Below are 53,435 nucleotides of genomic sequence, written 5' to 3'. Positions count from 1 at the left end.
ATACAGGATAAATGATGTGAAAAAGTAGACTGGGGACAGGGGAAGAAGATCCCCATACCCCAGCTTACTTTGGTACGTATGAACGGAGATGCACGAACTTAAAGGACGCCGTCAGGCGTTTTTCTTATATTTCGGATGGAATGCGGCGATTTCGTGTATACTAGAGTATATATTTGGCATTGGTTTGTTCCGTACATAACGGTTGACGGGATGGCATACGAAACGAGGTGTATGATTTGACAGAGCAGGAACTGCTTGATTTTATGAGAGAAACGGCCTATAAGCCGATGACGTATCAGGAGTTGGAACAGCATTTCGGCATTGCCGACTCCGAGCAATTTAAACAATTTCTGAAGCTGCTCAACAATTTGGAACAGGAAGGGAAAATCATTCTGACGCGTTCCCAGCGTTACGGCATTCCGGAGCGGATGAATTTGCTGCGGGGCCGGCTGCAAGCTCATCCGAAAGGGTTCGCCTTCCTGATCCCGGAGGATCGGGATCATCCCGATGTCTATATTCATGCGAACGATTTGAAGAGCGCAATGAACGGCGATACGGTATTGGTGCGCATTACGTCGAAGGGGACGGCCGGCGGCCGGCTTGAAGGAGAGGTCGCGCGCATCGTGAGCCGGGCGATCACGCAGGTGGTCGGCGTATTCGAGAACCACGAATCGTACGGGTTTGTCGTGCCGGACGACAAGCGGATCAACCGGGATCTGTTCGTCCGTCAGGAAGGCTTCAACGGCGCGGTGACCGGCCAGAAGGTCGTCGCCAAGATCGTGAACTATCCGGAGGGCCGCGCGGCGGCGGAAGGGGAAATTATCGAAATACTCGGCCATAAGGACGATCCGGGCGTCGACATCTTATCGATTATTCGCAAGCATCAGTTGCCTGAGGCGTTTCCGGACGAAGTGCTGGAAGAGGCGTTGGCCGTTCCCGATTCGATTACGGAAGATGAAATTGCGCAGCAAGGCCGCCGCGATTTGCGCGGGCAGCGGATCGTCACGATCGACGGCGAAGACGCGAAGGATTTGGACGATGCGGTCAATGTCGAGCGCCTGCCGAACGGCCATTATAAACTGGGCGTGCATATCGCCGATGTCGGTTATTATGTGCGCGAGAAATCGAGCCTGGATCAAGAGGCGTACCAGCGCGGCTGCAGCGTTTATTTGGTAGACCGCGTCATTCCGATGCTGCCGCATCGTTTGTCCAACGGCATTTGCAGCTTGAATCCGCAGGTGGACCGGCTGACGCTCTCGTGCGAAATGGAGTTTGACGAGCATATGAAAGTGGTTCGCCACGATATTTTTACGAGCGTGATTCGGACTGCGGAGCGGATGACTTATAGCAATGTGCGGAAAATATTGACCGAGCCCGACGAACATCCGGAATTGATGGACCGTTACGCCGGGTTGGTCGACGATTTCAAGCTCATGCGCGAGATGGCGATGCGGCTGCGGAAAAAGCGGATGGCGCGCGGCGCGATCGATTTCGATTTTCAAGAGTCGAAGGTCATTGTGGATGAGAACGGGAAGCCGGTCGATATCGTCAAAAGAGAGCGTTCGATCGCCGAGATGATTATCGAGGAATTTATGCTTGCGGCGAATGAAACGGTGGCCGAGCATTTCCACTGGCTGAAAGTACCGTTTGTCTACCGGATCCATGAAAATCCGGATGACGAGAAGCTGCTCAACTTCATGCAGTTCGCCGCCAATTTCGGCTATGTCGTCCGCGGCAAAGGCAATAAAGTGCACCCGCGGGCTTTGCAGACGCTGCTGGAGGAAATTCAGGGGACCAAGGAGCAGACGGTCATCAGCACGATGATGCTGCGGTCGATGAAACAGGCCAAGTACGATGCCGAGAGCTTGGGGCATTTCGGTCTGGCGGCCGAGTTTTATACGCATTTCACATCGCCGATCCGGCGTTACCCCGATTTGGTCATTCATCGCATTATCCGCGAGGTGGCGGAGAACGGCGGACAGCTGCCGCCCGGCCGCGAAGAATACTTGGCTTCGCGCATGCAGGATATCGCGCAGCAATCGTCGGAACGCGAACGGGTGGCGGTCGAAGCGGAGCGGGACACGGAGAAGCTGAAGAAAGCGGAGTTCATGCTCGATAAGATCGGCGAGGAATTCGACGGCATTATTAGCAGCGTAACCAGCTTCGGCATGTTCGTCGAACTGGACAATACGGTAGAGGGGTTAATCCGGTTAAGCGGAATGACCGACGATTATTACCATTTTCACGAGCAGCATATGTCGTTAATCGGCGAGCGGACGTCGAAAATATACCGCATCGGCGACGAGGTGAAAATTCGCGTGGCCGGCGTCAATATGGACGAGCATACGATCGACTTCGAAATGGTCGATATGAAGCCGCGCCGGCAGAGCATGAACGTCGTTGACGGATTCGGCAAGCGCAAGGGACGCGGCGAACGCGGAGCAGGCTTCGACGGCGGATTCGGCGGGAAGCGCGGCGGCAAAGGCGGCAAAGCCGGGAAAGGCGGAAAGCAAGCCGGCAGAGGACGCAGCGAAGCCGGAGCGCCTGAAGGCGGCGACGCCTCCGCGAGCGCCGGGCGTGTGTTTGGGTTCGGCTCGGGCAAAGGCGGGTACGGAGGCCCGACAAGCAGTGCGAACGGCCAAAGCAAAGAGAATGGCGGCCGCGCCAAGAAAGGCAAGAAGAACAAAGGAATTGCGGCTTTTGTGCGCAAAAAGAAAAAATAAGTTAGAAAAAGACGCCTACTTCTGGATCATTTATGCAGGGTTGGCGTTTTTTTATCGGAACGTAAATGCAGTATAGGCTTTGACGGGGCGGCGAATTCATGTTATTTTAATCTTCGTTCGGTATAATGTAGTGGGTATAAGGTGACTGGAGGGGAACCGATGCGCAAAGAGAGAATCGAAGAAATTACGCTGCTGCGCGCGATGGCATTTCTTGCGATCGTACTGCAGCATTCGATAGGGGAATATATTTATCGGCAAGATATACTGCCGCAGGATGCGACCATGCTCGGGATGCTGTTTCATTTTACCCGTTACGGGACGTTGACGTTCGTTTTCTTGTCCGCCATGATTATGTTCTACAAGTACGAAGAGGATAAGCTGTCGTACGGACCTTTTATGAAGAAAAGGTTTACCGATATATTCGTCCCGTTTATGTGCTGGACCTTTGTTTATACATGGCTGATCCTCGGCCCTCCTTGGAACGGGGCGGGACGATTTGTAACGGAATATGGCAACCAACTACTTAGCCCGACTTACGGGTATCAGTTATGGTTTGTCGTGATGATTTTTCAGTTTTATTTGTTGTTTCCCGTAATCTTATGGGTTACCAAAAAGGTGAAAAACGCGTTTATCCGGCGATGGGGAGAGCGTCCCAAGGCGCTTTCCGTTCGCGTTGGAATCCTGATGCTCGGCTGTGCCGTTCTGTATGCCGGCCTGTTGTGGTTATCGTATTACCGGTTATTCGATATTAGCCGCGGCATGACAGGGGTATGGAAGTGGCTCATTGACCACCGTACGTTGCTGCTACTTTTTTATTGGTTTTATGTGGCGCTCGGCGCGGTATGCGCGTTCGGCCTGCAGCGGTGGCGCTCGTTTATCGAGAAATCGTTCGCGTTGAACTTGCTATTGTTCGTCGTCCTATATATATGGCTTGGATATGAATTGCTGTCGAATTCGTCCGGCAATTTTACGCTGCAGCCGTCGACTTATTTGCGGCCGATTACCTTTATGCTTATTGTGCCGAATTTGTTCGTGATGTATGCGATCGCGCTGCATATCCAACGGATCGGCGGGGTGATGCTCAAGGTGATGCGTTGGATCGGAACGTACTCGTTCGGCGGATTTCTGGCGCATGCGCTCGTCTTGTCGATGGTTGCGCAATTGACGCGGCCGCTGCAAGGCGGCGGGTATCATTTATGGATGACGGCGGCGACGTTTGTCGTTGTTGCTGCCGGCTCGCTAGGTTTGACGAAGCTGATCAGCATGCTGCCTTTCGGCAGATGGATCGTCGGCTCGACGGGCAAACGGCGCAAAGGCGCCGCTGCCGGTGGTTCTTCCGGCCGGGCGGTGACGCGAGCGCAGTCGACGCGTTCGGCGAATTAAGTAAGGCGAGTCTCTCTCCTATCGATTTGGACGGGGACTCGCCTTTGTTGTTCCATGCGGCCTTAATGGGCTGGCGTGACGCGGGCGACGATGCCGTTGTGCACTTTGATCGTGCCGTGCCGCAATATTTCAAAGCCGTTCTCGTACACGTAGAGGCCCATTTGCCGAATGTCCATTAACTCGCGATACGTATGGTTCATTACGTCTTCCATTATTTTGTAGAATAGCTTCGTTTTGAGGTGCAGGCGCGGTGTCGTCATCACGACATAGCCGCCGGGCTTGAGGAATTTGCGATGCCATTCCATCACTTCCGGCTTCAAGGCATCGGGGAAATGCTCAAGCAGGCCGACGCTGAGCACGACGTCGAACTCCGGTCCGAAATCGAGATTGCGTATGTCGTCAATCAAATAATAGATGTTCATTTGGCTTTTGTACCATACGCGCGGCTGTCCGGTGACCGGATCGGTTCCGAGAAACGGATACGTGTCCGGGAAGTCGCCGAAGCGATGCGTGCGGCAATACTCGTCGTAGTCGACGAGTACGACTTCGCCGCCCGGATACATCGCATGCAGTTGCATCGCCTCATATCCTTCGGCGGCGCCCAGGAACAGGATGCGCGGGCGTTTGAGATCGAGCCCTTGGAATAGCGCTCTTTTGCCGCGGGGATCCCAAATGCCGTCCTGGATGCGGTGGGCATAGTTCCATATGCCGAGCTTCACGTAATCGCCGAGCGCCGCCTTCACTTCGCGCATCTGGAATTTGCGCATATGCCGCCACAACGCTTGGCCGGCTTCGCTCATTTCGCTTGGCACGTCCTTCTCGAACCATTCGTGAAACGAACGGTTGAAATATTGCCATGCGGTATGGGCAGGCATCGCTTGTTCATGCTCGCGCTCCCACTGCTTCCGGGCTTCCGCCATATTTTCGACGCGATACGGTTTGCCGATATCTTGCCAGCGCAGCTGCGACCAATCCTTCACCTGATTGGCGTCGATAAAACGTTCCCAATGTTCGTTGCGGGCATTGCGCAGATCGACCCGATAATTCGGCCGTTTGACCGTCGTTTCGAAATCGAGTTCGGTGTAAGGGAAGCTGTACGATGATTGCTTTTCGTGGTTTTGGACAATCATATGAATACTCCTCCTTTTTTACGGATAGCGACGTGCTTGTAGCGCCTTTGTGCATGTGCGGATGATGAGGTATTGTTATATGGCGGGATTTTCGCCAAGGTCTTATTTTGACGCGATTATCGCTTTGTTTGGTTGAAAATGCGGGCTTTCGGTGACGATCGATGAACGGTAAGCGGCGATGTCGCGGCTAACGGATGCAGGGGACCTTATTTGGGCAAAATTGAAACTTTTGGAAATGTAACGGAAGTGACGGACCTTATTTGCGGTCATTCGTTCATTTTTTGATGGCAAAACAAAGAATAAGAGCGCTGGGTTCCGTTAGAATTTGAATAGTCGGCTTTTTTGCAAATTAAGGTCTTCTAGTTCCGTTACAAATGTTGCACGTTCATCGAGAGGCAGTTTCAGCACGTACCTATCTCGTTTTCACAATAACGCCACTCGCAGTCGTTGGTTTCTGTAACCGGACAGAAGCGGGAAATGAACAGCAAAGATTACGGATAGCGAATGCGCTTACATGTTTGAAGCTCCAATGGTTGCAAGCGATTAAGAATGGGACTGACAGGGGCGGTTGATGCGATTTGTTTGTTATCCAGTCTAGTTATAGCGGTCGGTAGTTTTGGTGTTTGGAGTATGGATAGACGGGCTATTTTCAAGGTGTTGGCTATTTGTGGGATAAAATGTTAATCGAGTTAAATTTTTGTGTCGTTAAAGATACCTTGCGTTGGCATCGAGCGTGTTTTACAGAGTCGGCAAAACCTTATTCTTTATTATACTTTACTTTGCATTGATTTGTACCATAAAACATATTGATACAAGCGATTGAAACTCTTGATTTTAGCGGTTGAATTTTGCTACAATTAATGTCTGATCCGATCTTTCCATTGCTGTCCAAGAGACAGATACGATACGAAAGCCCATTCGGCAAAAAATTTCGATGATGAAGGAGTGAGAGCATGGGTAAGAAGAGTGACGGCAAGCAGCTCGCTCAGAATAAGAAAGCTTCCCATGACTATTTCATTGAGGAAACGTTCGAAGCGGGCATGGTACTGACAGGAACGGAAATTAAATCGATTCGGATGGGCAAGGCGAATATTAACGACGCTTTCGCTACGATCCGAAACGGGGAAATGTTCATCCACAATATGCACATCAGCCCGTTCGAGCAGGGCAACCGGTTCAACCCGGTCGATCCGACCCGCGCGCGCAAGCTGCTGCTGCATAAGGCGCAAATTCACAAGCTGCTGGGCCAGTCCAAGCAAGAGGGATATTCGATCGTGCCGCTCAAGATTTATATCCGCAACGGCTACGCGAAGCTGCTGATCGGTCTTGGCAAAGGGAAGAAGCAATACGACAAGCGCGAATCCGCCGCCAAACGCGATGCGCAACGCGATATTCAGCGGGCGCTGCGCGAGAAGCAGAAAATCGCGCGCTAACATGCCATTTCCGCAGGCAACGGCGCTTGGTTGATTCGATTCATCGCACCACAAGCATCCAACGCTTCCAACAACAAATTCTGTGGAGGCGGGGGGAATGTGGTATAATATATATGTAGCATTTTATGCACAACTTTTGCTCGAACGAATGGACGATCCATTCACGAACGAGCCCATTTCGGGGGCGTTTTTGGATTCGACGGGGATAGTTTGAGCATGGGTAGCGGGTAGTGGGGACGCGTCCGCTTCAACAACGCTAACGCCAAATTTAAACGGCAAACAACAAAACAACTTCGCTTTAGCAGCTTAATAACCTGCTAGCGAGCTTCTACCCTGCATCGCCCATGTGCCGGGATAGGGGCCCAACCTTAGTGGGATACGCTGTCCAGTCTCCGCCTGGGGCTGGCTGAAGAAGACAATCAGGCTGACCTGAGAAGAACCCGGTTGCAGGGGGCCTCCTCAGGTGACATCAAAACTGCAACTACACCCGTAGAAGCCTGTGTGGCGATATTTTCGGACAGGGGTTCGACTCCCCTCGCCTCCACCATGTAAATCCACGACTGCATGAGGTTGTGGATTTTTGCTTTTCATCGATATTTATCTTACTATGATCGAGTACGTGAATAGGAAATCTCGGTTCACGGCGTAATATGTTATAGTAGTTCTATTTATGAAAGAAGTGAAAAAATGAATGAAGAGACATCAGAAAAAAAGTTGCTCTATTTGGATGGGATTAGGGGACTTGCGGCATTTGCCGTGGTCATTTCACACTACATGCAAGTGTTTTATCCAGCTGCGTTAAATGGAAGACCAGAACAAGCTCATTCTGAATGGGATATCTGGTACGGACATTCTCCGATTAATTTATTTTTTAATGGACAATTTGCCGTTTGTTTGTTTTTTGTGCTAAGTGGTTATGTGCTCAGTGTCAAAATGTTTGAAAAAGAGATCGATGGTGTAACCTTTCAAAAATTGTTGCATTCTTCCGCCATACGAAGGTACATTCGGCTTGCTGTGCCGGCAGCTGTATCCGTATTGCTTGTGTATCTAGCAATTATTATGAAAGCCTTTCATCTCCAAGAAATATGGGAAATAACATGGACGGATATGAAAAAGGACTACTACGCTTTAGATACAAATGTATATACCGTTATCAAGGCTGCTATTTTTGATCCGTTTTTCCGTGTTAAAGCACATCCTTATAATCCAGTCCTTTGGACAATGAGCTATGAGTTATTAGGTTCTTTTTTTATTTTTGGTTTTCTTGCTTTATTCGGACGAGTGAAGAAAAGATGGATGGTGTATGCGGTCTTATCCATTGCTCTTATTCAAACCTATTTTGTCGCTTTTTTGTGGGGGATGCTGCTCGCCGATTTGCTCAAGCACAAATGGATCCAAAGTAAAGTAACGACAGTACTTGTGCTTCTAATGGGGATTTACTTAGGTTCGGCGCCTTATACTTCATTAATGGGAACTATGTACGAACCCGTAGAAGTGTGGACAAAAAATATCAATGAATGGATACAATTTAACATCGATCCACGACTTCTTGCACGAACCCTAGGCTCTGCTATGATTTTGTTTGCTCTGCTTCGTTTAAAAGTGCTGCAACGTGTATTTGGGTGGAAAACATTCGCTTATTTAGGTAAGGTTTCATTTTCCCTTTACCTCATTCATTTCACTCTCCTAAATACGTTCTCTGCATTCCTGTTTAGTAAATTGATTCATTATTATAGTTATAATCTTGCCTATGCAATTACGTTTATGGTTTCTATGGTGCCATTATTTATTTTGTCGCATTTTTATATGAAATATATCGATCAAGGCGCATTAATACTAGCTCGAAAAGTTGAAAAAAAGATGACCACACAAACTGAACAGAGGCCTTTCCCGCAAGAAAACGATAAATATACAGCGCATACGAAATGATTGTATGCGCTGTTTTTGTGTAAAAATCCCAAATTGCTCTTTGCATAGTTTATTGCTTTTGCTGGATCTTATCTTTAACTAATAATACGTAGAAACCTTGTACCGTAAGCAAAATTAGCCATACGATAGTAATAAATATCCCTGTTCCCTCATGGTAAAACCATATTTTCCCTTCCTGAATTGATTGTTTAAGCCCAGATAAAAATTGTGGAGAAGATTCCATCCGTAACCACACATTAATAATGATGTGAACAATGATAAACAACGTTAAATGTTTAAAAAAATCCTCGCGAGTGCCCATTTCTTTAGCTAAATTCATGATTTATCAATCTCCTCTTGATGTAAGAAATCCAAAATTTAGTCTATACAGTTGCTTAGTTTTTCAAATCCACATATGCTACTCCTTAACGATGATGTCATATGGCTATTTATAACATTAACGTTAACGTATAGGTCAAGTAAAAAAATAAATTTTTAAACGAAGGGTTTTTGGTGAGGCGACGGCAGAAGATTGTGGGAATTCTTTAACATTGCTTAGTCCTCAAAACTAATTTATAATACAAGGCTAGTAACACGGCGTTAGGAGGAAACAATGGAATTTATTAAAGAGCAACTGGACAGATATGGCATGAGCGAACAAACCATTGGTTATCTTTCGAATATTATCATGATTGTATTTATCGCTGCGGTTTGCATATTGGCAAATTTTATAGCTAAAAAAATCGTGCTGAAGACGATTATTCATCTCGTTCATAACAATCGGTATACGTGGGACAATATCATTGCCGAGAAAAAAGTGTTCCACAAGCTGTCGCATCTCGTGCCGGCGATCATTATTTATTATTCTGCGCCCATCTTTCCGGCATTTCAAACTTTGATTGAAAAAGCCGCACTAACTTATCTGACTATCGTAACCATCATGGTGTTGAATGCGTTGCTCAATGCTTTTGAGGCGATTTATCGCTCGTTTGAAGTCTCTAAGATCAGGCCGGTCAAGGGATATATTCAGGTTGCCAAGATCGTTCTATTTATCATTGGCGGCATTGTGGCGCTCTCGAATCTCATCGGTCAGAACCCGTTGATTATTCTCAGCGGATTAGGCGCATTGTCGGCTGTTCTCATGCTCATATTTAAGGATTCAATCCTAGGCCTGGTGGCAGGCGTTCAATTGTCTGCTAACGATATGGTGCGTGTCGGCGACTGGATTGAGATGCCTAAATACAATGCCGACGGCGACGTGATCGACATTACATTGAATACGGTAAAGGTCATGAATTTCGATAAAACGATCACCATGATTCCCAGCTATGCCCTTATTTCAGATTCGTTCAAAAATTGGAGGGGAATGAAAGCATCCGGCGGCAGAAGGATTAAGCGAAGCGTCTATATCGATACGAATAGCATCTCTTTTTGCACGAAGGAAATGATTGAGGAATTTCAGAAGATTCATTACCTTACCGAATATATCAATACAAAATTAGATGAAATTAATACGTACAATCTGGAACATAATATTAATACGGATAGCAAAGTGAACGGAAGACATCTTACGAACATTGGCGTTTTCCGAGTGTATATACTTCAATATCTCAGGAATCACCCGAAAATTCATCAGGATTTGACGCTGATTGTCAGGCAGTTAGCGCCGGGAGATAACGGGCTGCCTTTGGAAATCTACGCTTTCAGCAATGATACCGACTGGAAGGTGTATGAATCGGTCCAGGCGGATATTTTTGATCACATTTTTGCAGTCGTGCCGACATTTGGGCTTCGTACCTTCCAAAATCCAACAGGCCACGATATTGGCCGTTTGAAAGAAAGCACTGAATATGTGCGCGAGGGAAGCGGCTTTATAAATTTTTAAACTTTATCCTGCCTAATTTTTAAGATCTCCTCTTTAACCTTAAGGTAAGGCAAAGGAGGATAACCTTATGAAAAAGTGGTTCTATGCAATGATCATTTTGTTGTTGCTGGGCTGGGGCATCCATACGTTCCAACAAAGCGAAGAATTGGATGAGGTTCTGCCGCCGGAAGAGTCGGAATTGCGGCTGCCGGAGCTTTCACATAACACGCTGACGATAAACAGGAGCGAGATCCATAAAGGCGATTTATTGCTTATTAACACCCAGTATCCGGTACCAAATCATGCGGAGATTCAGGATGTAGTCAATTTGTTCGAACAGAATCATTTGGTGGATGGCTTCGGGATTTCTGACAATAGCGTTGAGCTGCCGCTTGACATGTTGAAGAGATTTACCGCGATGATCGAATCGGCTCGCGCGGAGGGCGTCAATCATTTTCTGATCAATAGCGGATACCGGGACTTGGAAAAACAAGCCGAGCTGTACGAGCAATTGGGTTCGAAGCAAGCCAATCCGCCAGGCTACAGCGAGCATAATTTGGGGCTGTCGATGGATATCGGTTCCTCGCTCGGCTTGATGAAGGACGCGCCTGAAGGCAAATGGCTGGAGAACAACGCCTGGAAGCATGGTTTTATACTGCGCTACCCGGAGGATAAGACCAATATAACGGGCGTCATGTATGAGCCCTGGCATTTCCGGTACGTCGGGCTTCCCCATAGCGCAATCATGCAGGAACATGACTTTGTGCTGGAGGAATACCTGGAATATTTGCGAGAGCAGGGGACGGTTTATGCGGAAGTGGAGGGCAAGGAGTACAAGGTATCCTATTACCCCATCCAGGCAGAGCGAAGCATTAAGGTGCCGATAGAAGGAAGCTATACGGTTTCCGGCAATAATACGGATGGAGTTATTGTCACGACTTGGGGCGGCGATCCGGTATCGGTTGGGATGGAAGACAGATGATCATGGCGCAACGCTTCAAACTGCAGCACGCTGTTTTTGCCGTCTATTTATACCTATTAATCAAAATTATTCTGTTCAAGTTCAATGCCATCGATCCTACGTATTTGATTCGGCAGCTTGGAATAAGCTGGCATGAACCGGCACGCGTGGCGCTGAGGATACAGCAAGGGAATTTGATGCCTTTTCATGAAATTGCGAGCGCGCTGGAATACGGAACAAGCCATGGATTCGTGAATCTGTTCGGAAATATTGCGATTTTCATGCCATTCGGGCTGCTGTTAGGACTGCTTGGATCAAGCAGGGGAGAAAGGGGAGCAACCGCCATGCATGTGCTGGCGCAGTCATTCGGCCTCAGCCTGTCCTTGGAAATTTCGCAAGCGGTATTCTCCATGGGAACCTTTGATGTGGACGATATGATTTTGAATTCATTCGGGGGGCTTGCGGGATTTATGGTGTATGCTTTGTTTGCCCAACTAAGAGAGATCCGATGAAAATTTTAGAGCGAGTTGAACATACCGGGGACTAACTTGAGGAAAGCAAGACAAGAAGAGGATGGAGGGAGAAGCGGGTCAGCTATGTTGCTAACGCTTCGTTCGTAATCTTTTGAATATCGATCGGAGATTGCGATCCTTCGCGAACCATATCGGGCAATATATGTTGCAGAAAATAATCGACGCAATGAAGCTTGATTCCTTTAATTTTGATCAGAGCGTTTCGATACATCACGATAAATTCTTTTTCCGTATTGCCTCGTTGCAATTCTGCAAAGGCCTCGTAGATCTGATCCAGTTTGTCGGCAACCTCCAATATTTTCCCCTCTACCGAATCGTCTTTGCCTTCGCGCAGTTGTCTCCGGAATATGTCCTTAAATTCCTCAGGAATATGCTCGTCAATGAAATGGGCGACCATTCCTTCTTCTACTTTTTGCAGCATGGCTCGCAGTTCCAATGAATAGTGCTTCACAGGCGTCTTAATATCTCCGATAAAAATTTCACCGTAATCATGGCTGCTTGTTATTTCGTATAGCTTTTTCCAATCCACAGCGACTCCATTGCTTTCTTCGATATCCGCCAATGTTTTGGCGTATTGAACCACCTTCCAGGAATGAGCGGATACACTATGTTCCTCAAACTTGAATCTGCCGGGGCATCTTATAATTCGCTCTAAATCGGTTAACGATTGGAAATACGTATGAATGCCCATATTCGAACTCCTTTCTCGATGAATGTATTGTTTTGCATATTGCTTTATGTATAGTATACATGTTGTTTGTTAACGGATGATTAACTTGAAGGTTTTTACATTTCCCTTTGCATCCTTAACTTATACAAGGTAATATTAAACTAAAATTTCGGTGAAGGAGCAATCATGCATAACGATTTAACCTCCCTTTTGCTTGTTGTTGCACTAGCTTTTTTGGTTCCCATCGCACTTCAATATTTTAATTTGCGCGTCATTCCCGTTGTGGTCGCCGAGATTTTCGTCGGGCTTATCATAGGGAATTCCGGGTTTAATCTCATTCAGCCGGAGGGGTGGGTTAGCCAGCTTTCCACGTTGGGGCTTATCTTTCTTATGTTTTTGAGCGGGCTTGAATTGGACGTGTCTCTCTTCAAACCGAAGAAGACTTCCCAAGCGATTCTGGCCCATCTGCCGAAGGATCATTTTAAGGACGAGCTTAGCACAAGAAAACCGCCGAATCCGCTCATGCTTTCGAGTATGGTCTTCCTTCTGATCGCGGCCGTCTCCTACGGATGTGCCGTATTATTGCAGCAATTACACTACATAACCGAGCCATACTTGTTCACCATCATGATTGCCTCGATTTCCCTCGGGGTGGTCGTGCCCGTATTAAAGGAGAAAAAACTGCTGGATCACGCTTATGGGCAAACTTTGCTGATGATCACGATCCTTTCCGATTTAATCACCATGATTCTGCTTGGCGTCTATATTAGCTTGCAGTCCGGCAATACGAACAGCTTGTGGCTGCTCGGCTTGTTCTTCGCGCTCGTCTTCGTGATCTACCGCTTTGCGGCGAGGTTTATACGTTCCAAATTCATAAGCAAAATTAGCGGGGGAGGCACCGCCCAGTTAGGTACGCGCGCGATCCTCGCTCTCGTCCTCATGCTCGTCGTATTAAGCGAGACGCTTGGGGTGGAGAGCATTCTCGGCGCCTTCCTGGCCGGGGTGATCGTATCCCTGTTGCGTCCGTCCCGCGAGCTGGTCCATCAATTGGAGTCGTTCGGTTACGGCTTCCTCATTCCGATCTTTTTCATCATGGTCGGAGTAGGTTTGGATATCCCCGCCCTGATCACCAACTGGAAGATCGTAGCGCTCATTCCGCTGTTAATCGGTCTCATTTTTGTGGCGCGGTACGTTCCTACCCTGCTGCTTGGCTTCTGGTTCCGCTTCAAATACGCTTCCTCCGGGGGGCTGCTGATGGCCAGCACCTTAAGCCTTGTGATCGCTGCGGCTTCCGTAGCTTACGACCTAGGGATTATTTCAGGCGAGTTGCAAGGCGCGGTTATTTTGGTCTGCGTCATCAACTGCCTGCTGTTCCCTGTGCTCTTTAATAAGCAGGTGCCTAGGGCGCAAGCCGCGCGGGTGCGGGCTTCCTTGATCGGGGCGAATCATGTGACGCTGCCCGTCTCTCAGGATCTCCTGCAAGATGGCTTTGACATTACCATTTATAGTGCGGACGCTTCGATCGGCGATGAACAATCCAAGCAGGATTATGGACGATTCCCGCTTACCGTGGTTTCCGATTTAGACGGAGATACCCTGCTGCGGGCAGGCGCGTTTCATACCGATGTGATCGTTTTCGGCTCCATGGACGAACTCCAAAATGCCAAGCTGGCTCGACAGGCCAAGTCCCTGGGACTTGAAAACATTATCGTTCGGGCGGAAAGCCCGGATCTCATTCAATCGCTGCAATCCGAGAACTTCAACGTCTTCTCGACGTTGTTCGCTTCCCGGATGCTGCTGAAAGGGCTGATCCAGTATCCGAGCGCCGTCATGCTGATTGCGCAGGACGATTCCTTGCAGGAAATCAAGGTTCACAATCCGAAATACAGCCACGTACAACTTAAGGAATTGCCTTTCCTCGGCGATGCGTTAATTCTGCGGATCTATCGCGGAGACTCGATTATCATTCCGCACGGAGCGACGCAACTGCTGACGCAGGACCGCTTGCTGGTCAGCGGCAGCGCCGAATCGATCCAATCGCTTAAGGAGGAGTTGGAATAAGGATTGGGAAGCTTTCCGCTTTTTATCTGTTCAATGAGGAATACACGTTCTCAAGATAAGCGATAGAAACTTGTTCGGCTTCTTCCTTCACATCTAATGAGTCTAAATGTTGCCGCAAGCGCTGATATAGTTTAATGGAGTTTTTTAACGCATTGTAGCAACTTTCAAGGCTGTGAACCGGGACAGTTTCTCTAAGGGCTTCTAATTCACCGGCGCACAGTTCCTCCAATTTTCTGACTCCTCTGGGCAGGTGGCCGTAATGCATTAGTATTAATGGGCCTAGTACCGTGTTGCGAATAAATGTTATATGATCGATTAACTCGAATAGTTCGCCTCTTCCCAGCTTCGTTGCACCGTAATGGACCCAAACCCAAAATCGGTCCTCTATCCATTGCGGACTCGGAGATGAGTATGTTGGCGACGTTTTCTCGAAAATCGTGCGGATATCCGCTTCTCTTTCCCATAGAATGAGCGGGTTTTCGATCCGTATTGCAAGCTCTGCCAATGTAACGAATTTCAGATCGACATGCAATGGTTCCGGACCGTATAAACAGATCACCAAACGTGGTTCGCCAACGTGCTCGCCCGTGAACGCGGATAGCAATTTTCCCATTCCTTCCGCAATGTTTAACCGCTGATTCATGATCTCCTGCCGATAAGCGGAGTCGTACACTGCCACTAAATCCAAATCGCTATACTCATCCATCGTTCCTGTCATCATGGAACCGCCTGCAAGCAGACCTAGAAATCGATGATCTTGACTGAGTTTCTCTTTTACCTGTGTAATAAATTGTTCATGTATAGGCAATAGCATGAAAACCACTCCTTAGATGATATCCATCAAAATGGGTATTAGGACAAAATATCACTTCAGATAAGTCTTTGTCAAGGGCGCGATTTAGCATGCAAAGGGCGTCGTTCGACGCTTTGAGCGAATGCGAAGTTTCGTGTGCAAGTTGCGTATAAACGCACCTTTTTCCCATATAAACGCACATCAAAATGTAAGCGCTCTTATTCTATGATGAGAAGGAAGTCCAAAAAATAAAAAAAGGGGGTCGCCAGTATGAAAGGATGCAAGCCGATCGCAGCCGCCTGGATGTCCTTGCTGCTACTGATTTCGGTCTTTCCGGCGTTTGCCGTACAGCAAGCAGAGGCGGCTGAGCTAGGCAGCGGGGCCTTGGATATTCCTTCCGGCAAAGTGATGATCAAGAACAAATGGAAGAGCAATTATTTGTACGAAGCGTCGGACGGCACCGTCAGGTACGGCATGACGAACCCGGCGGATGAGTCGGCGCAGTGGACGGTCGACACCGATAACGGGCTGTCCCGGATCCGAAACGTCAAGACCGGCCATTACATTACCGTGGCCGGGACGCAGCAGCGCTATCAGGCGCTGACGACAAGCGGGACGGCCGATTCGAATGCGGAGAAGTGGATCATCGACAGGTCGAACCGGGCCGGATATATGATCGTTCGCAGCGCCACCGTGCCGGAAGGCAATCTGGTCATTCATGAGGAGGATCAGTTGGGCTTCGCGGAAGCGAGCTCGGATATCAACATTACGTTTGAGAGTCCGCAGTGGGCTTTTATAGCGGTTGAGGGCAGCCCTGTCCGCATTGAAAGCTTCATGCGTCCCGGAAGCGTCATTTATGAGGAAGACGGGCTGGTCAAGCATGGCGTCAGGCCGGCCGACGATTTGACGTCTCACTGGTATATCGAGAGCGGCGGCCAGGATCAAGTCCGGATTCGCAATCGCGCCACAGGGCATGTCATTACCCAGAATGAGACCACCTGGGCGGGGATTTTCGCCAAGGATGAGGATCCGGCTCAGCCCGGACTTAGCCGGTGGAAGCAGGAGAATGCGGTTAGCCAATCCGGCTATGTTGTCTTTGAGAATGTCACGCTGCCGGAAAACTGGATCAATCCGCAATTTCCGGACGATAACGATGTGCGTTCCAACAATTGGGCCGGAGGCCCCGAAGGCGTCAACGCCCTCTGGCGAATCGTCCCGGCATCCGATCTGCCTGCCGTCCGGATCGCGGCCTATACGGATGCGAAGGTCGCTGCCGACTTCTTGTTCGAAGATGAAGGAGGCGTGTATTATGGCGCGATCGATCCGGCCTCAAGCTCCGACCCGCGCTATTTGTGGATTGTTGAAGACTACGATCTGAGTAAGCGAATCCGCAATACCGCCAGCAACCATTATTTGAATATTGACGGAGATCGCCTGTCGACCGGAAATGCCAGCGTTACCGGTGCGACCTATGAGTGGTCGTTGACAGCATCCGACAGTTATGACGATTACAATACGATTCGCAATGTCGGGCGTCCCGGATTGTATATTTCAACCGGACCGGGCGGAAGCGCAACGGTAACGACGGATGCGGACAGCCTGGGATCGCAATGGGAATTGGTCGATCCTGCGGCGGTTTTGGACGGATCGGACCAGTATATACGGATCCAAAACGTCTGGCAGCCTTTTTATTTATATGAGAATGCGGACGGTACAATCAAATACGGCAATATGCGGACAGATGACCGGCGCGACCAATGGCTTGTAGTGAAGCACAACGGGCGCAAGCTGCTCCAGAACCGCGAAACGGGCCATTACATGAATATCGCCGAGATGCCGGACGGGCATATCCAGGCCACGCCGCTTCAAGATTTGACGAACGTCGACGAAGCGTATATATGGAGCGGCAAAAATATCGGCGGCGGCACGTATTTGCTGAGCAATGTTACGGATAAGACGCCCGGCGAACCGTTTGCCAAGTTTATTTCCATACAGAACCTGACTAAATACGCCGAATACGGCGTCATTAATCCGAACTGGGGCAGTCCGCAGTGGAAGTTCCTGCCGGTAGCGGAGAAGAAGAACCAACACTATCGCTTCAAGCTGCAAGGCACGAACGATCAATATTTGCAAGATGTGCGGACGGCTGACCCGGTGACTGAGGTGACTTACGGGGCGGCGGACGATGAATATTCCATTTGGTTTCTGGATGAGAAGAACGGCGCGAACGGTCCGGTCATGATGAAAAACATGGGCAGCGGCCGCTATCTCTCGATACAGAATCTGGCGGAGGAGCAGGTCGAGAGCGAGGATGAGCCTCAGTTAACGGTAGAAGCCCGTTCCGAGGTATACGACGTCTGGGGCAGTGTCAAATGGAATATAGAACAGAGCGAATCGGATGAGGTAAACATACAAAGCGCCTGGACGGGTCATGTTCTATATGCCGCTTTGAATGAGCAGGGGCAGCCTGCTTTGAAAGTAAGCAGAGCCGAAGGAGCGGCCGATCGGGCCGAATCCAAATTCGTTGCCGAGCCGGCGCAAATCGCGGAGAAGCCGATTCCTGAAGGGCCTGTGCGGATTAAGAGCGTGACGAATCAATCTTATTTGTACGAGAACCGTTCCGGTGTTGTATTATACGGAGATCTCGCTGAAGATAACGGTTATTCGCATTGGACGATTCAGCGGGGCGCGGACGGACGGCAGCGGATCCAAAACCGGGCAACAGGACATTATATCACGTTGACGGAAGATTATTCATTTCTGGAAAGCAAGGAAACGGACCCTGCGGCTGACGGCGCTTCGTCCTGGTCGGTCACTCGGGTCGCGGGCGGCGATCAAGTGCTGATTCGTAGCCAGTACGGGGACTATGACGATGAATTTATTCATGTGCAGAACAATACGGGCTATGCGGAAAGAGGCTTGTACCCTGAATCATGGGGATCGGTGCAGTGGGAACTGGAGCCTGCTCCGCAGCAGTTCAATACGCCTGATATGGATGAAGAGCGCAACCTCAATACCGCTACTCCGATTCAGAATGATACGAATATCGTGATGATATCCCCGCAGGGAGCAGGCGGTGTGGTGCTTGCGGAACAGGGCGGAACGGTGAAACTGGTTCACAGCGACGACGCGAAAGGCGCCTCCAACTGGATGATACAGGATTATAACGGACGGCATCTGATTAAAAACACGGCGACAGGCCGTTACTTGACGCTGGACGGGAAAGGGAAGGCTGCCGTCTCGACGTCCATGAAAGCATTGGAGACGCAATGGGTACTGGATGAAAAATTAGGCTACCGCACACTGTCCAATACCACGGATCCAAACGGTTTATTGCAATATAGCCCGACGGGTGTCATGTATGGGACAGCATCTTTAGCAGAACCGGCATTATGGAGCTTTACGCCTGTAGCTTCGGATATCGCATATGCTGCCGAAGATGCTTTTAAGACAGACAAGGTGATCCGTTTTGCCGTTCATGCGCAAGAGCAAGGGGAGTATGCAGGACTAATTCGTTATAAAAACAACTCCGGTTCGGAGCAACAATTGAGCGTTACGGTGAATGGCCTCGGGGAACAATCGGTGCTTCTTACACGTTCCGACGGCGTAAGCGCAGCAGAGGTGAAGCTCAGCTTGCGCGCAGGCATGAATACGGTCTCGTTAAGCGGCATCGGCGCGGATATTTCGGCATTGCAAATCGATAGTTTGATCGTCAAGCATAGCGTCAATAAAGCGTATCGGGGAGCCACGGTGCCTTACATCAGCTATGAGGCGGAGGATGCGAAGACAAACGGAACTTTGCTCGGCCCATCGCGGAAATACCGCAGTATCGCTTCGGAAGCTTCCGGACGTCAGGCGGTCCGGTTGGGTCAAACAGGGGACTATGTTGAATTCAACTTGGCGCAACCCGCCAATGCGCTCGTGCTCCGTTATTCCATTCCGGACAGCAAGGACGGGCAGGGCGAGGAACATACATTATCCCTGTATGTGAATGGAGAGTTCAGGCAGTCGCTTACATTAACGTCCAAATATGCGTGGGAGTACGGCAGCTATCCTTGGTCGAACGATCCTCGTCAAGGCAGCGGTCACCGCTTCTTTGACGAAATCCATGCCCTGATCGGCGATGTGCCGCAAGGGGCTGCTATACGGCTTCAGAAGGATGGCGGAGATCGTGCCGATTATTATGTCATCGACTTGGTCGAGATGGAGAAGGCAGCGCCGGCCTATGAGAAGCCGGAAGGCTTCCTGTCGGTCACGGACTTCGGAGCGATTCCTAATGACGGTCAAGACGATACGGCGGCTTTGAAAAACGCATTGGCCGCTGCCAAGGCTCAAGGCGCCGGCGTCTGGTTCCCGGAAGGCAGCTTCGACTTCGGAGACGAATTGCTGCATTTGGATTCAGCGGTCATCCGCGGTGCGGGCATGTGGCACACGACGTTGAACGGAGCCAAGTTCTACGGTCATGGCGGCACGGTCGAGGTATATGATTTGCTTATTGACGGAGGCATTAACGAACGGGATGACGAAGCGTTCACGAATGCTTTCCATGGGGCGTTCGGGCCGGGATCGATCATTCAGCATGTCTGGATCGAGCATACGAAGGCAGGCTTGTGGCTGACGCAGCCGATCGGGGAGAAGGCGCGGACGAACGGACTGTATATGATGGGATTGCGGATCCGCAATCTGATGGCCGATGGCATTAACTTTGCCGTCGGAACGAGCAACAGCATGATGGAGCAGAGCGATATCCGTTATCCGGGAGACGACGGCATTGCGATGTGGTCCTTCACGGACGGGAAGCTGGTGGATGTGAACGGGTCGGAAAGAACCCCGAGCGTGAATAATACGGCCCGCTTCAATACGGTGACCCTGCCTTGGCTTGCCGACAACATTGTCGTATTCGGCGGCAAAGATAACAAGATCCAGGACAATGTGGTGAAAGACACCGTAACCAACGGGGCCGGCATTGCCGTGTCTACTCGTTTCAATGCCGAGCCTTTTGCCGGAACGACGGTGGTGGAGCGGAACACTCTGGTTCGGACCGGCAGCTATGATACCGGATACGCCATCGGTCTGGGAGCTCTCTGGCTGTTCGCCGGGGAGAGCGATATGAAGGGGAAAATTATCGTTCAGGATAATGTGGCGAAAGACAGCACGTATGCAGGACTGATTGCACATGGGGATTTTGCCATGCATGATGTGTTGTTGAAAAATATCGTCATCGACGGTACGGGCACCAATGGGGTCGATGTAACCTCCGGCCTGAAAGGCTCCGCAACGGTCGACAACGTCATCATTCGCGGAGACCGGATGAAGATGGTATCCAATCCGTCGGCTGCTTTCAGCTTCAAAGAAATCAATGAAGGCTTCGCTTCGGGCAAGAAGCCTCCGGTTGATCCGGGCGACCCGGGTGAGCCGGGTTCCGGCGGACCGGGAGGTGGAAATACAGGCGGCTCCGGCAGCTCCGGCGGAGGCTCTAGCGGGGTACCGGCCACCAAGCCTGCCGATTCTATGTCTGACTCGGCTCTGCAGGAAGCATTGCGCCAGGGCAAGACTTTGATTGAGCTGAGAACCGATGCTGCGGGCAGCGTGAACTTGACGGGCTCCGTATTAACGGCGGCGGCCGCCGAATATCCCGAGACGGTGATCGAGATAACGGGAGAAGACGGTTCGGTATATCGATTCCCGTTGAAACTGACCGATCAAATCATGAAGCAGGCCGGCGTCGTCGACCGGGAACAAGCCGTCGTGTCGATTCGGATTGTACCGCTTTCCCGGCAGGAGCAGTCGGGACTCGCCGAACAGGCCAAGAAGCAAGGTTTAGAATTAATCGGTGCTGCCAAGAAATTCGCGGTTCAAGTGACGGAAGGCGACAAAACGGTAGAGATCGCCCGATATGAGGGAGCGACTTACGTCGAGCGCCAATGGAAGGTAGACGGCAAGCTTGACCCGGCAACGACGGCTGTTCTGCTGTACGATCCGGAATCGGGCAAGCTGAGCTATGTTCCGGCCCGGCTGGAGGCGAATCCCGATGGAACGACGACAGTCATCGTGAAGAGCGCGGCGAATGGAATCTTCGTTGTCGCACGTCACGCCGTTACTTTCGCGGATCTGGAAGGCCATTGGGCCAAAGCGGAAATTGAGAAATTGGGCGCAAGGCAAATCTTGAACGGTGTTGGAGAAGATCGCTTTGCACCGGGGAGATCCGTCAGCCGGGCTGAATTTGCGGCGATGCTCGTTAGAGCGCTTGATCTTCAAGGCGGAAGCGGGGCAGCTTCGTTCCGGGATGTGAAGCCAGACGCCTGGTACGGCGAAGCCGTTGCAACGGCTGTCCGTTATGGACTTGTGCTAGGCTATGCCGATCACACATTTCGTCCGAATGCTGCAATCAGCCGGGAGGAAATGGCCGTGATGGCTGCCCGGGCATTGAGATTGCTGCATGACGGGGCGATGCCAAGCAACGGAGCGAAAGCTTCTTCCTCGGCCAAGGACAGTATAGCGCTGATGACTGCATTTACGGACGGTGCCCAAATTCATCCATGGGCGCTTAAAGAGGTGGAACTGCTGCTTCAAACAGGCATCATGCAAGGACAGAGCAAAGACAAATTTGCGCCGGCCAACCACACGACGAGAGCGGAAGCGGCAGTCATTGTATCCAGATTGCTCGTTTCGATGAAATTGCTCAATCCTTGACTCTGAGCAACATTAGGAATATTGGAAAATTGGGGATTTGTAGAATACGAAGGACGCTTAACCGGCGTCCTTTGTTTTTTTTGTTGCACTAACGTGATTCTCCGCTTGACAGAGTATCGCTCTGTAATGCAAAATAGTAACAGAGCAAAACTCTGTTAGGGGGATGCGGTATGGCAAGGGTAGTAAAAAAGCCGGAGGAAAGAAAAGAAGAATTGCTGGACATTGCCATGAAGCTGTTTATGGAGAAGGGATATATCAATACATCGGTCAAAGATATTTATACACAGGCAAACGGTTCTTTTGGAATGTTCTATCATCATTTTGCGTCAAAGGAAGAAGTATTTGCAGCCGCGATGGACAGATATACCGATTTATTTGTTTCAGGGATTTCCGATATTTTACTAGACAGGACCATTCCCTATAAAGAGCGTTACAAGCGCGTTATAGTGCATTGGATGGGGTTGATCAACGGGCGCGATAAAGTGCGGGGGACTCAACATGATGAAGAGGTGTTCAGAGTTTTATCAAGCAAAATGCTGAGCGGTGCCGTCGATCCGGTTAAGCAATATTTAGACGAGGGAATAGAGCTGGGATTTATAAAAACAGACGATAGCCGCAGTTCCGCCATATTTATCGTCTATGGAATGTTCGGCTTGATAAACGAAGAAAGAAATCGCATCGGAACCAATGACAACGCCCGTCGCATCTTTGCCAATGTATCCAAACGAATTGCACCTGTACTTGGCGCGGATGAAAGTATGTTTACCTTTGCGGAGGATGAGGAAAATGCATAACGATTTATTTTCCATAGGCCCTTTTACTATTCATACATACGGGGTGATGATTGCTCTCGGTGTGCTTGCCGCTTATGCGGTTGTTATCTATCGGGCCAAGCGTCTCAACATCGATAGCAGTTACATTGATTCGTTGGCGATCTGGGTTTTGGCAGGCGGAGCATTAGGCGCCAAGATTTTATATTGGCTCACCCAGATCAAAAATATAATCGAAGACCCTGCAATCTTATTGGCTTTCACAGAGGGTTTTGTTGTATATGGCGGTATGATCGGCGGCATAGTAGCCGGTTACATTTATTGCAAAAGGAAGAAGGTAAAGTTTTTTCAGTATTTTGACTTGATTATACCCTCTGTTGCATTCGCGCAAGGCTTCGGGCGCATTGGTTGTTTTATGGCAGGTTGCTGTTTCGGCAGAGAAACAACGAGTGCGTTTGGCGTCGTATTTCCTTCATCTTCCCTGGCGCCTGGCGGCGTACCTCTGATCCCTACGCAATTAATTGCAAGCGGCTTGAATTTTCTTCATTTTGCAATCCTGATTTTCTATGCCAGAAGGAAGAAAGTGGACGGTCAAGTCGCTGCTCTCTACCTGGTTTTATATAGCGTCGGTAGATTTATCCTCGAATTTTTCAGGGGAGACATAGAGCGGGGAAGCGTCGGTGTGTTGTCGACTTCGCAATTTATATCGATCTTCCTGTTTATGATTGGGTGCGGGATGTTTATTGTGCAGCAATATAAGGCGAGAATCCATTCGGAAAGTTCGCCTTTGTGAATAGAAATTGCGATCCGGACCGTACGGCCTTTATTTCGCGTCAAAATGGCTTATTTGCGGTTTAGGCGGACACTGCTTCCGTTATTCGTTCTTCGGAGGGCTTATTTTTACGCTTTTAGCGCGAATAAAGGATCGTATGTCCGCGAACTGTCCGAAATCCGGCCGTTTGTCACAATTAGCGTCTCCTGTGTCCGCGAACGGGCATATTGTGAAAATATACGCCAAGCCCATGATGATGTCTACCGGCTTGGCGTTTTCCTTTGAACTGCCTAAGTTTTATTCTGATCATTGAATTAGATGAACTATTTCACATCCGCTTTTTATACGCCCTCATCGCAAAAAAATACGCTACGATCAAAATCCCGACACACCACGCAAGAGCGACCCATATTTCATGGCCCACCGGCTGACCTGACAGCAGCGCACGAATGGCTTCCACGATCGAGGTTACCGGCTGGTTTTCGGCAAAGGCGCGAACGACCGGCGGCATCGACTCGGTCGGCACAAAGGCCGAGCTGATAAACGGCAGGAAGATAAGCGGATAGGAAAATGCGCTTGCACCTTCGACCGATTTTCCGGATAATCCGGCAATCGCCGCGACCCAGGTCAAAGCCAGCGTAAACAACACGAGGATACCGGTTACGGCAAGCCATGGCAGGATCCCTGCCGACGAGCGAAAGCCCATAATGAGCGCGACGAGAATGATGACGACGAGAGAAATGACGTTGGATACCAGCGAGGTCAGCACGTGCCCCCACAGCACGGCGGAACGCGCAATCGGCATGGAGTGGAACCGCTCAATGATGCCCCGTTGCTTATCCATAAACAGGCGGTAAGCCGTATAGGATATACCGCTTGCAATCGCAATCAGCAGGATGCCGGGCAATAGGTAGTTAACATAGTTATCCGTACCGGTTTCGATTGCGCCGCCGAACACATAAACAAACAGCAGCATCATCGCAATCGGAGTGATGCAAACCGTGAAGATCGTGTCCATGCTGCGGGTAATATGGCGCATAGAGCGCCCAAGCATGACGCCCATATCGCTAAAAAAGTGTTTTTTTACCGCCTCCATTTACATGGCCTCCTTCTTGCCGACGATTGCGAGGAATATCTCCTCTAACGACGGCTGTTTTTCAACATACTCCACCTTCGCTTTCGGGAACAGCTTTTTCAGCTCCGTGAGCGTACCGCTCGCGATAATCTTGCCCTCGTGCAGAATGGCAATTCGGTCGGCAAGCTGCTCAGCCTCCTCCAAGTACTGCGTGGTGAGAAATATCGTTGTACCTCCAGCGGCAAGCTCCTTGACGGTCTTCCATACCTCGATGCGCGACTCGGGGTCAAGTCCGGTAGTCGGCTCGTCGAGGAAAATAATCTCCGGTTTTCCCACGAGGCTCAAGGCGATGTCGAGCCTGCGGCGCATCCCCCCTGAATAAGTAGATGCCTTGCGGTCCGCGGCGTCAGTCAGGCCGAAGCGTTTAAGCATGTGATCCGCAACCTGACGCGGATTTTTAAGATGCCGCAGCTTGGCGATCAAAATAAGATTCTCCCGCCCGGTCAAAATCTCGTCAACCGCGGCAAATTGCCCGGTCAGACTGATCGCCTGCCGCACATTGTCGGGTTTGGACATAACATCGAATCCGTTTATGGTGGCGGTTCCGCTGTCCGGTTTGAGCAGCGTGGTAAGGATTCTAACAATCGTCGTCTTGCCCGCGCCGTTGGAGCCAAGCAGGGCAAAAATCTCACCTCGCTTCACTTCAAAATCGACGCCCTTCAGGACTTCTTTGTCCTTGAAAGACTTTTGCAGCCCTTTCACTTGAATTGCTTTTTCCATCCCGCTATCCCCCTTTTACTTTGTTTTATCCGTAACCTTTTTCATTGCCTTGTTAACTTCTTGGTTAACCGATTCTTGACAGATGTCAGCGTAAGTTTTTGAATCTTTGATTAATTCGTCGCAAAAAGCCGCTACGTCTCTTCCCGTCACATCAAGCACGCCTTTCCCCAAGGCTGCTCCCTCTTCAAAAAGATCGACAATCCCCGATAGCAAACCCGTACCGCCGGTTAGTTCAACAGGGCCGACCTTAAAGAAATATTTTTGAATCTCTTTATAAACAATCTGATAATCTCGTGGGAGCGATTTGACACGCGCCATGTGGGCTCGCCATTCTTTTTTGCCTTGGATGATATCTTGTATGCTCATTTTATCCTCCTATTTACCCAATTTTTTAGCGATATTATTGTTGAGTTGCTCGCGCCACTTGTCGCGATAAGATTTTGCCCCTTCTTCGCCGGCCAGCGCTGAACAGAAGCCTTTGATATCGTCACCCAAAACCTCTTGGACACGCTGACCGTCAGCCGCCGCCTCTTCGAGCAGGCCAAGCACACCGTCAAAAATTGGCATGAGGTTGCGCCCGGTGAAATCTGAGTACGACCAAAGATTCGCATTAATTTTTTCCCATGCCGCTTGATAATCAGCCGGCAGCTTTTTGGCTCGCGATTCAAAAATTTTCATTTCTTTAGTCATGTCGATTCCCGTAATTTTTTCCCAAAAATTCATTCTTTTTTCTCCTTTAACTCGTTAATTTTTGATGACACGAACTCCCATTTTTCCCAGAACCTACGCAGCTCCTCACGCCCCGCGTCGTTGATCGCGAAAAACTTTCGCGGCGGTCCCATGTCGGAGGGTTTCTTGGTGATCTCCACCAACTTGTTTTTTTCAAGACGGATCAGGATGGTGTATACCGTTCCCTCTACAACATCTTTGAAGCCGAGGGCGTTCAGCCGCCGTGTGATTTCGTAGCCGTAGGTTTCTTGGCGGCTAATAATTTCAAGGACACAGCCCTCAAGCACGCCTTTGAGCATTTCCGTTAAGTTTTCCAGGACAATCACCCTTTACTATTCTGTATGACTGGTATGAAGTGTTACTTACTACCACTAAAAAGTAACACGTAGTAGTTGGTTTGTCAATGGCGTTTGCTCTGATACAGATTTTACATTTTCAACTATTCTGCCCGTTAGCATCTCGGGAAATTTCATGGGAACCGTAACGTTTCGTCATATGTACCGCTGGTGGCTGACGACCCGCCGGGCGGGCTAACGAAACGTATACACGCTAATAGCCCGTAAATCACCTTGTTGCTCGTGTAACGAAACTGAAACACGCTAATGAAGGGAAAAAGGCGGTAAAACCGCCGATTTCCAAACAATAACGATCCGTACTTTCGTTACAATGGGAGCGTCTTCATTTTGAACCCAATAAGGATTGCCAGTTTAGCGCCAAACAAGGAGCGTACGTCTGCGCGGATCGTCGAATTTGGGGAGGTATCCCCTTCCATATGCATTCTTGCTATATCATTTTATCGATACAATGCTTTCGGATGAACGAAGAAAGTTCTTGAAAAGAATATTTATGATTAACCATATCTACGGTCAGGTCTTCGGCAACTTTTTGGTTCATCGCAAATCCGTATCCGTTCAACTGCAGGAAAATCACAAGAGCGGCAAAAGCAGTTCTCTTGTTAGCATTTTGGAACGGATAATTCTGTCCTAACGATTCAAATAGAGCGGCGACTTTTTCGAATAAGGAGGGACAGGCATCCTCGCCAAAGGCTGACGAGCGGGGAGGCAGAATAGCCGATTCCAATAAGCCGCTATCCTTGACACCAATGTGTTCTTCAGGACTATATTTTTGGATAACAGCTACATTAATCGCAATGATCTCTTGAACAGACAAATAGCGGACATCCATTTTAACGGTCCTTCAAACCTTTTAGAGTATCGTCATATTGTTCCATAACTTGCGAGAGAGACTTTAAGAAGTCGGGGCCAATACCAGCTGGCAATTCGACTTTATTCGCTTTGCGAATAACGATTTCTCCCTCTGATTCTTTTACATCAATATGCACAGTATCGCCAAGCTCTAGACCGATCTGTTTCAATGCTTCGGTCATCGTAATGCCGAGGCTATTGCCGAACTTTGTAACCTTACGTTCCATCTCCATCACCTTACATATTATCAATTAATAAATTTGTATGGGCGTTTTTCGTAAGAGGTCGGGTTCCGCCCTTACAACGCATCGGCTAAGCCTAGCAAAGCGATACCGACGATGACGACGACAATAAGAGCATATTGTTTTTTATTCAGCCGCTCCTGGAGAAAGATTCGGGACAGGATGACCGAAAACATGCTGTAGGAAGCGATCAGTGGCGCTGTTATGATGGCGTTGCTAGACATGGCGAACACGTAGAAGAATTGCCCCGTTGTTTCCAATAGAGCGGCATATCCTTTGGCCCGTTCTTGAAAAATGCGAAACGGCTGTTTACGGATCACCCTGAGATAGACAAATGCCGCCAAGGCGCAAATAAAAAAGGTGAATTCGTAAGCGATCAGGGCGGCGTCCTCGCCGATCAGGCTTAACTCATCCAAATAGATCGCATCGGCAAACGTTCCGAGCCCGTCGATGAAGCAGTATAAAATCGGGAAGGTAATGGCCATAAAGCCGATTTGATATTTTTGATCGATATGGGTTGAATGGTCCGAAAGAGTCTCGCGTTCAGCTCTCTTTTCCAAAATGGCAATTCCAATAACGCCGAAAGTCACGACAGTCACACCCAATATTTCAACGATGCCCAGATCGTGTTTGAAAAATAGGAACAACAGGATGGCTGTTACGGCACCCGAACAATTTTGAACGGGAGATGCAATAGATAGCTCCATATATCGCAAACCGATATACCCAATCGTCATCGACAGAATATAAAGCGCGGAAACAGGGAGATAGCGAACCAAATCTGTCGGATCGAAGACGATTCCTTTGATCAGTAGATAAGCCGTGGCGTGAATCCCCATCACGAAGCCGACCGTAATAACGATTTTAATATGGCTGAACCGATCTTGAGGATTGCTTCCCTTTTTATAAAATAGATCGGCGCCTCCCCAGGCAAATGCCGTTAATAGAGCAAACAAAAACCACATCATCGAATCTCCTTGTTACAGATTTCACATATAGTTGAAGCCCTCTTATTATAAAATCTTCGCTATAAATGTCAAGGGAGCGGACTCTAAAATGGTACTCTGGCACCGTGCTGCATTTCGATGCAATGCTATTGGCACTGTCGTAAATTAAAATAAAGGATAAAAACAATTATATAGCAAGGATGAGTGGCCCGTTGCATACAAGGGCCTTTTAGACAAGTTGGAAGAACGTTGCGATTCCGACTGGAGCGTAGAATCTTTGTACACTCAATTGCTGATCGAAGAAAAGGAGACAGCAAGATTGCGGCTAAAGCTTTACGTTGAGACAATCGGTTTTATTTTATCAAATTCCCTTTTGTGGGAATCCCTTTCGTTCAGATTCAAAAAGCCGGTTTCTGTCGCTCGAATAGGACATATGATTTGTACCTCTGCCTACTGAATGAAAGGGATATCGACAGAAGGAAGAATCTGAAGATACCGGGATCGGCAGAACGGAATCTTTCTTGACCTTTTCGATAAATGAAACCTTCGCTCCGTCATTACTGTATAATAGGATAAATGCAAACTTTTTCGGAGGCGGTGCTTATTATGGGAATCTTATCGAGGTTTCGGGATGTGATGAAAGCGAATATGAACGCTTTGTTGGATCGGGCGGAAGATCCGGAGAAGACGATTGCCGAATATATGCGGAGCTTGAACGGCGACTTGGGCAAGGTGAAGGCGGAGACGGCTTCGGTGCTCTCGGAAGAGAGAAGGGCGAAGAGAGCGTTGGACGAATCCGGCGCCGAGATGAAGAAGCTGCAGCGTTATGCCGAGAAGGCGGCGGAAGCCGGCAATGACGAGGACGCCTTGAAGTTTCTGGAGAGGAAGGCGAAGCAGGCGGAGAAGCATGCCGAATTGCAAGCCGCGTATGACCGGGCTTCTGCGAACGCCGCAAGCATGAAACAAATGCAGGATAAGCTTGTGTCGGATATGGACCAATTGGAATCGCGGCGCGCCGAGTTGAAAGGGAAGTTGGCCGCTGCGAAAATACAGCATTCCTCGCCAGGCGGCGTTCATTCCGCATTCCATGCCATGGAAGAGAAGGCGGACCGCGCTTTGAACGAAGCGCTGGCGCTGGCCGAGCTTAGGGCGGAGGCGAAGGAAGACGACCTCGACGAGCTGATTGCCCAATTGCAGAAGAACGCAGCGGGCGGCGATGCGAGTGCGGTTGCGAGTCCCGAAGACGAGCTGGCTGCGATCAAAGAAAAAATGAAAAAGAAGGAATAAGCAAATGCCGGTTATCGAATACAAATGTCCGAACTGCGGCGGCGGCATGGTTTTTGACGGTGACACAGGAACGTTATCTTGCCTAAGCTGCGGAAGAAAAGACAATATCGAGCAAATCCCCGATCCATTGACAAAGCATGTCTTCACCGAAGACGAGGTGAAAGAGTATCATTGCAACAGTTGCGGAGCCGTTATTATGACCGAGTCGGAGACGAGCGCGACGACTTGCAGCTTTTGCGGTTCGGCCGTCGTGCTCAGCGACCGGTTGAGCGGAGAACTAGCCCCGGTTATGGTCATTCCTTTTTCGATTACGAAGGAAGAAGCGATGAGGGCTTTTCGGAAATGGTGCCGCAACGGCCTCCTAACGCCAAGCGGATTTATGACGGCGGATCGCATTAAAGGAATTACCGGGATGTATGTGCCTTTCTGGTTATATGAACTGCATAATAAAATCGAGGTGCATGGCCAGGGCACGAAAGTAAGAACGTATACAAGAGGCGACTACCATTATACGGAAACGCAATATTTCGACGTCTACCGGAAAATCCGTCTCAATTATGTGAAGGTGCCGATCGACGCTTCGGCGAAAATGAAGGACGAACTGATGGATAAGTTGGAGCCTTTTCCGTATGAGCAGTTGAAAAGTTTCAAAACGCCGTATCTCGCCGGTTATATTGCGGAGAAGTACAGCTATGACGAGGAGCAGCTTTTCCCGCGGGCGAAAGAGAAAATCAGAGGATATATCGATGCTTACATTTCGTCTGCGACGGCAGGGTATAACACGGTTCATTACACCAATAAGCAAATCGATACCAAGTTGAAACAGGCGGATTATGTTCTGCTACCGGTATGGATGGTGCACTACGATTACAATAAGTCGGAGTATACGTTTGCCATGAACGGGCAGACGGGCAAGGTGGTCGGCAAGCCCCCGATTAGCATGGCGAAAGTGTCCGCTTGGTTTGCAGGCATTTTCGGCGTCTCTTTCCTGTCGCTCAAGCTCGTCTCTTGGATGATGGGGGGAGGATTCTGGTGAGAGGACATAAAGCGGCGGTTCTGGCGATGCTGTGCTTCTTTGCCGTATATCTCGCCTTTCCCGTACAGATTGCGGCGGCAGCGGGGGGAAAGCAATTCATCTATGACGAAGCCAATCTGCTCAGCCAAGAAGAGCGAGATAAGCTGAACGCCATGGCCAACGAATACGGGGCGGAGCGGGAAACGGATATGATCGTTGTCACTTCCAAAAATGTCGAAAATATCGATGTCCAGCTAATGACGGAGGATTTCTACGACGATCATGCGCCCGGGTACGACAAGCCTCATGGCAATGCGGTCATTTTGATGTTGGACATGAACAACCGGGAGGTTTATTTGGCCGGATTTTATAAAGCGGAGACGTATTTGGACGACGGCAGGCTGGACAAAATACGCCATAAAATTACACCGTACTTATCGGACGGCGATTATTACGCGGCTTTCGAGAAATATATCAAAACCGCCCATAACTATATGGGCTTCGAACCCGGGGTGAATCCGGACAATATTTTGTTTCAGCTCTGGTTTCAGTTGGCGGCTTCGGTTGGGATCGGAGGCGTCGTTGTCGGGACGATGGCTTACCGTTCCGGCGGCCGCGTTACGGTCAACCGGCGGACCTACGAAGATACGAGCACTTCGGGGATTTTGGACGGTCATGACAGGTACATTCGAACGACGACAACGAAGCGGAAGATCGAAAGAAACAACAGCGGCGGCTCGGGCGGCGGCGGAGGGATCTCCAGAGGCGGCCATTCGCATAGCGGCAGCAGAGGATCATTTTAACGCAAAGGATGGGGAAACGAGATGGGATTTTTCAGAAACCAATTTTCGAACGTGGTGGAATGGGAAGAATTTCGGGACGATATGATTTTTTGGAAGTGGAGCAACCGGGAGATTAAGAAAGGAAGCAAATTAATTATCCGCTCCGGCCAAGACGCGATTTTCGTGAACAACGGCAAGATTGAAGGGATTTTCGAGAATGAAGGGGAGTATAACATCGATTCCGACATCATCCCTTTCCTGTCTACGCTGAAAGGATTTAAGTTCGGCTTCAACAGCGGGATGCGGGTGGAAGTCTTATTCGTGAACACGAAGGAATTCACCGTCCGCTGGGGAACGCAAAATCCGGTTCTCATTCCGACTGCCCAGCTTCCGGGCGGCATGCCGATCCGCGCCAACGGCACGTTCAACTTCAAAGTGAATGATTACGTGACGCTGATCGATAAGATTGCCGGCATGAAAGACAGCTATCTCGTTGATGATGTGAAAATCCGCATTACTTCCGTGTTGGATCAACTGCTCATGAAGTGGATCGGCAGAGAAGGGAAGGACATGTTCAATCTGCAGGCGAACGCTTTCGATATTGCCAAGGGCATTCGCGAAGATTTGGATATGCAAGTAATAGAGGACGGGATGACGATTACAGGCTTCCAAGTGATGAGCTTCAATTATCCGCAAGAAATTCAAGACATGATTACGAAGACGGCGTCGCATGAAATGATCGGCAATATGCAGAAGTATCAACAAGTGAGCATGACGGACGGGATCGCATCCGGTAAAGTGCAAGGCGGCGGGGCCGCTTCGGACATGGCCGGCATGATGATGGGGATGAACCTCGCCAATGAAATGTTGAAAAATATGAACCAGAACGGGCAACCCGCGCCTGCTGCGCCTTCCGCTTCCGGGGGAGGGCAAAAGCCGAACTTCTGCCCGAACTGCGGCACGAGAAACGAAGGCGCCAACTTCTGCCCGAATTGCGGCCAGAAGCTGAACTAGACTTGCACCCGGACAGTTGTTCGATACAATACAAACTGCGCTTATATGGAAAGGGGTAGGACCGGTTTTCCGGTACTACCCCTCATTGCGCGCGGAAGGTTCGGAGGGTAACGGCCATCTTCCGGCTTGGAGCGCTTGCTAATGGGTGTACCTACCATTAAAACTTGCCAGTTTTTATTACCTTAACACGAATGTTAATACTTAAGAGTGAAGTATGAACCTATAGAAAAGGAGGTACTTTCATTGAAGATAAGTCAGTTGTCTGAATCAACCGGTGCCAGTATCCGATCTATCAGGCATTATGAGAAGAAAAACTTAATTACCGCCTCCCGTCTAGAGAATGGCTATCGGGATTTTGATGAATCTGCTGTAGATCGAATTAAAACGATCCAACTATACTTAGGTTTAGGTTTTACGACTAATCAAATAGAAGAAATGATAAATTGTGTAGATACCCATTTTAAAAATGAAATAGACGAACTTTGTGATGAAGCCCTGGATGCATATGAAGGAAAACTGGCTGAAATCAACAGACAAATAAGTAATTTGGGCGTCGTACAACACCGGCTGAAAAAGCAAATCAATCAAATGAAACAAAGGTGATACTCCATGTTCGACGCAATAGAACTAATGGTTATTGTCGGCGTTGACTGGATTTTCTCGCTGGTTGTGGAGGGTACCAGTCAAATCAACGTTCTGGACCCTCCCAGTGAATACAGTTACGAACAGGTTACATAGATGACTTCTTAATGACTTCAGTCAGTCGTGAGAAGTCATTAGCACCATAACCCAAGTCTATCGCGTGCTGGACGGTTGCCTTTGCAGCGTTCAGTACTCCTACGTCGAGATTAAGGGTTTTGGAGGTGTGAATAAGGTTTTCCAATACTGCGGCAGTCGAAGTGATGTTGGACTCTTCACCTGGATACTGCCCGCTTTCGACTTGATGTGCGAACACGGACATGACGTCAGGCATCATACCTACAATTCCCTGGGCATACGGCACTAGGTCTATCACAGAGATGTTCTCCGCTCTGGCGAGAGCAAGGGCATGTACGTAGCCGATCATTGACGTCCAAAAGATATCGAGTAATGCTGTATCGTAAGCCGCTGCAAGGCCTGGGTCCTTACCAAGATGTGTAGATGTGCCACCCAGACTTGCTAGTGTCGTCTGATGGGTTTGATAGACATCCTCAGGTCCACTGTACAGGATAGATGCTGATGACTCTCCAATGGTTGGGACTATGATGGATCCATCAAGATAGTCAATGTCACCCTTGGCTGCCCATTCAGCCATCTCTCTTGCCCAACTAGGAGAGCCGCCAGTAAGATTCACCAAGGTTCTGCCCTTCAAAGCATCTCCTGCATGCTTAAGAATTGAGTGTACAACGTTATAGTCCAGTACACAGACAATCACCAGAGGACTTGCCAAGATCGCATCAGCAACCGTATCAGCCTTGGCCGCTCCTTGTGCAACAAGCTCGTCGGCCTTCTCTGCAGAGCGGTTCCATACCGTTGTTGGGTGGCCATTTTTTAGGAACGCACCGGCCAGCGCCCTGCCCATAGGACCTAGGCCAATGACTGTCACTGCTGTACGGTGTCGGTATCAGATCTTACACCTGTCACATTACCGGATTTTTTACTCACATTGTATTCATTATTTTTCATACAACTGTCTCCTTTCAAGTATGTTACAGGCTTATTTTAAAACTGTGACACTAGTGTTATAGTCAACTATGAATTTAAATAAACAGAATACTCTACGCTCAGGATAAGCTATGTTGGGCTGATAGGGCTTCAATTTCAACGTGGAAAGGGGATGCCGCAGGATGGACGACAACATGACTTTATCTGCCGCCTTTAAACAGGCGCTTTACCCGGTAGGCGGAAACGGAAAAAGGAACGTTCGCGTTTTGCAGGAAGCGTTTGAGGATATCGACGGGAGTGTGGAAAGCGATATCTACGGCAAAGGCGAGCTCATCGAAGACTTTCAAAGAAGGATGGCGAATTATGTAGGGAAAGAGGCGGCCGTATTCTTTCCGAGCGGAACGATGGCGCAACAAATCGCTTTGCGGATGTGGTGCGATCGACAAGGGCTGAGGCGGGTAGCGTACCATCCGTTATGTCATTTGGAAATTCATGAAGAGGACGGCCTGAAAGAGCTGCATCGGATCGAACCGATTCTGCTTGCCGACAAGACGAGATTGATCACGTTGGAAGATGTCATGAATATGCGGGAGGATGTCGCCTGTCTATTGCTTGAGTTGCCTCAGCGGGAGATCGGCGGGCAATTGCCCGATTACCGGGAGCTTGAAGCGATCTCGGCTTACTGCCGCGAGCAAGGAATCAAATTGCATCTGGACGGGGCGAGGCTGTTTGAGATCACGCCGTACTATAATAAATCGGCGGCGGAAATTTGCCGGCTGTTTGATTCCGTTTACGTATCGTTTTATAAAGGGATTGGCGGCATTGCGGGAGCCGTTCTGGCCGGAGAGGAACCGCTTATACAGGAATCCAAGGTGTGGAAAAGACGGTATGGCGGAGATTTAATCAGCCTTTATCCTTATATCGTAAGCGCCGATTACTATTTTAAGCTAAGAATTCAGAAGATGGATCAGTACTATCATCACGCCCAAGAACTTGCCGGCTTGTACAATCAATGTTACGGCGTCGTTACGAAGCCCGTGGAGCCCGTGTCCAATATGTTTCATGTCCATATCGATCTGCCGAGAGAACAGCTTGAACCAATATTAATAAGTATATATGAGGAAACGGGCATCGGCTTAACTTCTTACTTGCACCAAAACGACGAGAAGAGCTGTTCGTATGAAATCAGTATAGGGGATTCATATGCCAACTTGCCGAAAGATCAATTGAAATTGGCTCTGCAAATGTTGGATGAGAAGCTAGGAGAAAGAGGCCGCTAACGAGACAGGTTAGCGGCTTTATCCGAGCGTGCTGCTTGCAGTCGCGGCTACCCGCTCTTCTCCATCGCCCAGTTGAGGCGAGTATCGTTCACAAATTTCGTCTTGCCGGGATTTCCTTCCGCTCTCCGGATCTCCAGATCGTTCAATCTGACGACGAAAGACCATAGACTGTCGAATCGCAGCTCTTTTTTGTACTGGCACATAAAACCGCATTTGCCGGATAGAATATCCTGAGCGAGCTGCAGCGAATCCGCCGTTGCGGATTCCAGCAAGGATTGATAAACGTTGCGGTAACGGGTTTGGGTCGAGTACCAGTCCGGTTCGGGACGATGATCCCATGGAGTCATGGACGAATCGATGAATTGATTGGTCGCGATAATGAAATTCTCTCCGTTGACCGGTCTTCTTACGGCGATTCCTTGCGAGCAACATTCAACTACGGCCATATCCCCGTTTTTATCCGCCAGGACGATGTTTTGAGCCGTGGATATTGGCAAGGAGCGAAGCAGGTCGATCGCTTCGTCGACCGTCCCCGCTTTTTCCAGCAAGCAGCGGACAATGAACAAAAAGTTCAATCCGGGCTTGGCGCGTGTGGAAGCGACAAAGGTCATGCCGACCGCCAGGCCACGCTCGTTGACGCCGTCTTCCTTGCCGATCAGAGCGTCCCCTTGGCCCAGAAACGTATAACCGCCGCTTGGCCGATATAGGCAGCTTTCCGTCGTTTTTTTGTAATCGAAGAACATATCGTGATTGCGCGCGAAGACAATGTCGTTCCCCCGTTGAAAGCAAAAACAAGCGCAGCCGTACGCATCGCCGACAACCCCCATGTTGAATAGAAAAGCGGCAAAGGCTTCGAACGGATAACGCGCCCCTTCGGCCATCCCCCTTATCTCCTCTGTAATTTCCGGATAGCAGGCCTTGCAGGCCGCCAAAGATTCCACCCCGAACTCGAACTGTTCTTCGCTTAAAGAGATCACGGACTCGAACCGTACCCCTTTTTTGTACATCAAACTTCCATACTTATACCCCATATCGAAATGAGTGCCTTGCAAACGAGGGTGATACATCGGGAGTTCACTCCTTTTCATAATGGCTTGATTGTTTCAATTATAAGGGAGGAAATCTGCATCATTTTGACGAATGATGCTACAATGTACCACCCAGAAATCGTATCGTTCGGAGGATCTTCGATGGAGTATGTAGAACGCATGATGGAAGCAGTGCGCTATATTGAGAAAAGGCTCGGCCAAAAAACGAATGTTGACGAGATTGCGGGCCATATAGGGTATTCGAAGTTTCATTTTCAAAGGCTGTTTCATCAAGTGACCAACCATACGGTAGGGCAATACGTTGCGGCCAGAAAATTAACGGAAGCGGCGAAGACCCTGCGCAGGACAAACTATCGGATTATCGACGTTTCGTATATGTATGGATTTGAATCGCATGAAACGTTTACAAGGGCGTTTAAGGCAAGGTTTGGCGTCTTGCCGAACGAATGGAGAGGCTCGGGCCGCATTCCGCCTAATTTGATGATGGATGTACTGAAGGCAGAATACCTTGATCATATTCAACAGCTTGAAGCCGAGGCGGCAGGGCAGGTTGTCCTTGACGAAAAAATCGTGAGAGGCTATTCGGCCAGAAGCGGTTCGGTCGAGCATATTTACGATTGCTGGAACCGATTGTGGAAGAACTGCCGGAACAAGCAAACAGACAAGTTCGGCATCGTTCGATACGACGATAGCATGGAATTCGACGCGACGTATACCTATTTGGCGGCTGCGGAGGCGGAACATATCGAGGCGGCGGAGGAACAGGAGCCATTCACGATTCCGGAAGGGACTTACATCGTATTCGAGCATCGGGGAAGCGTAGAGAAATTGCCGTTAACTTATCGCTATATTTATGGAACATGGTTTACCCGCAACACGCACCGATTGAACGGCGTATTTGATTTTGAGTATTACGGAGAGCGATTCGTCGAAGTCGATCGGACGGACTCCGGAATTCTCATTTATGTGCCGGTTTCGGGATGACTGAAAGAATGGAATCCGAGGGGTTGTTGCATGCGGCTTCCCCGGAGGCCCGCTTCTTCCGTGTAGCTTCCAGTCGCGGGAAGAGAAGGAGGCAGGGCGCTCCGGAAAGCCTGCAAAAGTGCACATCGTTTCGGGCCGTAGCCGTAACAAAGCTCGTACTACCCCATTTTGATAAACATAACTGCATGATGAGCCAATTTCATCATACCGCAGCGGTTGACGGCTCGTCGGGCGGGCTAACGAAACGTACACACGCTAATAGCCTGTAAATTATCTTGTCGCTGGTGTAACGAAACTATAACACGCTAATGAGGGGAAAAAGGCGGTAAAACCGCCGATTTCCAATGAATAACGATCCGTACTTTCGTTGGGACGGGAACGTCTTCATTTTGAGCCCAATAAGGATTGTGAGTTTCTTTAGCGCCAAACAAGAGCGCCGCGCGAATCGCCTGCGAAACGCAGGGAGGCATCTCTTCTAGCTAGAACAGCCCCGGATGACCGTGCAATTTGGCCAGCGCTTCCACGAAGTAATAATCGCCGTAAATGATCGGCACATTGACATGCTTGTTGACGGGATAGGATACCGTCCCTTTCGTCAGAATGGCATCCTGACGGTCGCTGAAATCGGCATAATTGTCGTACAATCCTTTAAGGATGTCCAAGGCGCACTCATAGTAGAAGGCTTGTTCGGCTTCATCGTCGAGCAACGCGCTTAACTCGAGCAGCCCGCTTGCCGTGCAGGCGGATGCCGTCGAATCCCTGACAAACTTGTCTTTGTCCGCCGTCCGGAAGTCCCAATAAGGGACCCGGTCTTCGGGAAGATGGGACAAAAAGTAATTCGCGATATTTTTGGCGGCGGTTGCATATTCGCGCTTGCCGGTTTCACGCGCCGCAATGGCAAAGCCGTAAATAGCCCACGCTTGTCCCCGCGACCATGCGGAATCCGGCCCGAGCCCTTGGCCGCCAAGGTTCTCGATCTTCTCTCCCGTCTCCGGATCGAAGCTTACGATATGAGGGACGGTCCAGTCCTCTCTTACAAAATGTTTGAGCACCGTATCCGCATGCGCCACGGCGATATGCCGGAAGCGGGGATCGCGATCTTCCTGCGCCGCCCAGAACAGCAGCGGCAAATTCATAAGGCAATCGATAATGGCCCATCCGGTGCTGTTCGGGTCAACGCGATCCGTCCATGCCCGAATGAATTGTCCCTTCAGATTGAAGCGTCCCGCCAAATGGCTTGCCGCGATCAGGCCCGATCTCCGGGACGCCTCATTGCCTGTCCGCCGGTAGTTTGCGACAGCCGTCGGCAAATACATAAATCCGACATCGTGATGAATATCGTAAAAGTCATGCAGCGGAACGTTCAGCTTTTGTTCGATCTGCTCCGCTAATTCCCTCAAAGACTCCTCTTTCGTTTCGCGAAAGGCCAGCCAGAGCAAGCCTCCCCAAAATCCGGAGGTCCAGAAGGAAGCGTCTTCGCAATTATAATCTCCATTCAAGCATACGTGCGGAAAACCCGCACCTATTTTTTTGCTTACGGCACCGATCTTCCGAATCGATTTCCGATATGCGTCATGCAGCCATTCCGGGTGACGGTCCATTGGTTACGCTCCTCTCGTTTAATCATCTAAGGTCGGGTTCATACAATGATTACGAATGATTACGGTTTCATTGTAGTCCGCACAGAAGGAGAAGCCTATCCCCACTATTTGTGATCATCGCGAAAAATGATACTAAAGCGGGCGGTTTGGACCGGAAAACGATAAATTCGATATGCCGGCAAAAAATCGTGATTCGCTTTCGTATCGCGCTACCCCAGGCTTTTGACATACTCTCCGGGCGATACGCCGATATATTGCTTGAAAATGCGAATGAACGTGTTCGTATTATTGCATCCGACGATCGCCGCAACTTCATGAACTTTATAATTGCCCTGATTGAATAGTTCTTTCGCTCTCTTTACCTTGAGCGAATTGACATATTGCTTGAAGTTAATGTCGAGCGAATTTTTCAACAGCTTGCTGACATAGCTTTCGGACAAATTGAAATGACTCGCGATATCCGTCAACGATAAATCCCGATCGAAATGCTGATGGATATAAATAAAGATCTGGGAAGCGGTGGAGCTTTCCAGGCTGAACTTGTCCTTGTTGCAATAATTGAAGATCAACTCGAACAACGTGAACGTCTTCTCCGTAAACTTCGAAACGGGGACTTCCATAAACTGATCCAACTGATCGGGATACTCTCTTACGAATTGATTCAACGTTTTTCCGTTCGCGTTCAAGCATCGTTTAAAGGTGGTTAAGAACGAATGCTTCAAATTCGACAGATTCGCCGGGCTCGGCGCCGAATGGTTTACGTTTTTATCGAGCACATCCCTCAGCAGTTCGTAAGCTTTCCCCAGATCATTCGAATTGACGTAATTAATCAGGCATGTTTCCGTCTCGAGCGGATAATGCCAAACCGTTTCTTCAAGATCCTTCACGCATTCCGAGGTAAGCACCTTGCTTGCGGCCGCATACTGGTAGTTGCTGAGCCGAAGCAGCTCCTGCAGGGCGGAAGTCAATTCGTCCAGCCGGTACGTCTCGGATATGTATGCCGTTATATCGAGCGACAGATCCTTTTCGATCGTTGCAATCACGCTCTCCGCCGCTTGCTTGACGTCCTCGGAGGAAACGCGATGGAAAATAATGCAGTATTTGTTTTTGTCCAGCGGCAAAACAAAGTAATCCTCGCGATCTCCCCGCAACTCCTTGATCATCGTATCGAACAGAAAGGACAGGTTCGGAACGGGCATCGTCTTATGCAGCGTATCCATGCCTTCGCACTCCAACAGCGCCAGTCTCAACTCGTCCTGGAACCGCTCCAATTGCAGCGCGGACAAATTCTCGCGAATCCATTCCTCGCTGGCAATGCCGTATATCGCCTTGCGAAAGAAATCTTCCCGCAAATGGACGATGGAATGATCCAGCTTATTCTGCAAGGCGTGGTTGATGGAATAGACTTGCTCGATACTGGACTGGATGTAAGCCAGTTCATGGGTTTGGTGCGCATGCCCGTCGTTGGACACGGCGGCATTCGATCCTCTGTGTTCGTCCAGAAATTGAAGCAATTGCCGAATCGGTTTATAGCTCGACCTGGTCGCCATGTATGCGAGCGCGATGCCGAACACCAGCAAGAGCATGCTGGGAAACAGCGCCGTCTTCCATATTTCGCGAAAGATCGCTCCGAATGACGTCATTTCGCTGGAATAAATATAGGTGAGATTCGGTATCGCCTTCGAATGATGAATATAATTGACGGTGGAACCGAGTCTCACATGGTTTAAATCTTCCCGCTCGTTCATGGACTCGATTCGGGCTAAAATCGCCGGATCAAGCTCTTCGTTATGTAGATACGAACCGACGATCTCGTCGGTGTACAGATAGAAATTGCCTTGCGGGTTGTCAACCGTTCGGGGCAGCAAAGAGACGCTGTCCATAACGATAAAAAAGTATAAAGGATCGAGCTTGGAATTGACCGTCTGGTGGATCATTACGATTTTCCCGGGCGATTTGGACATCGCTTGCGGAACGATATAGGTGTTCGACGCGAGCGATTCGTCTTGCAAGTTCCGGAAGCGGTCCAGCGCTTCCGCCTGTATGCCAAGCTCATTCAAATAATCTTTAATGCTGAACGTTCCGGCAGCCGTAATGACCAGATTATCCGTCAGCTTCGTAATGCCTAACGTGAACCCTAGCTGGCCGAAGCCTTGCAATTGATCGAGCAGGTCGTTGTACAGGTTCGCAATATACAGATAATTGGTGCCGTCGCTATAGCGGTAATCGATCAGGCTTTGCAGCGTCGACGCCTTGTATACGAATTCCATCGCGATGCGGAACTTGAAGTCCGCGTAATTGCTGTTCTGATCGATATATAATAGGCGGCTGTGATTGTTTTGCGCATCGGACATTTCATAGCTTTTATAAAAGATGATGGATGAGGTGATCGCCGAATATAACAGGACAATCACGACAAATAAGGTCAGCATTTTGTACAAAAACTTCCTCTTTACCATCATTCGCTACTCCCCTTCGATCATCATGAAAATGCTTTCAGTAATTAACAATATGAATTGCTAATGATGTTAACGATCAATGCATATTTGTAAGCCTCTTTGTATCAGTCTACATCACTTTTTCGTTTTCCTGTTAGATCAAAATTTTACAAACGGGCCCGATACTCATTTTTTGACTTCCTGTAAACGCTTGATAGAAAGCGCTTTATTTGCCGGTGGCGTCCCTGAATATCGATTTTTTGTCTTCATTCGATTTTCACGCGGCGTCGCCGTTTTCGGTCATCAGGCAAAAAACGAACATCATCACAAATATTCGACATATACCTTTCGCGGCATCTTGGGTACGATTCGGGTAAGGCAGAGCAAAGAACGATCAGCCGTATCAAACTGCAGGAGGTGAGACATGAATATGAGCAATATCGCCGCTCCCGCCAAACCCGCGAAATTCAAAAGGGGAAAAAAGGCGAAGCCGAAACGGGACGTGAAAGCGTATTTCATTGAACTGAAAAAAGATATATACAGAGACCGCATACTATACTATTTGCTCATACCGTTCCTGCTCTGGTTCCTGATTTTTAAATATTTTCCGATGTGGGGCATCCAAATTGCCTTTAAAGACTTCAGCTTATTTAAAGGCATTGCCGCCAGCGAATGGATCGGGTTCGAGTACTTTACCGAGTTTATTGGAAGCGAATACTTTATGAGAGTATTCACCAACACCGTCATCATTAGCTTATACGGCCTAATCATTTGTTTTCCGGCACAAATTATATTAGCCATCATGATTAGCGAAGTGACGCGGCAGGGCTTCAAGAAAATAGTGCAAACGCTTACTTACTTGCCTCATTTCGTATCGGTCGTGGTCATAGCCGGGATCGTTACCACCTTCCTGGCGCCGGAAAGCGGGTTGATCAACCTTATTCTGGAAAAGTTCGGAATGGAGAAAATTTATTTTCTAACCAATCCCGATTATTTCCGGGGAATCTATACCGTCATGAATCTTTGGAAAGAAACGGGGTTCGCTTCCATCGTCTTTATCGCGGCGATTGCCGGGATCGATACGCAGCTGTACGAAGCGGCCAAAATGGACGGGGCGAGCAAGTTCAAACAGATTATGCATGTTACGCTGCCGGGCATCCTGCCTACCATTGTGGTGATGTTCATTATGAAGATCGGCAGCTTGCTGAGCGTCGGCTACGAGACGATTATTCTGCTCTATCAGCCGGCAACTTACGAGAAAGCGGATGTCATCAGCACCTATGTGTACCGTTCGGGGCTTGTCGACGGCAGATACGACTTTGCGACCGCCGTAGGTTTGTTCAACTCCATCGTAGCTTTGGTTCTGGTCATTGCTGCAAACAAGATTAGCAAGAAAGTAACGGATGCAGGCTTATGGTAGGTGATGAGAGTGATTGAATCCAGAGGAGAGAAAGTATTTAAGATCATTAACAATATTTTGTTGGCTTTGATGGCGATCGCGGCGCTGTACCCGTTCATTTACGTGTTATCCGCCTCCATCAGTATGCCGTATAACGTCGTGACGGGCAAGGTGCTTCTGTTTCCCAAAGGCTTTACCTTCGACGCCTACAAGCAGGTATTGGGCAATCCGCAAATCTGGTTGGCATATGCCAACACGATCTTCTATACCGTTGCCGGGACGGCGGTATCGATGTTCTTCACCATTTGCGGCGCATACGCGCTGTCGAAGAGCCGATTGCGAGGAAGGAAATGGTTTACGATCTTCGTCACATTGACGCTATGGTTCGATGCCGGCATGATTCCGTTCTATCTGACGCTGAGAGATTTGGGATTGTTAAATACGCGGACAGGCATAGTGATCGCTTTCGCCTGCAACGCCTTCAAAGTCATTCTGTTGCGCACAAGCTTCGAGGCCATTCCGGCCGAATTGGAAGAATCGGTGAAAGTAGACGGCGGCAACGATTTGCAAGTATTGATCAAAGTGTTCTTGCCGCTGGTGAAGCCTGCTTTGGCGACCGTCGGTTTATTCTACGCGATCGAGAAATGGAACGGCTACTTTTGGTCGATGATCATGCTGAAAGATATGGACAAAATTCCGCTTCAAGTGTTATTGAAAAAGATGATCGTCGAAAACGACCTGCAATCGGAATTTGCGGCCGCGTTGGATTTTACGTCCACCGTATCGGCGGAAACCGTCACTTATGCTACAATCGTAGTCTCGATTATACCGATCGTGCTTGTCTATCCGTATATTCAGAAATATTTTATTAAAGGCATGTTGGTAGGAGCCGTCAAAGGCTAAATATACAATATTAAAATGCGGGGTGTACGTCTCATGGGATGGAAAAAAATCGTTAGTCTATTCGCGGCAACAACAGTTTTGGCGGGGGTTCTGGCCGGTTGTTCGACAGGGTCGAAGGATGCCGGTCCGGCTCAAGCCGATTCGGCGGCGCAAGCGCAAGAAAGCGAAAATCCGTACCTGGCTTCGGAGAAGCCGCTGAAATTAACGGTACATATGGGGACGAAAGATTCGGGCGTATTTAAAAACGATTGGCCGATCTTCGTAAAAGCGGCGGAAATGACCAACATCACGCTGGAAGGAACGTTGCCGAGTACGGTATCCGATTTCAGCGAAACGTTCAGCATCGTTATGGCGTCGGGTTCGCTGCCGGATATTATGCAAGCGCTGTCCAAAGATTTCCTGCAATACGGTCCGGAGGGAGCGTTCCTGCCGCTCAATGATTTGATCGACGAGCATGCTCCTCATCTGAAGAAGTTTATGGAGGATAACCCGGATGTCCGAAGCGCAGCGTCCGATAACGACGGCAATATTTGGTTTATCCCGTTTATCGCGGACGGAGAAGCCGAGAAAGGCTGGTTTATCCGCAAAGATTGGCTGGAGAAATTGGGGCTTCCGGAACCGAAAACGGTGGACGAGCTGCATGATGTGCTGACAGCGTTCGTGACGCAAGATCCGAACGGCAATAACAAGAAGGACGAGGTCGGATTTTTCCACCGCAATACAACGATCGGCATTGAAGGCCTCATGGCGCTCTGGAATGCATATCCGGATTATCGGGCATTCGACAATAAAGTTGTCTACGGACCGCTCGAGCCGGAATACGGCGTTGCGATGGAAAATATGGCGAAGTGGTATAAAGAAGGACTCATCGATAAAGAGATCTTCACTCGCGGAAGCAAGGCGAGAGATATTCTGCTTGCGGATAACGTAGGCGGGTTGACGCATGACTTCTTCGCTTCGACGGGCAACTACAACGAACAGCTTGAGAGCAAAATTCCGGGCTTCCGCTTCGATCCGATGCTGCCGCCGGCGGATGTGAACGGCGTCGTGAAGGAGCCTTCCAAGCGGGACCGCGCCAAAAATTACGGCTGGGGCATCGCGCACAGCAATCCGGATCCGGTTGCCACGATCAAATATTTTGACTTCTGGTTTACCGAAGAAGGCAGACGGATGGCGAATTTCGGCATCGAAGGCGACACGTACACGATGGTCGACGGCAAGCCGATCTTCACCGATAAAGTATTGAAGTCCGACAAAGCGCCTGTCGATGTCATTCGCCAGACGGGAGCCCAATCCAACTTCGGCTTCCAGCAGGATTACTTCTATGAAGAGCAATGGACGCTGCCTTTGGCAACGGAAGGCATTAACGCGTATAAAGAAAAGAATGTATTTATGGAGAAATATCCTGTTCTGAAATTTACGAATGAAGAGCAGAAGGAAATTCAGAAGATTCTTCCTAAAGTCGAGACATATATTGTGGAAACGAGACAGCAATGGATTCTTGGCGCGAAGCCGGTGAATCATGCGGCATTTGTAAAAGAACTCGAGAAGCTCGGTGCGCGCCAATTGGTGGAAATTAACCAGGCCGCTTACGACCGGTACATGGCGGAAATGAAGCAATAGAGGAATAAGCGAACGGGCTGCAGAACGATCAAGCGCTGCAGCCTTTCCGCCTCGAAGGAGAAACGAAGATGAATATACAAGCTTTGTTGAAAGAGCCGATCCCGACGGGCGAGTTGTTGGCCAACCTGCGATCGCGATTGGAGCCGATAGCGGCGAAGAGCAAGTATATTGCGGACAACATGCCGGAGCTCGTGCAAGCGACGATTGCCAGTGCGGAGGAAGCGTACCGGGGCATGCTCAAGCTTCCGGGTACGGGCGGCGTGCGCGAATTCGTCGGCAATCCGCCTTGCTGGCTGGAACGCAGGCATAATGACAACGAGTTTCTGTGGCAGTTGAACCGCATGACGCATTGGCAGGATCTGCTGGAAGCCTATTCTTTAACACGGGATGAGAAATACGGGCGTAAAGTTATCGAAGAAATGTTGGATTGGATCGCAACGGTCGGGATTCGGGAAGAGATGATCGACTATCCGATCGAATATTTCTCGCAATGCCATCCGCTAAGGGCGTTGGAACTCGGCATCCGCGCGTATAAGACGTGGCCGCTCGTACTGGAGCATCTGGGACATACGGAGTTGTTTACCGAAGAAGTGTTGGAGCAATACCTGTGGGCCGCGTGCCAGCAGATTCGGATGTTGCGCAAGGTCTCGCCGATCCTGTGGCCGAAGGCGGATCATAATCATTTTCTGATGGAATGCTTGGGCATTCTGACGACGGCGCTTTATTTCCCGGAGCTGCGGGAGGCGGAGGAATGGAAAGCTTTCGCGATCGACGGGATCGAACGATGCGCCTTGGCGCAACTGACCGAAGACGGCGGACAAATCGAAGGCTGCCCTTCCTATCACAACGGCTGCATGTTCTGGTTCGGCCTTGCCGTCGTCCTGGCCAAGCGGTTTCATTTCGAGTTCTCGGACCGGTATATGGAGCTGTTGCGCACCAATTTGGACTATTCCATCTATTCGCTGCGGCCGACCGGGAAATGCGTGCCTGTGGGGGATTCCCATGCGAATCATCTGGCCGTGATGGGCGGAGTGTACGGATATTTGGCCTTAGACGATATGACCTGGCTCGGGCTGGCAACGAACTTGATCGATATGCGGGAGATCATGAGCGAGGCAAGCAAACATGTGTGGCGCGCATTGGATGTGCGGCGGTTCTATGAAGATTTGGAGGGGCTGCAAGGCAAGTATTACGAGTGCGATAAATTGACGACGTTCTGGAACCGGACCTTGCATCAAGCGATTATTCGCAGCGGCTGGGATGCGGAGGCGCTCAGCTTTCTGTTCACATGCAGAAGCCCGGTGCAGAACTTCCATGCCCATATCGATCTGATGAGCTTCGATTTTACCGCGCTTGGGAAAAATATGGTCTGCGATCCCGGCATTTTCTGCTATCGGGAGGATGAAGACCGCAAACAGTTCAAGAGCGCCAACTATCATTCCACGCTCCTGATCGACGAAAGGGACCATTTCGAATATTTGGGTTCGTTCGCATACGGTCCGCAGAAAATCGGAGAAATTTACAATGTGGAAGACAGAGGCTTCTATCAAATCGCAAGCGCTTACCATATGAATTACGAGCCGATTGTCCATCACCGCCATATAGCATTGGTCGATCGCCGGTTCGTCGTTATTGCGGATCGGGTGGAAGGGCTGGAGCGAAACGGAGTGCAGCGGTACTTCCATTTGGATTTTACGGAGGTAGAGATCGCGGCGGATGCTGTCGTCGCTGCGAGCGATATTGCCAATCTGGCGATTTATACGGAGCCGCGGGGCGAGACGGATTTGCTGTCCGGCCGGCTGTCCGACGTCAACGATGTGGCGAGAGCGTCCACAAGAGTGCGATTCCAAGGGACTTACAGCGGAACGGTTACTTTTGTGACGGTGCTTGCGCCATATAAAGGGGGACAAGCCCCGGCCGTATCGATTCGGCCATTCGCCGACGGCTGTTATGAATTGGACTGCGGCGAACGTTATGAGGTCACGGTCAAGGAGAGGGATATAACCATTCGTAAACCGATTTGAGAGGAGCGACTAGATGATGAATGCAAGGGGAACATGGTTTCGACGCATCAGCTTGCTGTTAAGCATGGCCATAGGTTTGAGCGGAGTGGCGGGCGCCATGCCCGCGAGGGCAGCGGTATCCGATATTTCCGTTTATTTGGTGCAAGATTTCGAGCAATATAGCCAGACCGGCGCGCCGCCAAGCGGAATGGAAATGACCGGCATCGCGGACGTGAAAAAGTCCAGCGGCGCGCTTCGGAACGAACATACGGCTCCGAACGGGACCAGCGTCGCGCTGCGGATCGAAGAATCCGTAGCGGATCAGCCGGATGTCGGCCTTGCCAAACGGTTCGGAACGGACGACTTGACGGGCGAGATCATCTTCGATTTCGATATCAAATCGCTGGACTCTAACGGAAGCAAATTTTTCGAAATCAAAGACAGCGCCAATAAAGGCATTACGCTTGGCAATTTGGGAGCCGACGGCGTCCTGAAAGTGGAAGGCAGCAAAGTGCCGTTGATCGTGAATCAATGGAACAGGCTGTCTTTCGCGATCGACTTCGGAGCGGATGCGCAAACGGTCTCGGTCTATGTGGACGGCGTCAAGAAGATCGATTCGGTATTGTTGAAAAATAGCAACGGGGCGACGGGGATCAACTATTTGCGGGTCCGGGCGAAACGGATTTCGCAAGCCGACCTGACGCCGGGCGCCGCCGGCGACAAAAGCTTCACGACGCTGCTGGACAATATGCGAGTGTACTCCGGCACAGAGCTGAAGACGATGGAACAATTGCAGGCGATCAACAAGCCCGATTCGTTGATGGATTTCGACAACGATCTTGGCATCTCCGTTCAGAACCGGCTTGCCGGATCTTTGGCGATGGTCGTGGGCAGCCCGAACGCGCTGATAGATAATGTGAGGATGGCGGGGGCGATCGACGAGCCGAACCTACCGAGGAAAGTCGAAGGAATAATCGTCGTGCCGCTTCGATTTGTCGGCCGATCCTTGGGCGTTGACGTGGAAGTCCATGGGCAGAGCGCGCGTGTCAAAACAAAAGGACAGAACGTTACGGTAACGAAGAATCATGCGGTCATAGGCGGGGAAGTGCGCCCCGATTCCCATATCGAGTTTACCTCCGACGATGTCATGGTTCCTGTGGACATGGCGGGAACGATCCTGCAGAAGCAGGTGTATACGGACTATAAAGGCAGAGGGCTCATCGTCATCGGCGATAGCGCCATGCCGTTCGACGATGCGCTCGACAAAGCGGATGAGAGCGTCAAACCGCAGGATAACGAGAAATTTTATATCGAAGAAGCGATCAAGGAGATCGTCTACGACCGGCCGGCCGGAGACGAAGCGATCGCCCGGTTGAAGAGCAACGGCGCGTCCCATCCGAGAATATTGGCGACTTCGTCTGACTTTGACCGTGTCAAATCGATGATTCAGTCGGGAGAAACGACGATCGGCAAATGGTATCAGGATATCCAGAAGCAAGGCGAGAAGCATCTCAGCATGGCGCTGCCTACGGACGATTTGCCGGACGGCAGAAGGATGATCGGCTCCAGACAAGTGGGACCGCTCGTGATCAATCTGGGGATGCTCTACCATCTGAGCGACGATCCTGTCAAGAAAGAACAATATAAGCAGCGGATCTGGGATGAAGTCTATACGGTATCGCAGTTCCCGAATTGGAACGAAGAGAACGAATTTTTGAACACGGCCGAATTTATGGAAGGACTCGCGATCGCGTACGATTGGTTGTACGATGCCTGGACGCCGGAGCAGCGGCAAATTCTCGAGGACGCCATCGTCGAGAAAGGGCTTGTGAAAACGTTAGAGGCGTACAACAAAAATGTATGGTGGATTCGCACCTATCCAAGAACGAATAATTGGAATGCGGTATGCAACGGGGCTTCCGTGCTCGCCTTGATGGCGATCGGTGATGTCGACAAGGAAATTGTATTGCCGTCCGGCGAGCGAGTGACGATGGAGCAATTCGGCGGCAAAATATTGGATGTCGCGTTCAACGCGCTTGAAGATTTTATTTTGCTGGAGTTCACCCCGGACGGAGCATGGGCGGAAGGCCCGAGCTATTGGAAATATACGCTGGAATACATTGTTCGCTTCATCTCTTCGCTGGAAACGGCGCTCGGCACGAGCTACGGCTACGACCAAACGCCCGGACTGAGCAAGACGGCGTATTTTCCGACCTATTTGAGCGGCGCGGTAGGCTCGCTGAACTACGGGGACGCCTCGAACAACAAGGTGATCGCCGCCGAAGAATTATGGATCGCGAAGAAATACGGGGATCGATTGTTAGCCTCCGTGCATTTGGACAACAAGATCAAATACAGAAACGCCGGCAGCGAATTCGAAATGCTCTGGTACGAGCCGAATGCTTACCTTCCCGGACAAACGCTGGAATTGGACCAATATTTCAGCGGGACGGAAGTGGCGACGTTCCGCAGCAAATGGGACGATCCCAACACCGGCTTCCTTGGGCTGAAGGCGGGCAATAATGTCGTCAGCCACGGTCATTACGATCTGGGAAGCTTCGTCTTCGAAGCGCTCGGCCAGCAATGGGCGATCGATCTGGGCAAAGACGATTACAATCTGCCGGGCTATTCGAATTACGAGAAGGAACGTTTGACTTACTACCGTTTGAATCCGGAGGGGCATAACACGTTAGTCATCAATCCCGACGGCGGCGCGCAGCAAAATATTAAGGCATTCGCCAAAATCGAGAAGACGGAAAGCAAGCCGCTTGGCGGGTTTGCGATCGCCAATCTGACGGAGGCGTACAACAAGCATGTCTCCTCGGCGAAGCGGGGCGTCATGCTCGCCTCGAACCGGACGAGAGCGACGATTCAGGACGAGGTTTCCTTCTTGAACCCGTCCACCGCGTACTGGTTCATGCATACGGAAGCCGACATTCAAGTCAGCGAGGACGGCAAATCGGCGATGTTCGCCAAAGGCGGAGAGAAGTTGTGGGTCGGCCTGGACAGCGACGCCCGCGATGCATCGGGCCATCCGATCGAGGCGAAATTCGGCGTCATGGACGCCAAGCCGCTGCCGGAATCGCCCAATCCGGCCAAGCAGCATCAGAACGATGGCATCCGCAAGCTGTTCGTCAAGCTGGATGATGTGAAGGAGATGCGGCTGACGGTGACGTTGATCCCGATCGTCGGGGCGATCGAGGATACGGATACTTCGTTTGCAAGCGTTCCGCTCGACCAGTGGAGCATTGCCGACGGCGAGTTGACCGTGCCCGTCCTGCAGAGCGTCAGCATCGACGGCGAGCCTTGGGCCCGTTTTGACGAGCAGACGTTCAGCTATGACATTCTGCTGCCGCTCGACCGTACGAACGTGCCCGTCGTGGAAGCGGTCTACGATCCTGCGCTGTACGATGTGCAGGCCGTTCAGGCGGATGACGTTCCCGGCATCGCGAAGCTGATCGTCTCTTCGCGGCAAAGTCCCGAGATCAAGAGCGTGTACCATTTCAACTTCAAATTAACGCCGCTTGACGGGGAAGAGGAGCGTTTGGCCGAACTGCCGATTGCGGCCGTTTCGGCAAGCGGCTCGCAAGCCGACCAGGGAAATACGGAAGATAAAGCGATTGACGGCAATTTCAATACGTACTGGGGAGCGGAAGGCGATCAATGGATCATGCTCGACCTCGGGGAAGCGACAGCCGTGAACAGCGTCGGCATCGCCTTTATTCGCGGGAACGAGCGGAGCTTCAAATTCGAGATCGAAACTTCGCTGGACGGCGAAACCTGGTACAAGGCGTTTGCGGGGACAAGCAGCGGCGAAAGCCTGGATATCGAAAAAACGTATTTGAGACAGCACGAGGCGCGATATGTCCGCATTACCGGCCACGGCAACAGCGTGAACCAGTGGAATTCCTATGCCGAGGTTCGCGTCTATCAATTGCAATGATAAGGATGGTAGATCAGATGAAGACGAATCAGCCCAACATTCTGTTCATTATGTCCGACGATCACGCATCGCATGCGATCGGCAGCTACGGCAGCGCGATCAATCAAACGCCGAATATCGACCGCATTGCGGAGAACGGAATTCGCTTCGACAATTGCTTCTGCACCAATTCCATTTGCGCGCCGAGCCGGGCAACGATCTTGACGGGCGTCTATAATCATATCAACGGCGTGAAGACGCTCGACGACGACATCGACGGGACGATGATGAATTTTACCAAGCTGCTGCAGCAAGCGGGGTACGCCACGGCAATCATCGGCAAATGGCATTTGGGCCATGGCGGCAAGTCCGATCCGACCGGATTCGATTATTGGAACGTGCTGCCGGGCCAAGGAGACTATTTCGATCCGGAATTTATCGAGATGGGGGAGACGAAGAAGATTGGCGGTTATGTGACGGATGTCATTACGGACATGTCCGCCGATTGGATCCGCCGCCGCGACAAGACCAAGCCGTTCTTGCTGATGTGCCATCATAAAGCGCCGCATCGCCCGTGGCTGCCTTCGCCCAAGTACGCCGACCTGTACGAGGATGTCGACATTCCCGAGCCCGTCACGTTTCACGACGACTACAGTACGCGGGCGGAGGCCGCCCGCGCCGCCAGAATGCGGATCGACCGGGATTTATTGCCCAAGGACGTCAAGGGAGAGCCGCCGGCAGGAAGCACGCCGGAGCAGGTCAAAAGCTGGAAATATCAGCGCTATATCAAAGATTATCTCCGCTGCGTCGCTTCGATCGACGAGAGCGTCGGCATTCTGCTCGATACGTTGGAAGCGGAAGGCATTCGGGACAATACCATTGTCGTATACACTTCCGATCAAGGCTTTTTCCTGGGAGACCACGGTTGGTTCGACAAGCGCTTTATGTATGAGGAATCGTTGCGGATGCCCTTGCTCATTCAATATCCGAAAGAGATACGGGCGGGCGGCGTTAACAAAGATATGGTGCTGAACGTGGACTTCGCGGCAACGTTTCTGGATGCGGCCGGAGCTGCGGTACCGGCGGAGATGCAGGGCCGAAGTTTCCGCCCGATCTGGAAGGGCGAGACGCCGGACGATTGGCGGACGTCCATGTATTACCGTTACTGGATGCATCTCGATAAGGAGCATTCCGTCTATTCTCATTACGGCATTCGCACGCATGAGTACAAACTGATTTATTATTATGCGGACGCTCTGGGGACGACGGGTTCCCTCGACGAACGCCGGCCGCCGGAATGGGAGTTGTTCGATCTGAAGAACGATCCCTACGAGATGAACAATGTTTACCATGATACCGCCTATGCGGGCGTGATCGACAGCCTGAAGCGGGAACTGGCCGCGCTGCAGCTTGCTGTGGAAGACGAGCCTTATGAAGGTGAGTATGAGGGTTGAGTGAATGCATGAATCGACAACTCCGATCCTAGCTCGAGTAATGTAAATGCATGCCAAATCCAATGGCGTTGCGTTCATTTTTAACCGGGTTTGGATGATGAATCAGCATAGGCATGACAAATGTAGCCGAAATATCATACAAAACGAGCGGCGTGTGAATGCAGTCCGGCGAATATGATCGAAATTTCATACACAATGAGCGATTTGAGCCCTGATCCTGCAAAGGTGGGACGAAATATCATACAAATCCCCCATGGCCTGACGACCATCGCCATAAATGAAAATAGAGTTGCAAACTGTATCCGTTTTTGGGGTAATTAATATGGGCAGATCATAGGTCGAAAGCTTTTTGGTGTATCAATACC

General features: G+C 50.0%; 40 protein-coding genes and 1 other RNA gene. 25 read left to right on the top strand and 16 right to left on the bottom strand.

All coding sequences use genetic code 11. The features are described from left to right. Positions 1-236: 236 nt before the first annotated feature. Both rnr and LQ229_RS19745 read left to right on the top strand, forming a co-directional pair. Positions 237-2,723, top strand: a complete 2,487-nt coding sequence (gene rnr / locus LQ229_RS19750) for a ribonuclease R (protein WP_290370058.1) — start codon at positions 237-239, stop codon at positions 2,721-2,723. 159 nt (positions 2,724-2,882) lie between these two features. Further along, a complete protein-coding gene (locus tag LQ229_RS19745) occupies positions 2,883-4,106 on the top strand; it encodes an acyltransferase (protein ID WP_230192645.1) in 1,224 nt (407 codons plus the stop codon). Positions 4,107-4,168: 62 nt separating this feature from the next. On the opposite strand, the gene LQ229_RS19740 is transcribed toward LQ229_RS19745, so the two are convergent. Continuing rightward, positions 4,169-5,236: a class I SAM-dependent methyltransferase gene (locus LQ229_RS19740; protein ID WP_216541385.1), complete on the bottom strand. Its 1,068-nt coding sequence runs from the start codon at positions 5,234-5,236 to the stop codon at positions 4,169-4,171. A gap of 953 nt (positions 5,237-6,189) precedes the next feature. Here LQ229_RS19740 and smpB point away from each other — a divergent pair. The 3 genes from smpB to LQ229_RS19725 all read left to right on the top strand — a co-directional run bounded on the left by smpB (position 6,190) and on the right by LQ229_RS19725 (position 8,598). Next, on the top strand, positions 6,190-6,669 hold the full coding sequence (smpB, locus tag LQ229_RS19735; protein ID WP_216541384.1) for an SsrA-binding protein SmpB: 480 nt from the start codon (positions 6,190-6,192) through the stop codon (positions 6,667-6,669). A gap of 180 nt (positions 6,670-6,849) precedes the next feature. Then, positions 6,850-7,216: a transfer-messenger RNA gene (ssrA, locus tag LQ229_RS19730) on the top strand. Positions 7,217-7,356: 140 nt separating this feature from the next. After that, positions 7,357-8,598 (top strand): acyltransferase, encoded by a 1,242-nt coding sequence (locus LQ229_RS19725; protein ID WP_216541383.1) that lies wholly within the window; start codon positions 7,357-7,359, stop codon positions 8,596-8,598. A 49-nt stretch (positions 8,599-8,647) separates the two neighbouring features. Here LQ229_RS19725 and LQ229_RS19720 read toward each other — a convergent pair whose 3' ends face one another. Further along, positions 8,648-8,917 carry a 2TM domain-containing protein gene (locus tag LQ229_RS19720; protein WP_230192644.1) on the bottom strand — a complete coding sequence of 90 codons (270 nt, stop codon included), beginning with the start codon at positions 8,915-8,917 and terminating at the stop codon, positions 8,648-8,650. A gap of 273 nt (positions 8,918-9,190) precedes the next feature. Between LQ229_RS19720 and LQ229_RS19715 the strand changes: the two genes are divergently transcribed. From LQ229_RS19715 to LQ229_RS19705, 3 genes are all read left to right on the top strand, one after another. After that, the gene (locus LQ229_RS19715; RefSeq protein ID WP_230192643.1) at positions 9,191-10,462 is read left to right on the top strand and encodes a mechanosensitive ion channel domain-containing protein; all 1,272 of its coding nucleotides are present in this window, start codon (positions 9,191-9,193) and stop codon (positions 10,460-10,462) included. 67 nt (positions 10,463-10,529) lie between these two features. Continuing rightward, on the top strand, positions 10,530-11,423 hold the full coding sequence (locus tag LQ229_RS19710; protein WP_230192642.1) for a M15 family metallopeptidase: 894 nt from the start codon (positions 10,530-10,532) through the stop codon (positions 11,421-11,423). Next, a complete protein-coding gene (locus LQ229_RS19705) occupies positions 11,420-11,914 on the top strand; it encodes a VanZ family protein (protein WP_230192641.1) in 495 nt (164 codons plus the stop codon). The genes LQ229_RS19710 and LQ229_RS19705 overlap by 4 nt, the downstream gene beginning before the upstream one ends. Positions 11,915-11,996: 82 nt before the next feature. Here the strand turns inward: LQ229_RS19705 and LQ229_RS19700 are convergent, their stop codons facing one another. Continuing rightward, positions 11,997-12,626, bottom strand: coding sequence for a YfbR-like 5'-deoxynucleotidase (locus LQ229_RS19700; RefSeq protein WP_216540234.1), 630 nt, complete (start codon positions 12,624-12,626; stop codon positions 11,997-11,999). 165 nt (positions 12,627-12,791) lie between these two features. On the opposite strand from LQ229_RS19700, the gene LQ229_RS19695 reads away from it, so the two are divergent. Beyond that, positions 12,792-14,666: a cation:proton antiporter gene (locus tag LQ229_RS19695; protein WP_230192640.1), complete on the top strand. Its 1,875-nt coding sequence runs from the start codon at positions 12,792-12,794 to the stop codon at positions 14,664-14,666. A 22-nt stretch (positions 14,667-14,688) separates the two neighbouring features. On the opposite strand, the gene LQ229_RS19690 is transcribed toward LQ229_RS19695, so the two are convergent. Then, on the bottom strand, positions 14,689-15,480 hold the full coding sequence (locus LQ229_RS19690) for a nucleotidyltransferase domain-containing protein (protein ID WP_216540232.1): 792 nt from the start codon (positions 15,478-15,480) through the stop codon (positions 14,689-14,691). Positions 15,481-15,729: 249 nt separating this feature from the next. Between LQ229_RS19690 and LQ229_RS19685 the strand changes: the two genes are divergently transcribed. From LQ229_RS19685 to LQ229_RS19675, 3 genes are all read left to right on the top strand, one after another. Then, complete coding sequence (locus tag LQ229_RS19685) at positions 15,730-22,152, top strand: S-layer homology domain-containing protein (RefSeq protein WP_230192639.1); 6,423 nt, start codon at positions 15,730-15,732, stop codon at positions 22,150-22,152. A gap of 170 nt (positions 22,153-22,322) precedes the next feature. After that, positions 22,323-22,946 (top strand): TetR/AcrR family transcriptional regulator, encoded by a 624-nt coding sequence (locus tag LQ229_RS19680; protein ID WP_216540230.1) that lies wholly within the window; start codon positions 22,323-22,325, stop codon positions 22,944-22,946. Beyond that, positions 22,939-23,715 carry a prolipoprotein diacylglyceryl transferase gene (locus LQ229_RS19675; protein ID WP_216540229.1) on the top strand — a complete coding sequence of 259 codons (777 nt, stop codon included), beginning with the start codon at positions 22,939-22,941 and terminating at the stop codon, positions 23,713-23,715. The genes LQ229_RS19680 and LQ229_RS19675 overlap by 8 nt, the downstream gene beginning before the upstream one ends. Before the next feature lie 307 nt (positions 23,716-24,022). Here LQ229_RS19675 and LQ229_RS19670 read toward each other — a convergent pair whose 3' ends face one another. The 8 genes from LQ229_RS19670 to LQ229_RS19635 form a co-directional block, all read right to left on the bottom strand. Continuing rightward, entirely contained in the window at positions 24,023-24,790 is a 768-nt protein-coding gene (locus tag LQ229_RS19670; protein ID WP_230192638.1) for an ABC transporter permease, read from the bottom strand. Beyond that, complete coding sequence (locus LQ229_RS19665) at positions 24,791-25,549, bottom strand: ATP-binding cassette domain-containing protein (protein WP_230192637.1); 759 nt, start codon at positions 25,547-25,549, stop codon at positions 24,791-24,793. Between the two features lie 15 nt (positions 25,550-25,564). Further along, a complete protein-coding gene (locus LQ229_RS19660) occupies positions 25,565-25,915 on the bottom strand; it encodes a DUF1048 domain-containing protein (RefSeq protein WP_216540226.1) in 351 nt (116 codons plus the stop codon). Positions 25,916-25,924: 9 nt separating this feature from the next. Beyond that, entirely contained in the window at positions 25,925-26,272 is a 348-nt protein-coding gene (locus LQ229_RS19655; RefSeq protein ID WP_216540225.1) for a DUF1048 domain-containing protein, read from the bottom strand. Then, positions 26,269-26,577 carry a PadR family transcriptional regulator gene (locus tag LQ229_RS19650; protein ID WP_290370059.1) on the bottom strand — a complete coding sequence of 103 codons (309 nt, stop codon included), beginning with the start codon at positions 26,575-26,577 and terminating at the stop codon, positions 26,269-26,271. The genes LQ229_RS19655 and LQ229_RS19650 overlap by 4 nt, the downstream gene beginning before the upstream one ends. 484 nt (positions 26,578-27,061) lie before the next feature. After that, a complete protein-coding gene (locus tag LQ229_RS19645) occupies positions 27,062-27,463 on the bottom strand; it encodes a type II toxin-antitoxin system death-on-curing family toxin (protein WP_216540224.1) in 402 nt (133 codons plus the stop codon). Between the two features lies 1 nt (position 27,464). After that, on the bottom strand, positions 27,465-27,716 hold the full coding sequence (locus tag LQ229_RS19640; RefSeq protein ID WP_230192646.1) for an AbrB family transcriptional regulator: 252 nt from the start codon (positions 27,714-27,716) through the stop codon (positions 27,465-27,467). A gap of 65 nt (positions 27,717-27,781) precedes the next feature. Beyond that, complete coding sequence (locus LQ229_RS19635; RefSeq protein ID WP_230192636.1) at positions 27,782-28,690, bottom strand: EamA family transporter; 909 nt, start codon at positions 28,688-28,690, stop codon at positions 27,782-27,784. 588 nt (positions 28,691-29,278) lie between these two features. Here LQ229_RS19635 and LQ229_RS19630 point away from each other — a divergent pair. The 5 genes from LQ229_RS19630 to LQ229_RS19610 all read left to right on the top strand — a co-directional run bounded on the left by LQ229_RS19630 (position 29,279) and on the right by LQ229_RS19610 (position 33,373). Continuing rightward, positions 29,279-29,959 (top strand): PspA/IM30 family protein, encoded by a 681-nt coding sequence (locus LQ229_RS19630; protein WP_216540223.1) that lies wholly within the window; start codon positions 29,279-29,281, stop codon positions 29,957-29,959. A 4-nt stretch (positions 29,960-29,963) separates the two neighbouring features. Beyond that, positions 29,964-30,995, top strand: coding sequence for a TFIIB-type zinc ribbon-containing protein (locus tag LQ229_RS19625; protein ID WP_216540222.1), 1,032 nt, complete (start codon positions 29,964-29,966; stop codon positions 30,993-30,995). Next, a complete protein-coding gene (locus LQ229_RS19620) occupies positions 30,992-31,777 on the top strand; it encodes a TPM domain-containing protein (RefSeq protein ID WP_216540221.1) in 786 nt (261 codons plus the stop codon). The genes LQ229_RS19625 and LQ229_RS19620 overlap by 4 nt, the downstream gene beginning before the upstream one ends. A gap of 21 nt (positions 31,778-31,798) precedes the next feature. Continuing rightward, positions 31,799-32,770 (top strand): SPFH domain-containing protein, encoded by a 972-nt coding sequence (locus LQ229_RS19615; RefSeq protein WP_216540220.1) that lies wholly within the window; start codon positions 31,799-31,801, stop codon positions 32,768-32,770. A 243-nt stretch (positions 32,771-33,013) separates the two neighbouring features. Further along, entirely contained in the window at positions 33,014-33,373 is a 360-nt protein-coding gene (locus LQ229_RS19610) for a MerR family transcriptional regulator (protein ID WP_216540219.1), read from the top strand. A gap of 127 nt (positions 33,374-33,500) precedes the next feature. On the opposite strand, the gene LQ229_RS19605 is transcribed toward LQ229_RS19610, so the two are convergent. Continuing rightward, positions 33,501-34,355, bottom strand: coding sequence for an NAD(P)-binding domain-containing protein (locus LQ229_RS19605; protein ID WP_290370057.1), 855 nt, complete (start codon positions 34,353-34,355; stop codon positions 33,501-33,503). A 241-nt stretch (positions 34,356-34,596) separates the two neighbouring features. Between LQ229_RS19605 and LQ229_RS19600 the strand changes: the two genes are divergently transcribed. Further along, complete coding sequence (locus tag LQ229_RS19600; RefSeq protein ID WP_230192635.1) at positions 34,597-35,694, top strand: beta-eliminating lyase-related protein; 1,098 nt, start codon at positions 34,597-34,599, stop codon at positions 35,692-35,694. 47 nt (positions 35,695-35,741) lie between these two features. Here LQ229_RS19600 and LQ229_RS19595 read toward each other — a convergent pair whose 3' ends face one another. Beyond that, positions 35,742-36,761 (bottom strand): C45 family peptidase, encoded by a 1,020-nt coding sequence (locus LQ229_RS19595; protein WP_230192634.1) that lies wholly within the window; start codon positions 36,759-36,761, stop codon positions 35,742-35,744. Between the two features lie 123 nt (positions 36,762-36,884). Between LQ229_RS19595 and LQ229_RS19590 the strand changes: the two genes are divergently transcribed. Further along, positions 36,885-37,727, top strand: a complete 843-nt coding sequence (locus tag LQ229_RS19590; protein ID WP_230192633.1) for a helix-turn-helix domain-containing protein — start codon at positions 36,885-36,887, stop codon at positions 37,725-37,727. A 479-nt stretch (positions 37,728-38,206) separates the two neighbouring features. Here LQ229_RS19590 and LQ229_RS19585 read toward each other — a convergent pair whose 3' ends face one another. Both LQ229_RS19585 and LQ229_RS19580 read right to left on the bottom strand, forming a co-directional pair. Then, complete coding sequence (locus LQ229_RS19585) at positions 38,207-39,328, bottom strand: glycoside hydrolase family 88 protein (protein WP_230192632.1); 1,122 nt, start codon at positions 39,326-39,328, stop codon at positions 38,207-38,209. Positions 39,329-39,537: 209 nt separating this feature from the next. Continuing rightward, positions 39,538-41,790 carry an AraC family transcriptional regulator gene (locus LQ229_RS19580; protein ID WP_230192631.1) on the bottom strand — a complete coding sequence of 751 codons (2,253 nt, stop codon included), beginning with the start codon at positions 41,788-41,790 and terminating at the stop codon, positions 39,538-39,540. 400 nt (positions 41,791-42,190) lie between these two features. On the opposite strand from LQ229_RS19580, the gene LQ229_RS19575 reads away from it, so the two are divergent. From LQ229_RS19575 to LQ229_RS19550, 6 genes are all read left to right on the top strand, one after another. Continuing rightward, entirely contained in the window at positions 42,191-43,186 is a 996-nt protein-coding gene (locus tag LQ229_RS19575) for an ABC transporter permease subunit (RefSeq protein WP_230192630.1), read from the top strand. 3 nt (positions 43,187-43,189) lie between these two features. Further along, on the top strand, positions 43,190-44,068 hold the full coding sequence (locus tag LQ229_RS19570; protein ID WP_230192629.1) for a carbohydrate ABC transporter permease: 879 nt from the start codon (positions 43,190-43,192) through the stop codon (positions 44,066-44,068). A gap of 33 nt (positions 44,069-44,101) precedes the next feature. Next, entirely contained in the window at positions 44,102-45,691 is a 1,590-nt protein-coding gene (locus LQ229_RS19565) for an extracellular solute-binding protein (protein ID WP_230192628.1), read from the top strand. A 68-nt stretch (positions 45,692-45,759) separates the two neighbouring features. Then, positions 45,760-47,715, top strand: coding sequence for a heparinase II/III family protein (locus LQ229_RS19560; RefSeq protein ID WP_230192627.1), 1,956 nt, complete (start codon positions 45,760-45,762; stop codon positions 47,713-47,715). A gap of 13 nt (positions 47,716-47,728) precedes the next feature. After that, a complete protein-coding gene (locus tag LQ229_RS19555; RefSeq protein WP_230192626.1) occupies positions 47,729-51,637 on the top strand; it encodes a discoidin domain-containing protein in 3,909 nt (1,302 codons plus the stop codon). A gap of 17 nt (positions 51,638-51,654) precedes the next feature. Continuing rightward, the gene (locus LQ229_RS19550; RefSeq protein WP_230192625.1) at positions 51,655-53,070 is read left to right on the top strand and encodes a sulfatase; all 1,416 of its coding nucleotides are present in this window, start codon (positions 51,655-51,657) and stop codon (positions 53,068-53,070) included. The last annotated feature ends 365 nt before the right edge of the window (positions 53,071-53,435 follow it).

Origin of the sequence: Paenibacillus sp. CECT 9249 (genome assembly GCF_918697855.1) — a bacterium.
GTDB lineage: Bacteria > Bacillota > Bacilli > Paenibacillales > Paenibacillaceae > MSJ-34.
The sequence above is the reverse complement of the archived record's forward strand: the minus strand, read 5'-3'. Positions and strand labels throughout refer to the sequence as shown.

What these genes read in the sequence shown, in the direction of transcription:
- LQ229_RS19745 (WP_230192645.1), top strand. Translation starts at nt 2,883, where the DNA reads ATGCGCAAAGAGAGAATCGAAGAAATTACGCTGCTGCGCGCGATGGCA.
- LQ229_RS19740 (WP_216541385.1), bottom strand. Translation starts at nt 5,236, where the DNA reads ATGATTGTCCAAAACCACGAAAAGCAATCATCGTACAGCTTCCCTTAC.
- smpB (WP_216541384.1), top strand. Translation starts at nt 6,190, where the DNA reads ATGGGTAAGAAGAGTGACGGCAAGCAGCTCGCTCAGAATAAGAAAGCT.
- LQ229_RS19725 (WP_216541383.1), top strand. Translation starts at nt 7,357, where the DNA reads ATGAATGAAGAGACATCAGAAAAAAAGTTGCTCTATTTGGATGGGATT.
- LQ229_RS19720 (WP_230192644.1), bottom strand. Translation starts at nt 8,917, where the DNA reads ATGAATTTAGCTAAAGAAATGGGCACTCGCGAGGATTTTTTTAAACAT.
- LQ229_RS19715 (WP_230192643.1), top strand. Translation starts at nt 9,191, where the DNA reads ATGGAATTTATTAAAGAGCAACTGGACAGATATGGCATGAGCGAACAA.
- LQ229_RS19710 (WP_230192642.1), top strand. Translation starts at nt 10,530, where the DNA reads ATGAAAAAGTGGTTCTATGCAATGATCATTTTGTTGTTGCTGGGCTGG.
- LQ229_RS19705 (WP_230192641.1), top strand. Translation starts at nt 11,420, where the DNA reads ATGATCATGGCGCAACGCTTCAAACTGCAGCACGCTGTTTTTGCCGTC.
- LQ229_RS19700 (WP_216540234.1), bottom strand. Translation starts at nt 12,626, where the DNA reads ATGGGCATTCATACGTATTTCCAATCGTTAACCGATTTAGAGCGAATT.
- LQ229_RS19695 (WP_230192640.1), top strand. Translation starts at nt 12,792, where the DNA reads ATGCATAACGATTTAACCTCCCTTTTGCTTGTTGTTGCACTAGCTTTT.
- LQ229_RS19690 (WP_216540232.1), bottom strand. Translation starts at nt 15,480, where the DNA reads ATGCTATTGCCTATACATGAACAATTTATTACACAGGTAAAAGAGAAA.
- LQ229_RS19685 (WP_230192639.1), top strand. Translation starts at nt 15,730, where the DNA reads ATGAAAGGATGCAAGCCGATCGCAGCCGCCTGGATGTCCTTGCTGCTA.
- LQ229_RS19680 (WP_216540230.1), top strand. Translation starts at nt 22,323, where the DNA reads ATGGCAAGGGTAGTAAAAAAGCCGGAGGAAAGAAAAGAAGAATTGCTG.
- LQ229_RS19675 (WP_216540229.1), top strand. Translation starts at nt 22,939, where the DNA reads ATGCATAACGATTTATTTTCCATAGGCCCTTTTACTATTCATACATAC.
- LQ229_RS19670 (WP_230192638.1), bottom strand. Translation starts at nt 24,790, where the DNA reads ATGGAGGCGGTAAAAAAACACTTTTTTAGCGATATGGGCGTCATGCTT.
- LQ229_RS19665 (WP_230192637.1), bottom strand. Translation starts at nt 25,549, where the DNA reads ATGGAAAAAGCAATTCAAGTGAAAGGGCTGCAAAAGTCTTTCAAGGAC.
- LQ229_RS19660 (WP_216540226.1), bottom strand. Translation starts at nt 25,915, where the DNA reads ATGAGCATACAAGATATCATCCAAGGCAAAAAAGAATGGCGAGCCCAC.
- LQ229_RS19655 (WP_216540225.1), bottom strand. Translation starts at nt 26,272, where the DNA reads ATGAATTTTTGGGAAAAAATTACGGGAATCGACATGACTAAAGAAATG.
- LQ229_RS19650 (WP_290370059.1), bottom strand. Translation starts at nt 26,577, where the DNA reads ATGCTCAAAGGCGTGCTTGAGGGCTGTGTCCTTGAAATTATTAGCCGC.
- LQ229_RS19645 (WP_216540224.1), bottom strand. Translation starts at nt 27,463, where the DNA reads ATGGATGTCCGCTATTTGTCTGTTCAAGAGATCATTGCGATTAATGTA.
- LQ229_RS19640 (WP_230192646.1), bottom strand. Translation starts at nt 27,716, where the DNA reads ATGGAGATGGAACGTAAGGTTACAAAGTTCGGCAATAGCCTCGGCATT.
- LQ229_RS19635 (WP_230192636.1), bottom strand. Translation starts at nt 28,690, where the DNA reads ATGTGGTTTTTGTTTGCTCTATTAACGGCATTTGCCTGGGGAGGCGCC.
- LQ229_RS19630 (WP_216540223.1), top strand. Translation starts at nt 29,279, where the DNA reads ATGGGAATCTTATCGAGGTTTCGGGATGTGATGAAAGCGAATATGAAC.
- LQ229_RS19625 (WP_216540222.1), top strand. Translation starts at nt 29,964, where the DNA reads ATGCCGGTTATCGAATACAAATGTCCGAACTGCGGCGGCGGCATGGTT.
- LQ229_RS19615 (WP_216540220.1), top strand. Translation starts at nt 31,799, where the DNA reads ATGGGATTTTTCAGAAACCAATTTTCGAACGTGGTGGAATGGGAAGAA.
- LQ229_RS19600 (WP_230192635.1), top strand. Translation starts at nt 34,597, where the DNA reads ATGGACGACAACATGACTTTATCTGCCGCCTTTAAACAGGCGCTTTAC.
- LQ229_RS19595 (WP_230192634.1), bottom strand. Translation starts at nt 36,761, where the DNA reads ATGTATCACCCTCGTTTGCAAGGCACTCATTTCGATATGGGGTATAAG.
- LQ229_RS19590 (WP_230192633.1), top strand. Translation starts at nt 36,885, where the DNA reads ATGGAGTATGTAGAACGCATGATGGAAGCAGTGCGCTATATTGAGAAA.
- LQ229_RS19585 (WP_230192632.1), bottom strand. Translation starts at nt 39,328, where the DNA reads ATGGACCGTCACCCGGAATGGCTGCATGACGCATATCGGAAATCGATT.
- LQ229_RS19580 (WP_230192631.1), bottom strand. Translation starts at nt 41,790, where the DNA reads ATGATGGTAAAGAGGAAGTTTTTGTACAAAATGCTGACCTTATTTGTC.
- LQ229_RS19575 (WP_230192630.1), top strand. Translation starts at nt 42,191, where the DNA reads ATGAATATGAGCAATATCGCCGCTCCCGCCAAACCCGCGAAATTCAAA.
- LQ229_RS19570 (WP_230192629.1), top strand. Translation starts at nt 43,190, where the DNA reads ATGAGAGTGATTGAATCCAGAGGAGAGAAAGTATTTAAGATCATTAAC.
- LQ229_RS19565 (WP_230192628.1), top strand. Translation starts at nt 44,102, where the DNA reads ATGGGATGGAAAAAAATCGTTAGTCTATTCGCGGCAACAACAGTTTTG.
- LQ229_RS19560 (WP_230192627.1), top strand. Translation starts at nt 45,760, where the DNA reads ATGAATATACAAGCTTTGTTGAAAGAGCCGATCCCGACGGGCGAGTTG.
- LQ229_RS19555 (WP_230192626.1), top strand. Translation starts at nt 47,729, where the DNA reads ATGATGAATGCAAGGGGAACATGGTTTCGACGCATCAGCTTGCTGTTA.
- LQ229_RS19550 (WP_230192625.1), top strand. Translation starts at nt 51,655, where the DNA reads ATGAAGACGAATCAGCCCAACATTCTGTTCATTATGTCCGACGATCAC.